48 protein-coding genes (2 of these 48 cut by a window edge) are annotated in these 57,671 nt (G+C 63.9%); 21 read left to right on the top strand and 27 right to left on the bottom strand.

Annotated elements, in window-relative coordinates; genetic code table 11:
- Nucleotides 1-10,949, bottom strand: partial view of an inverse autotransporter beta domain-containing protein gene (locus NKJ64_RS22010; protein ID WP_352463302.1) — the 5' portion only. The gene continues 1,300 nt to the left of window position 1, outside the view; the window shows 10,949 of its 12,249 coding nt (coding positions 1-10,949); its start codon is at nucleotides 10,947-10,949; the stop codon falls past the left edge of the window.
- A 345-nt stretch (nucleotides 10,950-11,294) separates the two neighbouring features.
- Between NKJ64_RS22010 and NKJ64_RS22005 the strand changes: the two genes are divergently transcribed.
- Complete coding sequence (locus NKJ64_RS22005) at nucleotides 11,295-11,843, top strand: invasion associated locus B family protein (protein WP_023754204.1); 549 nt, start codon at nucleotides 11,295-11,297, stop codon at nucleotides 11,841-11,843.
- Between the two features lie 55 nt (nucleotides 11,844-11,898).
- On the opposite strand, the gene NKJ64_RS22000 is transcribed toward NKJ64_RS22005, so the two are convergent.
- The 9 genes from NKJ64_RS22000 to NKJ64_RS21960 all read right to left on the bottom strand — a co-directional run bounded on the left by NKJ64_RS22000 (nucleotide 11,899) and on the right by NKJ64_RS21960 (nucleotide 20,080).
- Nucleotides 11,899-13,407, bottom strand: a complete 1,509-nt coding sequence (locus tag NKJ64_RS22000) for an aldehyde dehydrogenase family protein (RefSeq protein WP_023754205.1) — start codon at nucleotides 13,405-13,407, stop codon at nucleotides 11,899-11,901.
- 20 nt (nucleotides 13,408-13,427) lie between these two features.
- The gene (locus NKJ64_RS21995; protein WP_023672951.1) at nucleotides 13,428-13,772 is read right to left on the bottom strand and encodes a cupin domain-containing protein; all 345 of its coding nucleotides are present in this window, start codon (nucleotides 13,770-13,772) and stop codon (nucleotides 13,428-13,430) included.
- 23 nt (nucleotides 13,773-13,795) lie between these two features.
- A complete protein-coding gene (locus NKJ64_RS21990) occupies nucleotides 13,796-14,161 on the bottom strand; it encodes a cupin domain-containing protein (RefSeq protein WP_245263512.1) in 366 nt (121 codons plus the stop codon).
- Complete coding sequence (locus NKJ64_RS21985) at nucleotides 14,158-14,508, bottom strand: cupin domain-containing protein (RefSeq protein ID WP_023754206.1); 351 nt, start codon at nucleotides 14,506-14,508, stop codon at nucleotides 14,158-14,160. Before NKJ64_RS21985 ends, NKJ64_RS21990 begins: the two co-directional genes overlap by 4 nt.
- A gap of 238 nt (nucleotides 14,509-14,746) precedes the next feature.
- The gene (locus tag NKJ64_RS21980) at nucleotides 14,747-16,021 is read right to left on the bottom strand and encodes a glycosyltransferase (protein WP_023830129.1); all 1,275 of its coding nucleotides are present in this window, start codon (nucleotides 16,019-16,021) and stop codon (nucleotides 14,747-14,749) included.
- 9 nt (nucleotides 16,022-16,030) lie between these two features.
- Nucleotides 16,031-17,104, bottom strand: coding sequence for an ABC transporter ATP-binding protein (locus NKJ64_RS21975; protein ID WP_352463301.1), 1,074 nt, complete (start codon nucleotides 17,102-17,104; stop codon nucleotides 16,031-16,033).
- Complete coding sequence (locus tag NKJ64_RS21970; protein WP_023830127.1) at nucleotides 17,101-17,892, bottom strand: ABC transporter permease; 792 nt, start codon at nucleotides 17,890-17,892, stop codon at nucleotides 17,101-17,103. Before NKJ64_RS21970 ends, NKJ64_RS21975 begins: the two co-directional genes overlap by 4 nt.
- A 186-nt stretch (nucleotides 17,893-18,078) precedes the next feature.
- The gene (locus tag NKJ64_RS21965) at nucleotides 18,079-18,921 is read right to left on the bottom strand and encodes an ABC transporter permease (RefSeq protein WP_023830126.1); all 843 of its coding nucleotides are present in this window, start codon (nucleotides 18,919-18,921) and stop codon (nucleotides 18,079-18,081) included.
- Between the two features lie 94 nt (nucleotides 18,922-19,015).
- Complete coding sequence (locus NKJ64_RS21960; protein WP_023685711.1) at nucleotides 19,016-20,080, bottom strand: polyamine ABC transporter substrate-binding protein; 1,065 nt, start codon at nucleotides 20,078-20,080, stop codon at nucleotides 19,016-19,018.
- Nucleotides 20,081-20,315: 235 nt separating this feature from the next.
- Here NKJ64_RS21960 and NKJ64_RS21955 point away from each other — a divergent pair, with 235 nt between their 5' ends.
- The 5 genes from NKJ64_RS21955 to ggt are packed head-to-tail and all read left to right on the top strand — an operon-like array spanning nucleotide 20,316 to nucleotide 26,863.
- Nucleotides 20,316-21,254 carry a GntR family transcriptional regulator gene (locus NKJ64_RS21955; protein ID WP_023685712.1) on the top strand — a complete coding sequence of 313 codons (939 nt, stop codon included), beginning with the start codon at nucleotides 20,316-20,318 and terminating at the stop codon, nucleotides 21,252-21,254.
- A gap of 10 nt (nucleotides 21,255-21,264) precedes the next feature.
- Nucleotides 21,265-22,548 carry a glycosyltransferase gene (locus NKJ64_RS21950; RefSeq protein ID WP_023830125.1) on the top strand — a complete coding sequence of 428 codons (1,284 nt, stop codon included), beginning with the start codon at nucleotides 21,265-21,267 and terminating at the stop codon, nucleotides 22,546-22,548.
- A gap of 6 nt (nucleotides 22,549-22,554) precedes the next feature.
- Nucleotides 22,555-23,937, top strand: coding sequence for a glutamine synthetase family protein (locus tag NKJ64_RS21945; protein ID WP_023830124.1), 1,383 nt, complete (start codon nucleotides 22,555-22,557; stop codon nucleotides 23,935-23,937).
- Nucleotides 23,938-23,939: 2 nt separating this feature from the next.
- Nucleotides 23,940-25,241 carry an NAD(P)/FAD-dependent oxidoreductase gene (locus NKJ64_RS21940; RefSeq protein ID WP_031207726.1) on the top strand — a complete coding sequence of 434 codons (1,302 nt, stop codon included), beginning with the start codon at nucleotides 23,940-23,942 and terminating at the stop codon, nucleotides 25,239-25,241.
- Between the two features lie 35 nt (nucleotides 25,242-25,276).
- Nucleotides 25,277-26,863: a gamma-glutamyltransferase gene (gene ggt / locus NKJ64_RS21935; protein WP_352463300.1), complete on the top strand. Its 1,587-nt coding sequence runs from the start codon at nucleotides 25,277-25,279 to the stop codon at nucleotides 26,861-26,863.
- A 22-nt stretch (nucleotides 26,864-26,885) separates the two neighbouring features.
- Here ggt and NKJ64_RS21930 read toward each other — a convergent pair whose 3' ends face one another.
- From NKJ64_RS21930 to NKJ64_RS21910, 5 genes are all read right to left on the bottom strand, one after another.
- Nucleotides 26,886-27,050, bottom strand: a complete 165-nt coding sequence (locus NKJ64_RS21930) for a hypothetical protein (protein WP_023728593.1) — start codon at nucleotides 27,048-27,050, stop codon at nucleotides 26,886-26,888.
- Nucleotides 27,047-28,102, bottom strand: a complete 1,056-nt coding sequence (locus NKJ64_RS21925; RefSeq protein WP_023830120.1) for an ABC transporter ATP-binding protein — start codon at nucleotides 28,100-28,102, stop codon at nucleotides 27,047-27,049. The genes NKJ64_RS21930 and NKJ64_RS21925 overlap by 4 nt, the downstream gene beginning before the upstream one ends.
- 11 nt (nucleotides 28,103-28,113) lie before the next feature.
- Nucleotides 28,114-28,947, bottom strand: coding sequence for a carbohydrate ABC transporter permease (locus tag NKJ64_RS21920; RefSeq protein WP_023751730.1), 834 nt, complete (start codon nucleotides 28,945-28,947; stop codon nucleotides 28,114-28,116).
- 10 nt (nucleotides 28,948-28,957) lie between these two features.
- Nucleotides 28,958-29,887, bottom strand: a complete 930-nt coding sequence (locus tag NKJ64_RS21915) for a carbohydrate ABC transporter permease (RefSeq protein WP_155923888.1) — start codon at nucleotides 29,885-29,887, stop codon at nucleotides 28,958-28,960.
- A 67-nt stretch (nucleotides 29,888-29,954) separates the two neighbouring features.
- Nucleotides 29,955-31,268, bottom strand: coding sequence for an ABC transporter substrate-binding protein (locus NKJ64_RS21910; RefSeq protein WP_023751732.1), 1,314 nt, complete (start codon nucleotides 31,266-31,268; stop codon nucleotides 29,955-29,957).
- 237 nt (nucleotides 31,269-31,505) lie between these two features.
- On the opposite strand from NKJ64_RS21910, the gene NKJ64_RS21905 reads away from it, so the two are divergent.
- From NKJ64_RS21905 to NKJ64_RS21885, 5 genes are read left to right on the top strand one after another with little or no spacing between them, the layout of a single operon-like run.
- Nucleotides 31,506-32,183, top strand: a complete 678-nt coding sequence (locus tag NKJ64_RS21905) for a beta/alpha barrel domain-containing protein (protein WP_023743084.1) — start codon at nucleotides 31,506-31,508, stop codon at nucleotides 32,181-32,183.
- Nucleotides 32,183-33,640: a xylulokinase gene (locus tag NKJ64_RS21900; protein ID WP_023751733.1), complete on the top strand. Its 1,458-nt coding sequence runs from the start codon at nucleotides 32,183-32,185 to the stop codon at nucleotides 33,638-33,640. The genes NKJ64_RS21905 and NKJ64_RS21900 overlap by 1 nt, the downstream gene beginning before the upstream one ends.
- A gap of 14 nt (nucleotides 33,641-33,654) precedes the next feature.
- Nucleotides 33,655-34,947, top strand: coding sequence for an iron-containing alcohol dehydrogenase (locus NKJ64_RS21895; protein WP_081727369.1), 1,293 nt, complete (start codon nucleotides 33,655-33,657; stop codon nucleotides 34,945-34,947).
- A gap of 7 nt (nucleotides 34,948-34,954) precedes the next feature.
- On the top strand, nucleotides 34,955-35,758 hold the full coding sequence (locus NKJ64_RS21890; protein ID WP_023692036.1) for an HAD-IIB family hydrolase: 804 nt from the start codon (nucleotides 34,955-34,957) through the stop codon (nucleotides 35,756-35,758).
- A 2-nt stretch (nucleotides 35,759-35,760) separates the two neighbouring features.
- On the top strand, nucleotides 35,761-36,543 hold the full coding sequence (locus NKJ64_RS21885) for a DeoR/GlpR family DNA-binding transcription regulator (RefSeq protein WP_023686645.1): 783 nt from the start codon (nucleotides 35,761-35,763) through the stop codon (nucleotides 36,541-36,543).
- 10 nt (nucleotides 36,544-36,553) lie between these two features.
- On the opposite strand, the gene NKJ64_RS21880 is transcribed toward NKJ64_RS21885, so the two are convergent.
- The 6 genes from NKJ64_RS21880 to NKJ64_RS21855 form a co-directional block, all read right to left on the bottom strand.
- A complete protein-coding gene (locus tag NKJ64_RS21880; protein ID WP_023704257.1) occupies nucleotides 36,554-37,063 on the bottom strand; it encodes an L-2-amino-thiazoline-4-carboxylic acid hydrolase in 510 nt (169 codons plus the stop codon).
- Nucleotides 37,060-37,845, bottom strand: a complete 786-nt coding sequence (locus NKJ64_RS21875) for an ATP-binding cassette domain-containing protein (protein ID WP_352463299.1) — start codon at nucleotides 37,843-37,845, stop codon at nucleotides 37,060-37,062. The genes NKJ64_RS21880 and NKJ64_RS21875 overlap by 4 nt, the downstream gene beginning before the upstream one ends.
- Nucleotides 37,842-38,843: an ABC transporter ATP-binding protein gene (locus tag NKJ64_RS21870; RefSeq protein WP_023826305.1), complete on the bottom strand. Its 1,002-nt coding sequence runs from the start codon at nucleotides 38,841-38,843 to the stop codon at nucleotides 37,842-37,844. The genes NKJ64_RS21875 and NKJ64_RS21870 overlap by 4 nt, the downstream gene beginning before the upstream one ends.
- Nucleotides 38,840-39,670 (bottom strand): ABC transporter permease, encoded by an 831-nt coding sequence (locus NKJ64_RS21865; protein WP_023735154.1) that lies wholly within the window; start codon nucleotides 39,668-39,670, stop codon nucleotides 38,840-38,842. Before NKJ64_RS21865 ends, NKJ64_RS21870 begins: the two co-directional genes overlap by 4 nt.
- On the bottom strand, nucleotides 39,667-40,653 hold the full coding sequence (locus tag NKJ64_RS21860) for an ABC transporter permease (RefSeq protein WP_023804581.1): 987 nt from the start codon (nucleotides 40,651-40,653) through the stop codon (nucleotides 39,667-39,669). The genes NKJ64_RS21865 and NKJ64_RS21860 overlap by 4 nt, the downstream gene beginning before the upstream one ends.
- Before the next feature lie 270 nt (nucleotides 40,654-40,923).
- Nucleotides 40,924-42,528, bottom strand: coding sequence for an ABC transporter substrate-binding protein (locus tag NKJ64_RS21855; RefSeq protein WP_502902882.1), 1,605 nt, complete (start codon nucleotides 42,526-42,528; stop codon nucleotides 40,924-40,926).
- A gap of 363 nt (nucleotides 42,529-42,891) precedes the next feature.
- On the opposite strand from NKJ64_RS21855, the gene NKJ64_RS21850 reads away from it, so the two are divergent.
- Nucleotides 42,892-44,082 carry a M24 family metallopeptidase gene (locus NKJ64_RS21850; RefSeq protein WP_352463297.1) on the top strand — a complete coding sequence of 397 codons (1,191 nt, stop codon included), beginning with the start codon at nucleotides 42,892-42,894 and terminating at the stop codon, nucleotides 44,080-44,082.
- Nucleotides 44,083-44,261: 179 nt separating this feature from the next.
- Here NKJ64_RS21850 and NKJ64_RS21845 read toward each other — a convergent pair whose 3' ends face one another.
- From NKJ64_RS21845 to NKJ64_RS21835, 3 genes are read right to left on the bottom strand one after another with little or no spacing between them, the layout of a single operon-like run.
- Nucleotides 44,262-44,678 carry a cupin domain-containing protein gene (locus tag NKJ64_RS21845; RefSeq protein ID WP_023669853.1) on the bottom strand — a complete coding sequence of 139 codons (417 nt, stop codon included), beginning with the start codon at nucleotides 44,676-44,678 and terminating at the stop codon, nucleotides 44,262-44,264.
- Complete coding sequence (locus NKJ64_RS21840) at nucleotides 44,675-45,538, bottom strand: phosphoenolpyruvate hydrolase family protein (protein ID WP_023828299.1); 864 nt, start codon at nucleotides 45,536-45,538, stop codon at nucleotides 44,675-44,677. The genes NKJ64_RS21845 and NKJ64_RS21840 overlap by 4 nt, the downstream gene beginning before the upstream one ends.
- A gap of 10 nt (nucleotides 45,539-45,548) precedes the next feature.
- Complete coding sequence (locus NKJ64_RS21835; protein ID WP_023828300.1) at nucleotides 45,549-46,745, bottom strand: Tm-1-like ATP-binding domain-containing protein; 1,197 nt, start codon at nucleotides 46,743-46,745, stop codon at nucleotides 45,549-45,551.
- Between the two features lie 111 nt (nucleotides 46,746-46,856).
- Here NKJ64_RS21835 and NKJ64_RS21830 point away from each other — a divergent pair, with 111 nt between their 5' ends.
- The 8 genes from NKJ64_RS21830 to NKJ64_RS21795 all read left to right on the top strand — a co-directional run bounded on the left by NKJ64_RS21830 (nucleotide 46,857) and on the right by NKJ64_RS21795 (nucleotide 54,918).
- A complete protein-coding gene (locus tag NKJ64_RS21830) occupies nucleotides 46,857-47,540 on the top strand; it encodes a TetR/AcrR family transcriptional regulator (protein WP_023828301.1) in 684 nt (227 codons plus the stop codon).
- Between the two features lie 302 nt (nucleotides 47,541-47,842).
- Nucleotides 47,843-48,955: an ABC transporter ATP-binding protein gene (locus NKJ64_RS21825; RefSeq protein ID WP_031237758.1), complete on the top strand. Its 1,113-nt coding sequence runs from the start codon at nucleotides 47,843-47,845 to the stop codon at nucleotides 48,953-48,955.
- Nucleotides 48,956-49,001: 46 nt separating this feature from the next.
- Nucleotides 49,002-50,435, top strand: coding sequence for an ABC transporter substrate-binding protein (locus NKJ64_RS21820; protein ID WP_023728574.1), 1,434 nt, complete (start codon nucleotides 49,002-49,004; stop codon nucleotides 50,433-50,435).
- A gap of 80 nt (nucleotides 50,436-50,515) precedes the next feature.
- Nucleotides 50,516-51,577 (top strand): carbohydrate ABC transporter permease, encoded by a 1,062-nt coding sequence (locus NKJ64_RS21815; protein WP_023835039.1) that lies wholly within the window; start codon nucleotides 50,516-50,518, stop codon nucleotides 51,575-51,577.
- A 3-nt stretch (nucleotides 51,578-51,580) separates the two neighbouring features.
- Nucleotides 51,581-52,519, top strand: a complete 939-nt coding sequence (locus tag NKJ64_RS21810; protein ID WP_023728572.1) for a carbohydrate ABC transporter permease — start codon at nucleotides 51,581-51,583, stop codon at nucleotides 52,517-52,519.
- Between the two features lies 1 nt (nucleotide 52,520).
- On the top strand, nucleotides 52,521-53,609 hold the full coding sequence (locus NKJ64_RS21805) for an ABC transporter ATP-binding protein (protein WP_023733630.1): 1,089 nt from the start codon (nucleotides 52,521-52,523) through the stop codon (nucleotides 53,607-53,609).
- A complete protein-coding gene (locus tag NKJ64_RS21800) occupies nucleotides 53,606-54,046 on the top strand; it encodes a hypothetical protein (protein ID WP_023728570.1) in 441 nt (146 codons plus the stop codon). The genes NKJ64_RS21805 and NKJ64_RS21800 overlap by 4 nt, the downstream gene beginning before the upstream one ends.
- Before the next feature lie 53 nt (nucleotides 54,047-54,099).
- A complete protein-coding gene (locus NKJ64_RS21795) occupies nucleotides 54,100-54,918 on the top strand; it encodes an ABC transporter ATP-binding protein (protein ID WP_502902059.1) in 819 nt (272 codons plus the stop codon).
- Nucleotides 54,919-54,945: 27 nt separating this feature from the next.
- On the opposite strand, the gene NKJ64_RS21790 is transcribed toward NKJ64_RS21795, so the two are convergent.
- Together NKJ64_RS21790 and NKJ64_RS21785 are read right to left on the bottom strand one after the other, a co-directional pair.
- Entirely contained in the window at nucleotides 54,946-55,356 is a 411-nt protein-coding gene (locus NKJ64_RS21790; RefSeq protein ID WP_352463305.1) for a DUF4437 domain-containing protein, read from the bottom strand.
- 217 nt (nucleotides 55,357-55,573) lie between these two features.
- Complete coding sequence (locus NKJ64_RS21785) at nucleotides 55,574-55,921, bottom strand: GFA family protein (protein ID WP_352463296.1); 348 nt, start codon at nucleotides 55,919-55,921, stop codon at nucleotides 55,574-55,576.
- Between the two features lie 116 nt (nucleotides 55,922-56,037).
- Between NKJ64_RS21785 and NKJ64_RS21780 the strand changes: the two genes are divergently transcribed.
- On the top strand, nucleotides 56,038-57,333 hold the full coding sequence (locus NKJ64_RS21780; RefSeq protein ID WP_023728568.1) for an amidase: 1,296 nt from the start codon (nucleotides 56,038-56,040) through the stop codon (nucleotides 57,331-57,333).
- A 22-nt stretch (nucleotides 57,334-57,355) separates the two neighbouring features.
- Here NKJ64_RS21780 and NKJ64_RS21775 read toward each other — a convergent pair whose 3' ends face one another.
- Nucleotides 57,356-57,671, bottom strand: partial view of a hypothetical protein gene (locus NKJ64_RS21775; RefSeq protein ID WP_023692018.1) — the 3' portion only. 62 nt of this gene lie beyond the right edge of the window; the window shows 316 of its 378 coding nt (coding positions 63-378); its start codon lies off the right edge, out of view; it ends in the stop codon at nucleotides 57,356-57,358.

The raw sequence follows: 57,671 nt of genomic DNA, 5'->3' as shown, positions 1-57,671 counted from the left end.
CCATTGGACGCAATGCTCCTGAACGTCACGTCGCCGGCGCCGATCGTCGTGTTGGCGACATTAAGGGCCGTGCCCGTGCCGGACACGATGGTGTTGCCGGTGCCCTGCACCGTCATCGTGCCGCCGGTGGTGGCTACCGGACCGGGGCCGGTGGCGCTGAAACCGGCGCCGCTGGTCGTGGCGATGACCAGCCCGCCATTGGTGAAGTTGATCGTCGCGCCGGCATTGTCGCTCAGGCTGACGCCAGCCGCCGTGGTCGAGGTGATCGATTTCGACGCGCCGGAGAAGGTGATGATGCCGGCGACATTGTCGTCCAGCAGGATGCCGATCTGGCCCGCCGCATTATGCGTGATGTTGCCCGACAGGGTGATGTTGCCGGCGGTCAGGGCGCGATCCTGGATGTTGACCGCCTGGCCGGTGCTGCCGCTGGTGATCGCGCCGGCATAGGTGAACGCCGCCGTGCCGCCGCTGTTGGCGGTGCCTAGGCCATCGCCGATACGGATCACGGCGCTTGTTCCGCCCACCAGCGCGCCGGTGCCGAGGTCGATCGCTCCCGAACCGGTGACGGAATCGAGGATGACGGCGCTGGTGCCGCCGGCGCCTTTGTTTGTGGAAGCGAAGGTCACGCCGCCCGCCGCGATAGCAACGCTGTCAAGGTTGACCGCGACGCCGCTGCCGGTCGAAATCGTGTTGCCCGAGCCGATAACGGTCACGGTGCCAGTACCGTTGCTCGTGGCGTTGAAGCCGGTGCCGGAGGTGGTGGTGATGGCTAGGCCGCCGCCGGTGAAGTTGACCGCGGTGTTGGTGTTCGCCGTCAGGTCGACGGCATTGTTGGCTCCGGTGGTCAGTATCTTGCTGGCGCCGGAGAAGTTGATCGTGCCGCCGGTGTTGGCGTTGACGAGGATCCCGTTGGCCACGCCGCCGGTGGCGCTGAGAGTGCCCGACAATGTCGTGGTGCCGGCGGTGCGGGTGGAGATGCTGACGACGTTTCCGGCCGTGGTCTTGGTGACCGAGCCGGCATAGCTGACATTGGCCGAGCCGCCGGTGACCAGGAAGGCCGCGCCGGTCGCGCCGCCGAGCGCACCGGAGCCGAGGCTGACAGTGCCGGCGCCGGTGACATTGGTCAGCGACACGTTGTTGGTGCCGCCGGTCGAATTGGTCGAGGTGAAATTGATGCCGGTGGTGGCGATGCCGTTGAGGTTGACCGCCTGCGCGGAAGTGGAGCTCACCGTGCCGGTCGTCACATTGACCGTGCCGCCATTGATGGCGCTGAATCCGGTGGTGCCGTTTGTGACGATGTCGAGGTTTGCGAAGCTGACGGTCGAGGCCGTGGCGCCGTTGTTGATTGCGACTGCGGTGCCGGTCATCGGCGTCGTGGTGCCGAGATCGACCGTACCGGTGAAGCTCACCGTATTGGCCGCCGTCGCGCCGGAAATGCTGATGCCGCTCGCAGCGCCGTTGGCGATCACCGAGCCGGCGAAGGTGAAGCTGCCGCCAGCGCGGGTCGAGATCGTGGCCGCCGCGCCCGACGTGCTGATGATGGAGCTGGCGCCGTCGAAGCTGATCACCGCGTTGCCGCCGGTCACCGAAAGGCCGCTGCCGCCCGATATATCGACATTGGTACCGGCAATCGTGCCGCCAGCGCCCGACGCGCCGCCGAAGGCGATGCCGGTGCCGGTCGCTGCGGTGGTGATGTTGACGTTGGTCAGCGTCGTCGTGCCGGCGGTGTTGTCGAGTTTGAAAGCAATGCCGGTGGCGCCGGTGCTGGTGACGTTGGTGATGGTGCTGTTGGACGCGTTCAGCCACACATCGCTGGCGTTGCCGGAGAAAGCAACGTTGTTGATCTTCGTGCTGTTCGACGGCGTGATCTCGATACCCTGCGTGGCAAAATTGCGGATAGTCATGTTGCTGATGACGGTATTCGCAGCACCCGCGCCATTGTCCTTGACGCCACGCGCGGCACCCGCCGGGCTGCCATCGAGGATGAAGCCGTCGATGATGTTGCCGCTGGCGCCGAGCGTAATGACATTGTTGCCGGCGCTCGTCGTCAGCGTCGCGGCGCCATTGGGCGTCTGGTCGATGATCGAGATGCTGTTGCTGGCCAGCTGGATGGGGGAGGGCACCGTCAGCGCCAGGTTGATGTTGCCGTTGCCGAAGCCGCGCACCTGCTCGCCGATGGCGAGCGCCAGCGTATCGTTGCCATTGCTGCCTGCCGCGGTGATGACGCCGCCATCGTTGACGAGGACGAGAATGTCCGTCGACACTGCTGCCGCTTCGGCGGTGGTCAGCGTCGCGAGATTGTTCTGGTCGCGGCCGCTGCCGTCGCCGGTCGCGGAAGCGCCGACGAAATAGACCTTGCCGACACCGAAGCCCAAGCCCGGGGTCGACTGGAAGTTCACGTCCTGGAAGTTGTAGGTGCCGGCAACCGGCGCACTGGAGGCGTCGATGCCTACATTGGCGCCGATGGTCGAGAGCTGGTCGGTCGCCGATTCGCCGTCGCCATAGGTGAAAGCGAGGTTGGTGGCGCTGTTGAGGAACACGCCGGTGTTAACCCCGGCTATGCTCGAACTGGCGCCGCCGACCACGGCATCACCGAGGCGCACCGTCTGGCCGCCGATGGCGCCGCGCAGGTCGACGGCGATCGAGGTGCCGGCGGCGGCGGCATTGGTGACATCGAAGTCATTGGCCGTCACCGCCGCATTGATGGTGGCACCGTTGAGGTCGAAGGCCACGCCCGTGGTGCTGTTCAGGCCGATGTCGAGATCGTTGAAGGACAGCGCCGCGCCAAGCGTGCCGGAAACATCGACACCACGCGTGGTCATGCCTTGCAGGTTGACCGTGCCGAGAATGATGGCCCCGCCGCCCGACGAGGCGATATTGGTCAGCGAGATGCCGGTTGCGGCGGCAGTGGCCGAAACACTGTCGAAATTCATGCCCGCAGCGCCAATCGTAACGCCATTGAGGTTCAACGCGGTGCCGCCGGCCGTCGTGGTGATGCTGTTGTCGCTGAGGAGCGCGCCGACGCTGACCGTGCCACCGCCGCTGGCGTTGAAGCCCGTGCCGGAGGTGGTGGTAATCACCAGGCCACCCGTATCGAAGTTGATCGTCGCGCCGGTGTTGGTCGTCAAGTCGACCGCCGTATTGGCGCCAGTGGTCAGCGTCTTCGTGCCACCGCTGAGAGTGATGGTCCCGCCGGAGTTGCCGTGGACATAGATACCATTGTCGAAACCGCCGGTGGCGCTGAGCGCGCCGGACAGTGTGACCGAACCGCCGGTGACGCCGGAGATGTCGACGATCTTGCCGGCGGTGGTCTTGGTGACGGAGCCGCCATAGCTGACGGTCGCAGCGCCGCCATTGACCAGGAATGCGACGCCCGAAGCGCCGCTCAATGCGCCGGATCCGAGGCTGACTGTTCCGGTGACATTGGCCAGGCCAACATTGTTGGTGCCGCCGCCCGACGAGGTCGAGTCGAGCGCAATGCTGGCGGCGACGTTGATGAGGTTGATCGCCTGGCCGCTGGTCGAATTTACCGTCTGGGCTGCAGCGGAAGCGGTGATGCCCATAACGCCACCGGTCCCGACAATGCCGGTGCCGCTGGTGGTATCGATGGTCAGGCCGTTGAGGAAGTTCACCGTGCCGGCGCTTTGCGAGAAGCCGACGCCGCTGCTCGTGTCGATGTTGGCGAGGCCGGCGATGTTGAGGTTGCCGCTGACCCAGTTGATGCCGCCGCCGGTCGTCGCGACGTTGTTCACCGTCACCGTGTTGAAGGTGAACGTGCCGGTGTTGGCGCCGGTGACGTCGATGCCGAAGCTGCCGGTGCCGGTGATGCTGGTTGCGCCGGAGACATTCACCGCCCCGGTGACGCCGTTGAGGATGATGCCGCTGGTGGCGCCGCTCGAGGTGATGCTGTCGAAATTGACGCCGCCGGCGCCAAGTGTGCCTTGCAGCGACAGCGCGGTCTGGCCCGTGGCGTTGATCGTCGTCGAACCGGCATTGGCGACGGTGAGGCCATTCAGTCCCGAAAGGCTGAGGCCGGTGGCCAACGATGTCGTGATGTCGAGGCCGCCATTGAAGTTGACCGCAGCTGCCGCGCTGCCGCCCGAAATCGAAACGCCGTTGCCGCCGGTGATCGTCACCTGGTCGGTGAAGGTCACCGCGCCGCCGGTGCGGTTGGCGATATTGATGCCGCCACCGGTCAGCGTTCCCGGAGTGGCGCTGTTGGGCAGGATGCCGCGCGACACCGAAATGGTGCCGGTGCCGCCGTTGACGTCGAGCAGCGTGCCGGCAACGTTGATGTTGTTGTTGATGATCGACAGATTGCCGTTGAGGCCGGCGACCTGGATGGCCGTCTGACCAGCGGCGACGTTGCTGATCGTCACGCCTTCGATGGTGATGCCGCTGGCATTGCTGAAGCCGACCGCGCTCTGATCGATGAGGAAGGCGGCACCGGTCGCGCTGCTGAAGTCGAAAGCGGTGTGGCGCACGGCGTTGTCGCCGAGCAATTGCATCAGGTTGGCCGTCCCGCTGACCACGGCCTCATCGCCGGTGATGTTGCCGCCGGTGGCGCCGAGATTGCCCTGGACGTTGGCCGGCTGGATCGTGCCGGTCGAAACCACATTGCTGTTGCCGAAGCCGGTGATCGTCTGGCCGGAATCGAGCGTGAAGGCGGTGGCGCCGAGATTGATCGTGCCGACGAAGGCGAAGTTCTGCGTGCCGGTCAGCGCATCGGCGGCGGCGAGCGAAATGGTGTTGACGCCCATGCTGAGATTGCCGGTCGTGCCGGCGGCGATGAAGCCGCCCGACTGCGAGACCAGCGTGATCGAACCGGGCGCGGTGGCGAGGTTGGCGCTGCCGGTGAAGAACACGTCGTCGAAATCGTAGTTGCCGAGCGTCGGATCGAGACCGACCGTGTTGACGGTGAAGCCGCCGGCGGCGGCGATGATGAAGGATTCCAGCCCGTCGGTCGAATCGCCGTCGCCGAAGGTGAAGTTGGCATTGGCGGAGGTCGCCGTGGTCTGGCCGGACGACAATTCGACGCCGATGCCGACATTGTCGATCTTCGAGCCCTGCAGGAAGGTGATGACCTTGTTGCCGGTGGTCGACGACAGGTCGATGCCGCGCGAGGTCAGGTCGCCCAGGCCGGTGATCGTCGTCAGGCCGAAATCGGCCGTCGTCGAGGAGCCGCTGAAGTCGATGCCGGTCTGGTTGGCGCCGACATCGTCGATGGTGGTCGTGCCGAAGCTGACATCGTTGTTGGTGCCGGCGAAGTTGATGCCGGCAGTGCCGCTCGTGGTGCCCAGCGTGACCTGGGTCGTGCCGAAGGTCACCGGGCCGGCATTGCCGACAATGTTGATGCCGACGCCGCCGGCGCCCGTCACGGTCACCGCCCCGAAGGTTGCCGATGCGGTGCTCGCGACACCGGAGACGGACAGGCCGGTGCCCAAGGCATTGGTGATCGATAGCGGGGTGGTAACATTCAACGTTGCGGTGCCGATCAGGCCACCGACCACCGCGCCGCCGCCACCGCTCGCCGACAGGGTCGGGCCGGTGAAGCTGAATGCACCGCCTGCCGGGGGCAATGTCGAGCCGATGGCGAACAGATTTCCGGTGCCGGTCGACGTGACGCTGCCGCTGAACTGGGCCGAGCCGCCGATGGTGCCGTCGATCTTGACCGCCGTGCCTGGTGCTGTTGCCGAGCTGGAGATGTTGGCCGAGACCGTGATCGCGGCGCTGCCGCCAAAAACCACGACGCCGTTGCCGGTGCCGGAACCGGAGATGGTGCCGCCGATGTTGATCGTGCCGGTGTTGTTGGTCAGGCTGACGTCGTCGCCCGAAACCAGCGTCGTCACCAGATTGTTGACATTGACCGTCGCGGCGCTGCCTTGCACCACGAAGCCGGGGCCACCGCCAACAACCGTGTCGATCGTCGTCGTGCCATTGAAGGTAACGGCGTTGGCCACGTTGGTGAGGCGGATGGCATCGCCATTGACGCGATTGATGTCGACAGCGCCGAAGGTGACGCTGCCGCCGCTGGTGTTTTCGATGAGGATGCCGGTCTGCACGGCGCCGCCTGAGCCGTCGACGGTGACGCTGTCGAAAATGACGCCGCCTGCGCCGATGGTCAAACCGCCGGCGCCACCGAGATGGATGCCGTTTTCGACAGGGCCGAGCCCAGATGCGGTCGTGTTGGTGCCGGTGACGGTGAGCGTGCCGCCATTGATGGCGCTGAAGGCAAGGCCGCCATCGGTGGTGAGGTCGAGCCCGCCGGTGAAATTGATCGTGCCGCCGGCATTGCCGGTCAGGTCGATGGCGTTGGCCGTGCCGGTGCTGGCGGTGATTTGGCCGGCGAAGGTGGCCGAGCCGCCGGTCATGCCGCTGATCATGACCGCGCTCGCGGCACTCGTCTGATTGATGGTGCCGTTGTAGGTGAGGTTAGGCGTTGCTCCAAGAATGCTGAGCGCCGTGCCCGTCGTGCCGGCGATCGAACTCGCATTGTCGAAGGTCAGCGTGCCCGTGGAACCGCCCGTGACGCTGACGCCGATACCGGCGCCGGTGATGTCCAAATTGTTGAAGGTGCCGGTGCCGCCGAAGTTGCTGGCCAGCAGGCCGGTGCCGCTGACGCCGCCCATCGTCGTGTTGCTGATGTTGATCGCACCCGTTGCGCCGGTCAGGTCGATGCCGGTTACGGCGCTGCTGATCGTCACCCCGGTGATGGTGGCCGCGTTTACATTCGATCCGTTGATCGCCGAGCCCGAACCCGCATTGCTGACGCTGAGGTCGGCGACGCGGTTGCCGTTGGCGAGATCGATGGTGCTGCCGGCCGAGTTGTTGAGAGTGGCGGCGCCATTGCCGAACGGATCGACCTGGGTGCCCGAAGTAACCACCTCGGCGCCGGTGACGTTGGCCGGCGGCCCGCCGAGAGCGACGGTGTTGCCGTTGGCGAAGGAGACGATCTGCTGGCCGTCGGCAAGCGTGAAGCCGTCGGCATCGGTGTTGATGGTTCCAGCGCCGCTGTTGACAAGGACGAAGATGGTGTTGGCGTCGGTTGTCAGACCGTCGGCGGCGTCGGCGTTGATAAGGTCGCCAACGCTCGCGCCGGAGCCGGTCCCGGTGTTTGCTGCGCCGACGAAGATGACGTTGGCGGTGTTGAACAGCTGCGGGCCGACCAGATGGGTGGCGTTGAAGGCATAGGTGCCGTCGCCCGCCAGCAGGCCGCGCATGTCGAGCGAGGCGGTCGTGCCGGTGATCGTGCCGCCGCTGACGGCGCCGAAGGAGAAGGTCGTGTTGGCGCTGGTGCCTGCCGCGCCATGCGTGCCCATCTGGACGCCGGTGCCCGCGGAGATGACGCCGGTGCCGATCGTCACCGAGCCGCCGGTGGTGCCGGAAAGGTCGATGCCGGTCGAACTGCCGACGCCGGTGATGTCGAGCGAGGTGGCAGTGAAGGTCGACTGGCTGCCCGACAGGTCCAGCCCGGTCTTGCCGGTCGGCAGGCCGGTGATGTCGATGTTGGCGAAGGCGATCGTGCCGTTGGCACCCTGGACGTCGATGCCGCTCTGGGTCGGCTGGCCGATGCTGGCGTCGCCGAACGTTATCGCGCCGGAATTGCCATTGAGGAGGATGCCGTTCCGGCCGGCCTGGTTGATCGTCACCGTGCCGAACGTGGTGGCGCCGGAACTGTTGCTGATCGAGATGCCGTCGCGCGATGGCTGGGTGATGGTGACCGCGCCGCCGAAATCAACCGTGGCGGAGCTGCTTGTGATGAAAATGCCGTCGAAAAGGGTGTTGGAGGTCGTCGTCGTGCCCGTAACGGAGAAATTTCCGCCGACGTTGAACAGGCCGATTCCAGTCTGTCCGCCGGCTTGGCTCACCGTGTCCAGCGTGACATCGAGCCCGATAGGGTTGATAAGCCCGAAAGTCCCGACAGAGACAGCCATGAGGCCGTTGCCCGAAACCGTGCCGCCAGTTATGGTCAGGCTTCCGCCGCCCGTCGACGTGACATCGACGCCTACGCCGCCATTGTCCTTGGCATCGAGCGTCTCGAATCCGTAGGTTCCGCCGCCGATGACGAACAGGCCGTAGCCGGCATTGTTCGAGAGTATCGTCGTGCCGGTGAAATTGTAGCTTCCGTTGCCATTGTCGACCAGCAGGCCGTGGCCGGTGTTGTCGCTTGAGTTCAGATTGTTGCCGGTGACGCTGTTGCTGCTATCGAACAGCACGCCATTCAGGCTGGCGCCTGAAACATTCAGCCCCGACATCGTGATATTGCTGACGCCGCTGCCATGCACGCCATTGCCGTTCGCCACACCGGCGATGTTGAAGTCCAGCAGCGACGTGTTGTTGGCCAGCGTCACGGCGTCACCGGTGCCGGTATCGGTCAGCGTGGCTGCGCCGCCAGGATCCGAGACGACCTGGTCATGCTGGACGTTGTCACCGGTGACGTTGACGGGAATGCCGCCGAGCGAGAAAGTACGCCCGTTGCCGAACGAAGCCAGTGTCTGTCCGGCACTCAGCGAGAAGCCGCCAGAGGCGTCGATGGGCGTCCCGTCATTGACCAGCACGAAGATCGCGGTGCCGTTGGTGATAAGGTCAGCCTGGTTAATCGCAAGCAGACTAGACGTGGAAGAGCCGTCACCCAATGATCCGATGCCGCCGACGAAAATCACATTCTGCTGGTCGAACAGCTGCGGGCCGCTGAAGGTCGTCGAGCCGAAAGCATAGAGCCCGAGCGTCTGGTTGAGCCCCCGCGCGTCGAGGGAGGCGGTGATGCCGGCAATCGAGCCGTCGCCGAAACTGAATTGGGCATTGGCCGAATTGGCCGGCGAGCCGGAAATGCCGAAGCGCACGCCGGTGTCGACATTGGCGATCGCGCCGCCATCGGTGATGACGATCGTTGCCCCGCCCGCGCTCGGGGAAGACAGATCGATGCCGATCGAGCCGGCGGCGCCTGTGCCAGTGATGTTGAGCGACTGCGCGGTGAAATTCGTCTGGCTGCCGGAGAAATCGAGGCCGACGCCGGAGCCGAGGCCAGCAATGACGATGTTGCCGGCAATTATCGATGTGTTGACGCCCGCAAACACCATGCCGTCGGTGCCGGGATCGGTGATGTTGATGTCGCCGAAGCGGATCGCGGCCGGCGAATCCGTGATCGCGATGGCCGGTCCGGTCGTGTTCGAGATCGTCGTCGCGCCGTTGACGGTGAAGCTGCCCGAAAGATTCTCGAGCACGACGCCCGATGCGCCGCCGGTCTGGGTGATCGAATCCAGCACGATATGGGCGGTGATCGGATCGATGAAGACACCGACGCCGTCGTCGCCGAGTGCCTTGTTGCCCGACACCTGGCCACCGGTGATGGTGATCGAGCCGGCGACCCCGGTGCCCTTCACGGTAATGCCGGCATCGTTGTTGTCGAGCGAGTTGAGGGTGGCGAAAGTGTAGGTGCCGTGGCCGGTTATATCCAGGCCGTCGTCGCCATTGCCCTGCAGCAGCGTCGTGCCGGTGAAGTTATAGGTGCCGTCGCCTTCGATGTGCAGTCCGTCGAGGCCGTTGCCGGTCGCGGTGAAGTTCGAGCCATTGACGCCGGTCGATGTACCGGTGAAGTCGGCGCCGTGGCCGCCGGTGCCGGTGACCGTGACGTTGGTCAGCGTGGCGCCGGCGATGTTGTTGCCGAAGATGCCGTCCTTGCCGCCGGTGATGGTGATACCGCTCAGCGTGTTGCCATTGGCGAGCGTCAGGACGTTGTTGGCGGGGTTAGTGCCCTGGATGGTGCCGTTGGAGCCGCCGAAATTGTAGGTGCCGATGCTGCCGTCGGCGAGCCGCGCCTGGACACCGCCGCCACCGCCGATAACGGTCTGTCCGTTGGCGAGCGTCACGCCGGCTGTCGTAATGTTGCCCTTGCCGCCCAGCGCGACGACGACGCCGTTAGCGCCGGCGCCGGCGACTGCATTGTCGAGCGTTGTCGGGTCGCCGATCGTGCCGAGGCCGAGCGCGTCGTTGTCACCATCGGCAAAGAAGAACTGGCCGAATGCCGTGTTGGTGGCGGCATTGATCGCCACCCGCGTCGACGTGCCGGTAACTTTGTCCTGGCTCTCGATGCGAACGCCGATGTCGCCGCGTACGCGCTCGTTGACGCGTTTGCGCAGGCCGGGGCTGACCGGATAGACCGGCTCGGCGCCGTCATCGGCCGAAGACGAGCCCTTGTCGAAAGCGTTGAGCGGCACCGTCAGCCGGATGCTGCCGGCGAACTGGGTGTCATCGCGGTTGTCGTTGCGCACCTCGCCGGTGAAGGTCAGCGACGTGCCTTTGCCGATGACGTCGCCGATCGAATATTCCAGGCCGGCCTTGGCGCCGGTGATGCTGCCGTCGTCGCCGTCGGGATCGCCGAAATGGTAGGCGCCGACATCGAAACGCAGTGAATGGTTCTCGGGCAGGTTGAGCGGCACCTGAACGCCGACCTCGCCCTCGATGCCCCAGGCCGCGTAATCGCGGTGGGCGATGGCCGATATCTGCTCGATCAGCTGATGACCGACCAGCGACAGGCTCGACTCTTGCCCGGCCGTGCTGCGGTCGCCGCTGATCGGCAGATAGACGTTTACGTGCGCATCGTATTTTGAGGTGATGGCCTCGAGGCCGAGCGTCGAGGCGACGAACTGGTGACTGTCGTGGTTCTGGATGTTGAGATAGGCGTAGCCGCCGATCATCAGATCCGGATTCACGATGCGGCGAACGCCGAGGCCGACGTCCTGGCCGAAGCCGTCGTCGAAATCGTATTTCGAGCGCACATCGAGAAAGAGAACGGATTCGAGGTTCTGCTTCAGCGGCAGGAAACCCTCGATCGCCGTGTTGCCGCCATTGTTGTTGGCGCCGATGATGGCGCGGATCTGCGGCTGCCACAGTCCGGTGTCGCCGGCATGGGCGGCTATGCCGGAAAGGGCAAGTGCCAGAGTGGACAACGCAGTCGTCTTCCAGAGATGCCTGGAAAAACCTGACCGGCGATACTTGCTATTCGCCCGGAAGCTTCTTCCGCGCGTCGCCATGTCATTGATCTGCCGAGTTTTCTCGGTCGTCTCCATCCCTTGCGAACCCCGACGAGTACACGCTCCGTCGCTAATACTATCCGAATCCCAGTGTATAGCGAGCATGATTGTTTGCTTTACACGTACAAGATTTCAAAGTTGTTTATTGTGACAATTCAGCAACAGTAATTTAGCCCGAGATCATGTACCGTATTGGCTTCCCCGCCAGGCTCGGCTGTTGTATCAACGCGCTCGGCGAAACCCTGACACGACGAGGATCGGATGGCTTCATTGCTGAGAACCGTTTGTGGCCGGGCCGCCTGGGTCGGCGCGCTATGGCTGGTCGTGACGGCAGGGTCGGCGCTTGCCGAAGAGCCGAAGTCAACCACATCTGCCGAGACCAAGCCTGCAGAAGGCAATCCGTGGGCGCTAAACTGCGCCAGCGGATCGGCCGGCATCGAGCTTCAATGCCAGGTCTCCCAAAACCTTACCGAGGCCAAGACGGGGCAGCGCGTTCTTACCGTTACGGTTCGCCGCGACAACGGCAATGGCAGCCTCGCCATGCTGCTGGCCTTGCCGCACGGGCTGTTCCTGCCTTCCGGCGCCTCGTACCAGATCGACCAGGGGCAGAAGACGACCATTGCCATCCAGACCAGCGACCAGAACGGCGCCTATGCCGCGACCCCTTTGTCGGCGGACCTCGTCAAGGCGATGAAATCGGGAACCAACCTGAACATCGGCATGGAGTCGGTGACGCGCAAGCCGGTGACCATTCCGGTCTCGCTTGCCGGATTCACTGCCGCGATCGACAAGCTTCAAGCGTTGAAATAGCCGGCCTATCTCGGCAGATGCGTAAGCATCAGCTTACGTTTTGGACTGGCCGGACTCACACGTGCTTGCGGCCGCCTGTCTCGCGGAACCAGCTGTCGGGGTAAGGATACCACCAGTCCTGGATCGCCGGTCTGTGGTCGATGATGACCATCTTGGAGCGTCGGAAGGCGTCGAGTCCCTGGCGTCCCAGCTCGCGGCCAAGGCCTGATGCCTTCCAGCCGCCGAAGGGCAAGGCGTCATTGTCGATCAGCGGGTTGTTGACCCAGACCATGCCGGCCTCGAGCCGCTCGGCCGCCTCATGCGCCTCGGCGAGGTCGGTGGTGAACACCGAGGCGCCGAGGCCGAACGGGCTGTCATTGGCAAGCCGGATCGCCTCGTCGAAATCCTTGACGCGGCAGATGGCGGCGACCGGTCCGAAACACTCTTCGCGCACGATCGCCATATCGGGGGTGACGCCGGTCAGGATCGTTGGCTCGTAGAACCAGCCAGTGTTGTGCGCCGGCGGAATGCGCCCGCCGGCAACGGCTATAGCGCCGTTGCTGACAGCATCATCGACCAGCCGCATCACTTTCGCCCGGGCGGCTTCGCTGACCAGCGGGCCGATCTCGGTCTTGTCCATGCCATTGCCGATGCGCAGCGCCCGCGTCTTCTCGGCGAACAGCTCGACGAAGCGATCGTGAACCGAGTCGACGACAAAGAAGCGTTCGGCCGAGGTGCAGACCTGGCCGGTCAGGTGGAAGGCGGCGGTGACGCTGCCGGCTGCCGCCACGTCGAGCGGCGCGTGCTCGCTGATGATCAGCGGATCGCTGCCGCCGGCTTCGATGACGCAAGGCTTCATGCGCTCGGCGCAGGCGACTGCCACGGCTTTGCCGGCGGCGACCGAGCCGGTGAAGGCGACAGCGTGGGTGCGCTCGGAGGCGATCAGCGCCTGCGCGGTGGCGGCCGTGCCGGGCAGGCAGGAGACCAGCCCTTCGGGCAGCGAGCGGAACACGGTCATGTAATCGAGTGTCGACAGCGTCGTGGCTTCGGCCGGCTTGATGATGCAGCCATTGCCGGCGGCAAGCGAGGCCGCAACGGTCCAGCACATCAGCAGGATCGGGAAGTTGTAAGGCATGATGTGCACGGAGACGCCATACGGCTCGTAGCGCGCATACTGGAACGACCCGGCCTGCGTCGTACCGGCGATCTTGCCGGCGTCGTCGCGCGCCATCTCGGCATAGTAGCGGAAGATCGGCGCGCAATTGGCGATCTCGCCGATCGCTTCGGGATAAGGCTTGCCCATCTCGCGCACCATCAGCTCGGCGCAGCGCGTGAAGTCCGCCGCCTCGATGGCGTTGGCGACCGCATGCAGATGCTTTGCCCGGCTCTTGGCATCGAGCTGCTTCCAGGCGGCTTGTGCCGTGGTTGCGGCGGTGAGCACGGCGTCGATCTCGCCGTCGCTGGCCGCGGCGATCGAGCCGACGGTCTCCAGCGTCGCCGGATCGATCACCGGTTTTGCCGTGCCGGTCATCGGCCGGTAGTCCGGATTGACGAAGAAAGCCGGCCGGTCAGCGGAGAATTGCATGGTCGTCCTTTCAGGTCCGCTCAGCGGATCATGTAGACCTTCTTGATGGTCTCATGGACGGTGCAGACGCCTTTCCAATTCTGAGGAAAGAACGCCGCCGTGTCCGGCTCGATCTGGATGACCTCGCCCGATTCGTGCACATAGGTGCAGCGGCCCTCGAGGAAGTGGCAGAACTCGTCGCGGGTGACATGGCAGTGCCATTTGCCGGGGGTGCAGACCCACAGGCCGCATTCCGAACGGCCCTCCGGCCCCTTGTAGAGCAGCTTGCCCGAGGTGTGGGACACGCCCTCGATCATGGTCGGGATGACGCCCCAGTCGACGAGGTCGGTGATGGCAAGCGGGGATTGCATGATGGGCGTGGTCATGGCGATTTCCTTTAAAAAAGTGCTCAGCGGCACATGAAGGCCTTGGTCAGTGTTTGCGTGATGGTGGAGGTGCCGGCCCAGCCGGCGGGGAAGAACACCAGCATGCCGGCCTCGACCGGGATCTCTTCGCCATTCTCGCGGACATAGGTCCCGCGGCCCGACAGGAAATGGCAGAACTCGTCGGCGGCAAAGGTAACCTTGCGGCTGCCTGGCGTGCACGACCACAGGCCGCATTCGCTTGAGCCGTCCGGGTTCTGCGAGAGGATCCTGCCGAGGCGCGCGGCGAGCCGGCAAGCGTGTTGCTGCCCCCGCCCCAGTCCTCCAGTTTCACGGTCGAGGCCTTTGGCCAGTGCGGTGTCGGCATATTGGGAAGCTCCGTTGCTGTTCAAGCCAGCATGTAGACGTTGCGCATGGTCTCATGCACGGTGCATTCGCCTGTCCAGCCGGCAGGGAACATGACCACGGTCCCGGCTGCGACTTCTACCACCTCCCCGGCATCTGACCGGTACGTCGCGCGGCCGGCGACGAAATGGCACAATTCGTCGCGCGGAATCGAGAGCCGCCAGCGGCCGGGCGTGCACACCCAGATGCCGGATTCCGGCTGGTTGTTGGGCCCCTTGTGCACCAGCCTGCCGGTCGAGTGTGAAGCGCCATCTAACGCATCCGGCTGGGCACCCCAGTCGACGAGATCGGTGCGGGTGGAGGCCTGGTGGAGGTGCGGCGCGGAGGAGGTCATGGGCGCGCTCCACGGTCATGATGCTCAGCCGCGGTGCGTTGCCGCTCTACAAGGCCCCCCTCTGTCCTGCCGGACATCTCCCCCTCCAGGGGGGAGATCGGCAGCTTCGATGACGGCGCATTTCTTGTGAGCTCTGCGATTGGGGAAAGCATTGGTGACAGCCGATCTCCCCCCTTGAGGGGGAGATGGCCGGCAGGCCAGAGGGGGGTGCCAGGGCTCGGCATCTTAAACATCGCACTCACAGCAGCGCCTCCAGCAGCCCGGCTGCCTTCTCAGGCCCGTTCTGGGCCTGCATCTGCGCCGAGGTCTTCGCCAGCCTGATCTTCATCTTGGGGTCAGTCAGGCAGGCTTCGATCCTGCTGATCAGCTGGGCGTCGCTCCAGTCGTAGCGCGGCATGCCGAAGCCGTGGCCGGTTTCCTGGACGCGGGTGGCGTTGTCGTGGCCGTCCCAGACATAGGGCATGATGATGGCCGGCTTGCCGAAATAGAGGCACTCTGTGAACGAGTTGTTGCCGCCATGGTGGATTACGGCATCGACCTGCGGGATGACTGAAGGCTGCGGAAACCAGCTCTCGACGATGACGTTGTCCGGCACATCCGTGTACAGGTCCTTGTAGCCGCCGACATTGACCAGCGCGCGGTAACGGGTCTTTCCCAGTGTTGCGATTATGCGCTTCAACAAATCGACATCGCCGGCGCCGAGGCTGCCGAAGGAGACATAGAGCAGCGGCCCGTCATTGTTCTCGGCGAAGGTCGGCACGGCGTATGGCTTTTCCTGCCGCACGCAGCCTTCGAGATACTGGAATTTCGTCGTATCAAGCGGATGGCGGCGTTTAAACTTTGCCGCTTCGGGATAGAGCAGCAGATTGAGATAGGGCGAGGTCTCGAAGAACTGACCGACCGGGTATGGCGCTTCATTGTTTGCGGTGAGGAAGGCGTTGAAGTCGTCGTGGATGGGCTTGATCACCGCATTGAAATGATCGCGATAGCGCTGGTGGCCGACATGGTCGTTCTCGCCGCAACCGGAGAGATGCGGCGGGATGCCCTCATCCTCGATCTCGTTTTCCGAGCAGGAGATGACGCGCACCCAAGGCTTGCCGAACTGTTTGATGGCCGGAAACAGGATGACATTGTCGACGCAAATGACATCAGGCTTGATGGCGGCTAGGACTCGCGGCAAATCCTTCTGCGCCCATTTGGCGCTGTCGACGATCGCGGTCCAGCAATCCTTCACGTAATTGTCGACCTGATCGTAGGGCGATTTGCGGAAGTTCGGGATGTGGCCGTTGATGAAGTCTTCCCAGAATTTCGCCATCTGCTCGGGCGGCATCGGCTCCGACAGGTTCACCGGATGCGCTTCGAAGCCGTAACCCTTGTAGACATCGACAAAGCCGGGGTCGGACAGGAACACTGCCTTATGGCCGCGCGCCTCGACGGCTTGCGCGATGCCGACCGAATTGAGCGCCGGGCCGTAGGCCGCTTCGGGAAAAAACGCGATCGTCTTCTGCGCCATCAAGCTCTCCTATTCCTGAAAAATTCTGACATCGGCGGCGTCCCAGCCGAGTTCGACCTGATCGCCCGACGAGACCGGCCGGCGGTCGGCGGCATCGGCGGTGACGCGCACCAGAAATGGTTTTGGCGACAGAGGCGTGCGGACATGCAGCTGCAGGTCGAGCCCGTGATAGGCCAGCGCCTCAACCGTGCCGGCGATGCGGTTGGCGGTCTCGGCTGACGGGAACAGCCGGATGCGCTCGGGTCGCACCGAAGCGACAGCGGAAGCGCCGGGTGTGAGCTTGGCGGGAACCTTGCCGGTGATGCGCGCGCCGTTCGCGGCGATCACGCCATCCGCAGACATCTTGCCCGGTACGAAATTCATCACGCCGATGAAGTCGGCGACGAAACGGTCGGTGGGATGCTCGTAGATCACGTGCGGCGTGTCGCATTGCAGCAGCTGGCCGTCCTTGAGCACCGCCATGCGGTCGGCCATGACGAGTGACTCTTCCTGGTCGTGGGTGACGATGACGAAGGTGATGCCGACTTCGTGCTGCAGGCGCTTCAGCTCCATCTGCATGGCGCCGCGCAGTTTCTTGTCCAGCGCGCCCAGCGGTTCGTCGAGCAGCAGCAACCGAGGCCGTTTGACCAGCGCGCGGGCAAGCGCGACGCGCTGCTTCTGGCCACCCGACAATTGCTCAGGCTTACGGTCGGCGAAGGGGACAAGCTCGGTGGTGGCCAGAATGGCGTCGACGCGGGAACGGATTTCAGCTTTCGGCAAGCGCTCCATCTCCAGCCCGTAGGAGACATTGGCGCGCACGCTCATATGCGGGAACAGCGCGTAGGACTGGAACATCAGATTGACCGGCCGCTTGTTGGGCGGGGTCCGGGCGATGTCTTTGCCATCGAGCAGTATGCGGCCGCCCGTAGGTGTCTCGAAGCCCGCCAGCATGCGCAGCAGCGTGGTCTTGCCGCAGCCGGAGGGTCCAAGCAGCGCGAAGAACTCGTTCTCGCGGATATCGAGCGAGATGCCGTCGACGGCGGTGACCCGGCCGAACGTCTTCGACACGTTATCAATGGCCAGCAGCGTGCGCGGTTCGCTCATTGGCCGATGATCCCACGGTTGAGCCGCTGCGACAGGGTCAGCGCGGTGATGGATACCGCCATGACGATGGTCGCCAGCGCGTTGATCTCCGGCGTGATGCCGAAGCGGATCATGGCGTAGATCTGCATAGGCAGCGTCGTCGAGGCGCGGCCGGCACCGGCGGTGAAGAAGGCGATGATGAACTCGTCGACCGAGAGCGTGAAGGCAAGCAGAGCGCCGGCAATCACTGCCGGCGCGATGACCGGCAATGTCACACGCCGGAAGGTGGTCAGAGCCGAGGCGCCGAGGTCGGCGGAGGCCTCGACGATCGACCAGTCGAAACTCTTTAGCCTTGCGCGCACCACCGAGCAGACGAAGGCGAGGTTGAAGACGACATGGGCGAGGATGATGGTGTGCAGGCCCATGGTGAGGTTGAGCATCGAAAAGAACGAGAGAAGCGCAATCGCCAGCACGATGTCGGGGATGATCATCGGCGCGAAGATCAGGGCTTCGAGGCCTTTGCCATATTGCCGGCGCATCTCGACGCCGATCGCCAGCAGCGTGCCGAGCAATGTGGCGATTGCGGTCGAGACCAGCGCCACGATCAGCGTGTTGAGCGCTGCAGACAGGATGGCGCTGTTCGAAGTTAGCGAAATGTACCATTTCAGCGAGAAGCCCGACCATGCCGTCGGCAATCCGCCTTCGTTGAAGGACAGCGCCACCAGCACGGCGATCGGGATGTAGAGGAAGGCGAAGACGAGGGTGAGGATCGTCCGCATGCCGATCGTACGGGTGAAGGAATGGGTCATCGCCGGCCTCCGACAATTGGAAGGCAAGCGAACGACCAGAGTCCTTCTTCCCGTTCACGGGGAGAAGATGCCGGCGGGCAGACGGGGGGCAGCGTTGAGCGTCGCAAAGGTTGACGCCGCCCCTCATCCGCCCCTTCGGGGCACCTTCTCCCCGTGGACGGGGAGAAGGCAAGAATTGCGCGGCGCTCAGCCATAGGCGTCACCCCTTGCCTCAGCCGCACGCCCCGCGGCGCGGTCGGCGGCGAGTGCCTGCGCCATCAGCACCAGAAGCATGATGGCGATCAGCGCCATCGCCAATGCCGCGCCAAACGGCCAGTCATTGGCGGTCAGGAACTGGTCGTAGACGAGGTTGCCGATCATCTGGAAGCGGCCGCCGCCAAGCAGCGCCGGGGTGACGAAATTGCCAATCGACAGCACGAAGACGAAGACGGCGCCCGCAGTGATGCCGGGCAGGGTCAGCGGCAGGATGACACGTCGGAAGGTGGTGGCGGCCGAAGCGCCGAGATCGCGCGATGCTTCGGCCAGTTCCGGGTTGAGGCGCGACAGCGGCGCGTAGCAGGCGAGGATAACAAAGGGCAGATAGTTGTAGACGAGGCCGGCGATGACCGCGCCTTCGGTATAGAGCATCGAGGGCGGTTCGCCGGTGTAGCCGAACCAGCGCAAGAGCTGGGTGATCAGCCCTTCGCGGTTCAGCAGCACGATCCAGGCATAGGTGCGGATCAGATAGTTGGACCAGAACGGCAGCACGGCGAAGAACAGGAAAATTGGCTGCCACCGGCGCGGTGCGGCGGCAATTGCATAGGCCGCGGCATAGCCGATCACGACTGCGATGAGCGTCGCGGTACCGGCGATACGTGCTGAGTTGAGGAAGATGCCGGCATAGAGCGGGTCGAAGACCAGCCCGAAATTCCCCAGCGTGAAGGTGTAGTCGATGCCGCCATAGACGCCGCGCCGGAAGAAGGCGAGCGCCAGCACCAGGGCGCATGGGATAACCATCAGCGCGGTCAGCCAGACCAGCGCCGGGGCCATCAGCAGAGAGGAACGAAGTCGGGTCTGGGACAATTTCTCGGGTACCGCTCAGGGCCGGCGGCAGAAGTGCTGCCGGCCGTGAAGTCTGCGCCGCTTACTGCGCGGCCTTGATCTCGCTGACGATCTTGGAATAGTCGCGCTGGGCTTCGCCGACGTCACGCAACTGCTCGAACTTGACGAGATCGGCCACCGGCATCGCCATGTTGGGGAATTTGGCCAGGAAGTCGGCCGGCAGGCTTTCCATCGCCGGCTTGTTCGGCACCTTGTAGTCGATGTTCTGCGCCGCCCAGGCGTGGTTCTTGGCGTCGAGCATGAAGTTGATGAACTTGAAGGCGTCGTCCTTGTGCTCGGACGCCTTCATCACCACCATCGTGTCGACCCACAGGTCCGAACCTTCTTTAGGGATGACGTATTTGATCTCCGGCTTGTCGGCGATGCCGTAATTGCACCAGCCGTCCCAGGCCTGCACCATCAGCGCCTCGCCGGAAACCAGCTTGGAATAGAAGGTGGTGTCGTCATAGGCGAGCAGGGTCTTCTTGGCGGAGATCAGGAGGTCCTTGACCTCGGCCATCTTGGCCGGGTCGGTCTCGTTGACCGAATAGCCCTTGTCGAGCTGCCCGGCGGCCAGCAGCCAGCGATCGGTCGCCAGCATGGTGGTCTTGCCCTTCATCTCGTCGGAAGGGGCGAGCAGGTCGCTCCAGCTCGTGGGCGCCGTCTTGACAAGGTCAGAGCGGTAGCAGAGGCCCGTCGTGCCCCAGGTGTAAGGCACGGAGAAAGCGTTGCCGACATCGTGCGGCAGCTTGGTCGCTTCGGGATAGAGGTTGGCGAGGTTGGGGATCTTGGCATGGTCGATCGGCTCGGTCAGGCCAAGCTTGTTTAATACTTCGGCGAAGGGCGAGGAGACGAAGACCACGTCATAGCCCTTGCCGCCGGCGGCAATCAGCTTGCCCATGATCTCTTCATTGGTGGCGTGCACCACCACTTCGCCGGCAACGCCGGTGGCGGTCTTGAAAGCGGCCATGGCGTCGGGTGCCATGTACCCATCCCAGTTCGAAATAACGAGGTCGGCTGCGGCAGCCGGCACCGAGAGCGTCAGGGCGAGACCGAGAGCGATTGAGGATGTATTGAGCGCACGGCGCCGCAGGCTGGTAGCGGTCATGGCAGTCTCCCATTCGGTTTGATCGTCGAAATCATTTGCCGGACCAAGGCCGGCGACGCGCGCGCCTGCCTCGATCCTGTTCCCTCGGTCTTTTCTCGCCGATTGTACCGACAGTACTATTGCAGAAAAAAGTACGTCAATCCATAATCTGTCAACCGACGGAGGAATTTGGCCGATTGTCCCTGTTCCGGCGATCAGCCAGACCAATGCGCCACATTCGCATTCGAGAAAAGTCATGCAAGCCGTAGCCAGACGACCTCGCACCAACCATCTCGATCTGGCGCAACGCATCCTGGATGTGGCGCGGCAGCGTGGCTTCGAGCCTGGCGCCCGCCTGCCCGAACAGCAGATCGCCTCGCTGTGCAATGTCTCGCGCACGCCCGTACGCGCGGCACTCGGCCTGCTCGCGGAACGGGGCGTGGTGCGCTGGGAGGCCGACAGCGGTTATCATCTGACGGTCGACCTCGCCGCCCAGCCCGCCATTGCCGCCGAACTACCCAGTGCGGAGGAAGACGAGCTCGCCGAAGCCATCCTGCGCGACCGCTCGGCGCGACGGTTGGACCAGACGGTGACCATCGCGGGGCTGATGCGACGCTACGACGCTGATCGCAAGACGGTACTAAAAGCACTTAACAAACTGACCGACGAGAATCTTCTGGATCGTGCGCCTGGGCAATCCTGGTTGTTTCGCCGCGCGCCGGACGATCCGGAGGCGCAAGGCGAAAGCTACGAGTTCCGCCTGGTGCTGGAGCCGGCGGCCATCCTGACGCCAGGCTTTCGGCTGGACGGGGCGCGGGCAGCAATGTTGCGGCAAGGCATGGAAGCGCTTGCAGCGCTGCCGGACGAGACATTCGACACGCGCGAGTTCCAGCGGCTGGACATGGATTTTCATGGCATGATCGCCGAGGGCTGCGCCAACCGTTTTGTGTCGGATGCATTGGCCGATCATCTCCGCCTGCGCCGGCTGCCGGGCATCTATTCCGGCGTCAACGTGTTTCGGCTGCGGCAATCGTTGCGCGAACACTCGGGCATACTCGACTATCTTGAAAGCCGGCAGTATGAGGTGGCTGCCGATCTGCTTCGCATCCACCTGCGGCTCTCCCGCAGCCAGCGACCGCAAGCAGCCAGCCGCGGAGCTCCCGCACTGTTCGGCATGATCAGCCGGCCGGATTGAAGAGGAATAATTGACGCGTAAAGCCAGCCCGACCATCGCGCTGTTTCCCGAAGCCAGTTTCGGCGCCGCGTTGAATTGCGTCGGTATCGCACAGGCATTGCGCGCACGGGGCGCTCGCCCCGTCTTCATCTGCCATGCCGGCTTCTCCGGCGTCTTTACCGACTATGGCTTCCAGGAATACCATCTGCCGACGGATGAGCCGCTGAGCGACAGCGACCGCCAGAGCTATTGGCAGGCCTTCGTGCGCCGGCACCTGCCGCATTTCCGGCTGAGCCCGATCGACCAGCTCGAGACCTATGTCGCGCCGACCTGGCAAGCGATCGTCGACACCGCCGTCAACGCCGAGGCGCCGCTGCGCCAATTGCTGGCGCGGCTGAAGCCGGACGCGGTGGTGCTCGACAACGTCATCATGTTCCCGGCGATCGCCGCCGCCGGCTGCCCGTGGGTGCGCGTCGTCTCCTGTGCCGAGACGGAACTGCCGGATGCCGAGGTGCCGCCCTATCTCTCGGGGATGGGTGCCGACGACCCGCAACGTACGGCGTTCGAAGCGCGCTATCTCGCGGCCTCCGCACCCGCGCATGAGCGCTTCAACCGTTTTCGTGCGGATGCCGGCTTGGCGCCGTTGCCCAAGGGCCTGTTCCTCGAGACATCACCCGACCTCAATCTGCTGCTGACGCCAGCGATCGTACGGCGTGAGCGGGCCGAGCCGCTCGACCCCAAACGCTTTGTCTATCTCGAAGGCTGCGTGCGTTCGGAAGGGCCATTCGAGGTGCCGGTGTTTCCGCGCAATGGCGGCCCGCTGGTCTATGTCAGCTTCGGCAGCCTCGGCGCGATGGATGTCGGGCTGATCGAGCGCATGCTCGCCGTCTTCGACAGGCTGCCGGCGCGCTTCATCGTCAATGCCGGCGGCCTGCGCGACGCCTATCGCGCGGTGCCGGACAATGTCTATCTCGACGCCTGGTTTCCGCAGCCTTCGGTGGTGGCGAAGTCGGACCTGTTCATCCACCATGGCGGCAACAACAGCTTTTGCGAGGCGCTGCGCTTCGGCGTGCCGTCGCTGATCATGCCCTATTGCTGGGACGGTCACGACAATGCGCAACGCGCGGGAGAGACGGGCGTGGGCGACCATATCGGCCGCGACGCCTGGACCGAAGGGGGATTGGAGAGAGCCATTCTCGGCCTGCTGGCCGACGATGCGATGCGCGCCCGCCTCAGGGACAATGCTGCCAAGATGGCGCTGACCCCTGGAACGGATGTGGCCGCGCAAGCCATACTCTCTCTCATAGGTACGTGAACCAAAATGCAGGACAAAAATACCAACACCGCTCTCTTCACCGGCAACGATCCCAAGGCCTGGCTCGCCCAGCACGGCATCACGGAGGTCGAGTGCCTGGTGCCCGACATGAATGGCGTGCTGCGCGGCAAGGCGCTGCCGACAGCAAAATTCCTCAAGGCGCTGGAAGACCGCGCACTTTACCTGCCGAGCAGCGCTTTCCTGGTCAGCATCGATGGCCGCTACTCCGGTTCGATCGACGAAGGCTTTGCCTATCAAGACCCGGATATGCGCATGGTGCCTGATATGTCGACGCTGTGCCTGGCGCCGGGCGGTGGCGCTGGCAAAGCCTATGTCTTCGCCGACGCCTTCCACATGGAAGGCAAGCCCTGGATGGCCTCGCCACGACATGTGCTGCGCGCCGTGCTCGATCTCTACCGGAAGCGCGGTTGGCGCGCGGTGGTGGCGCCGGAAGTCGAATTCTATCTGACCGCGCCCAATCCGAATCCCGACCAGCCGCTGACGGCACCGGTTGGCGCCAATGGCCGCGCCGAGGGCTCGCAGCATCCCTATGACATGGTGGCGCTGGAAGAATTCGAGCCGGTGATAAGGCGCGTCTATGATTATGCCGCAGCCGCCGGCCTGCCGGTCGACACGCTGATCCATGAATCGGGCACCGCGCAGCTGGAGATCAATCTGCTGCACGGCGACGCGGTGCCACTCGCCGACCAGGTGCTGCTGTTCAAGCGGCTGACTCGCCAAGCAGCGCAGCAGAGCGGCATGCACGCCACCTTCATGGCCAAGCCGATCGCCGCGCAGGCTGGCAGCTCGATGCATCTGCACATGTCTGTCGTCGATGAAACGACAGGCGCCGCGCTGTTTGCCGACAGAGATGATGCAGACACCGAAATGTTCGGCCATTTCATCGGCGGCCTGCAGAGATATGTGCCCGAGATCATGCCGCTGTTCGCACCCAACGTGAACTCGTTCCGCCGCATCCGGCCGAACCACAGCGCACCGGCCAACATCGAATGGTCGCATGACAACCGCTCTTGCGGCCTGCGCGTGCCGGCAGGTGGCCGCGCCGCCCGGCGGGTAGAGAACCGCTTGCCGGGAGCGGATTGCAATCCCTATCTGGCGATCGCCGGTTCGCTGCTTGCCGGCTATCTCGGCGTCGAGCAGAAGCTGGCGCGCTCGGCTGAGGCCTCGGGCAATGCCTACAAGATCAAAAGCACGCTGCCGAAAACGATGGAGGAGGCGCTTGATCGTTTCATTGCTTGCGAGCCGGTGCGGGCATTGCTCGGCGAGGATTTTTTCCAGACCTATCTGCGCGTCAAGAGCGTCGAACTCGACCTGTTCCAGAGCGTGGTGACGAGCTGGGAACGCGACCATTTGCTGCTGAAGGTGTGATCATGGCCTCCGGCTCAACGGGTTTCAATTCGAGCCTCGATATCGGCAATTCCTATTATGTCGCCACCGCCAATCCGGCGCCGGACCATCCGGCGCTGGTGGGAGATGTCGGCGCCGATCTGGTGGTGGTCGGTGGCGGCTGCACCGGCCTGTCGGCCGCCCTTCATGCCGCCGAGCGCGGCCTGAAGGTGGTGCTGCTCGAAGGCGGCAAGATCGGCTGGGGCGCGTCGGGCCGCAATGGCGGCCAGATGATCCCCGGCCTGCGCAAAGGCGCCAAGGGGCTGGTCAAGCTCTACGGCCCCGAGCGGGCGAAGGCGCTGTTCGACCTCGCCTTCGAGGCGCGGGGCCTGGTGCTCGACATCATCGAGCGCCACGCCATCGACTGCGATCTGCGGCTGACCGGCCATCTCGTCGGTGCCGTTAATGGCTCCGACCTCAGGGATCTCGAAGACGAGGCCAAATGCCTCGAGAGCGTGATGAAGTTCCGCGACGTCGAGATCCTGTCGGCGGCGCAGGCACGCGGCAAGGTGGACACGCCCTATCATGGCGCGATGTATGAGCCGCTCGGCGGCCATATGCATCCGCTGAACTACACGCTTGGCCTTGCCCATGCCGCCGTGGCGGCCGGTGTCGTCATCCACGAAAATTCCGTCGCGGTGAAGCTGGAGCGCGAGCCTTCGATCCGGGTCTCGACGGCGCAGGGGTCGGTAAGGGCCAAACATGTCGTGCTGGCCGGCGACGCGTTGCTGCATGGGCTGGAGCCGCGCGTCAACAGCCGCATCATGCCGGTCGGCAACTACATCGTCGCCACCGAACCGCTGGAGGGCAAACACAATGTCATCCCGGCCAATGTCGCGGTGTCCGACACGCGCTTCGTCGTCAACTACTACCGCATGTCGGCGGACGGTCGGCTGCTGTTCGGCGGCGGCGAGCGCTACACGCCATCGCCGCCGGCCGACATTGCCGGCTTCGTGCGGCCGCATATGGAGGCCACCTTCCCGCAACTGAAGGGCTGCCGCATCGATCATGCCTGGGGCGGCCTGGTGTCGGTGACCACGTCGCGGCTGCCGCATGTCGGGCACTATGGCGAGGTCTATTTCGCGCATGGCTATTCCGGCAAGGGCGTCATCCTGTCAACGCTGTCGGGCAAGCTCTTGGCCGAAGCGATTACGGGCGACGCCTCGCGGCTGGACCTGTTCTCGACGCTGACGCCGATGCCGTTCCCGGGCGGTACGGCGCTGCGGGGCCCGCTCTATGTGCTGGGGATGTTGTGGTACGCGATGCGCGACCGTATCAAGCATTGAGGTTAGTACCGGCGGGTGGATCATCGGAGGATTGCATGCGTGATTTTCAGTTCCCCGGCAGCTCGCCAGTTCGCGCGACAGAAGCGATGGCGGCGACATCGCATCCGCTGGCGACGCTGGCCGCCATCGACATGCTGCGCTCCGGCGGCAATGCCATGGATGCCGCTGTCTGCGCTGCGGCGGTGCAAGGCGTCGTCGAGCCGCAATCGACCGGCATCGGCGGCGACTGTTTTGTGCTCTACAGTCCCAAAGGCGAGGGCGATGTTCTCGCTTTCAACGGCTCGGGGCGTTCGCCCGCTGCGGCAAATGCCGAATGGTATCTGGAGCGGGGGCATAGCGAACTGCCTGCGGCCGGACCGCATGCCGTCACCATACCAGGCGCCATCGATGCATGGTGCCGGCTACTCGAGGACCACGGAAAAAAGGGCATCGACGCCGCGCTGGCGCCAGCCATTCGCTATGCCGAACAAGGCTATGTCGTTTATGATCGCGTCGCCTTCGACTGGGCCGACGAGGTCGCCCTGCTCTCAGCCGATGAACATGCCGCGCGCATCTTCCTGCCGGAGGGCAGGGCGCCGCAGGCGGGCGATCTGCACCGCCAACCGCAACTGGCGGAAACCTTGCGCGTCGTCTCGAGCCAAGGTCGCGCCGGCTTCTATGAAGGCGCGGTCGCCGAGGACCTGGTAGCGCGTCTTCGCGCGCTGGGCGGGCTGCATGCATTGGAGGATTTCGCCGAGACCCAAGGCGACTACGTCAAGTCAGTGAAGACATCCTATCGCGGCCACGACATCCACCAGATGCCGCCGAACAATCAGGGCATGACGGCGCTGATCATGCTCAATGTGCTTTCCGGCTTTGCGCTTAACTCGCTGGAGCCGAACAGCGCCGAGCGGCTGCATCTCGAGATCGAAGCCGGCCGGCTTGCCTATCAGGACCGCGACACTTTCATCGGCGACCAGGATTTCGTTGATGTCCCCGTCGAGAAACTGTTGTCGGCAGCGTATGCGGAGCGGCTGCGCGCCGCCATCGATCCGGCCCTCGCCATGACGCATCTGCCGCGGCTTGAGCTGTCGCGCAGCGACACCGTCTATATCTCCGTGGTCGACCGCGACCGCAATTCGGTCAGCTTCATCAACTCGACCTTCGGTTCCTTCGGCAGCGGCGTCGTCGGTCCCAAGACAGGCGTCGTGCTGCAGAATCGCGGCAGCAGTTTTCGCCTCACGGAAGGCCATCCAAATCGTATCGCGCCGCGAAAGCGACCGATGCACACCATCATGCCTGGCATGGCGACGCGAGGGGGTAAGGTGGTGATGCCGTTCGGGGTGATGGGCGGCGGCTACCAGCCGTTCGGCCATGTCCATCTGCTGACCAACATGATCGATTTCGGGATGGACCCGCAGCAGGCACTGGATGCGCCACGGGTGTTCTACAAGGACAATGCCGTGCTGGCCGAGCGCGGGATTCCGGCTGAGGCGATCGCCGGCCTGCGTCAGCGCGGCCATCAGGTTTCGATCGCCGAGGAGCCGCATGGCGGCGGCCAGTTGGTGCTGATCGATTGGGAAAAGGGCACGCTCACCGGTGCCTCCGATCCGCGCAAGGACGGTTGTGCGCTGGGCTACTGATCTGCGTTGCTGGAATGCGCATTCAGAACCAGATCAGCCAGACAAGCTGCAGGATTACCAGTGCAATGGCGTCCCAGAAGATGAGTTCCCCCATCGAGAACCAGCGCCGCGACAGGTTGAAGCTGTAGAACAGCCGCCAGACAAGTGCCGCGGCGGCCAGCGGCACCAAAGCGAGTAGCGAGCTCACGGCAGCCGCGCTCCCGAAACCGCATCGAACGTGTGCAGCGCTGCCGGCGGAAAGCGTAGATAAAGCGGCTGGCCGGGATCGAAAGCGCGATCGACATTCACTGTCCTGACGATCAGCGCGTTCGCCTCGCTCTTGGCGAAGATCAGCACGTCCGGCTCGACCGGTTCGACGACGTCGACGGCAAACTGGATGGCATCGCTTGCGGAGGCGTCGACCAGTTGGATCTGCTCGGGGCGAATGCCGAGCACGATGGGACCATCAGGCTTTCCCGGAAGCGGGCAAGTGAAACCGCTGGCGTGGAAGACGCCGGCGCGGACGTCACCATCGAACGTGTTCATCGCTGGACGGCCGATGAATTCGGCGATGAAGCGATTGGCCGGGCGCCGGTAGATCTCGCGCGGGTCGTCGTACTGGATCAGCGCGCCTTCGCGCAGCACCGCGACCCTGGTCGCCAGCGTCATCGCCTCTTCCTGGTCGTGGGTGACGAAGACGAAGGTCTTTTTCAGCTCGCGATGCAGCCGCTTCAGCTCGGTGCGCATGTGGAGCCGCAACAAGGCGTCGAGATTGGACAGCGGCTCATCCATCAGACAGAGGCTAGGCTGCCAGACCAGGGCGCGGGCCACAGCGACGCGCTGCGCCTGGCCGCCCGACAATTGCGAAGGGCGGCGGTCGAGGTAACGGGTGATTTCGAGCAGCTCGGCCATGGCGCGGACGCAGCGGTCGAGCACGGCGGCCGGCATTTTTCGGATGCGCAAGGGATAGGCGATGTTCTCGTAGACGCTCTTATGGCTGTAGAGCGCATAGTTCTGGAACACCATGCCCATGCCGCGCAGGCGCGGCGGCAGGTCGGTGACATCGCGACCCTCGACCATGATGCGCCCGGCGGTCGGCCGCTCCAGCCCGGCGAGCAGCCGGCAGGCTGTCGTCTTGCCCGAGCCGGAGGGCCCGAGCAGCACGAGGAATTCACCGGGCTCGAAAGCAAGGTCGAGCGCCTGCAGCGCCACCGTCCCATCGGGGAAAGCCTTGGTGACGCCGTCGAAAACAATTGCCATGCGAGATCCCTTCAACCCTTGACCGCGCCGAAGGTGAGGCCGCGGACGAGCTGTTTCTGGACAAGGAAAGTGAAAAGCACGATCGGCAGCGTCGCCACGATGGCGACCGCCGCGACTTGGCCCCATAGCGTGCCATGCGGCGTCACCAGCCCCGGTATGCCGACGGTCAGCGGCCGCCCGTCGAAGGCGACGAGGATGAAGGCGTAGAGGAACTCGTTCCATGACAGGATGAAGCAGAGCACGGCCGTCGCGCCGATGCCGGGCGCGGCCAGCGGTGCAACGACGAAGAAGAAGGCGCCGAGCCGCGAGCGGCCGTCCATCATCGCGGCCTCGTCGATCTCCCTGGGGATTTCGGCGAAGAAGCCGCGCATCATCCAGACGACGAGCGACAGGTTGAAGGAGGTGTGGGCGATCACAACGGCGTAGATGGTGTCGATCAGGCCCAGCGAGGTGAAGAACAGGAACAGCGGCACGGCGATTGAGATCGGCGGCGCCATGCGCGTGGTCAGGAAGAAGAAGAACAGGTCTTCCTTGCCGGGAAAATCCGAGCGGGCAAAGCCATAGGCCGCTGGCGCGCCGATGACGATGCAAAGTATGGTCGACGACACCGAGATCAGCACCGAATTGATCGCCAGCGGCCAGTATTCCTTGTCGATGAAGACCGCCGGATAGTTGGAGAACGTCGGCGTAAAAGCCCATTTTGGCACCGAGGACAACAGGTCGACGCGGTTCTTGAACGAGGCCAGCACCATCCAGACGTAGGGCGTCAAGGCCACCACGACAGCGACCAGCAGCACGGCCCAGGCAAAACTGCTCCAGGCGCGGTTGGTGGATTGATCGATCATCGCAGCGCCCTCAAAACGACGCCGCCTGCTTGCGGCTCGACCAGTAGACGGCCTTGTAAAAGACGGAGCACAGGATCAGCACGACGAGATAGATCATGAAGGCGACCGCGGCGCCGTAGCCGAGGTCCCAGTTGCGGAAGTTGACGCGGTAGGCGTAGATCGACACCAGTTCGGTCAGCGTTCCCGGACCGCCGCCGGTCATCAGGAAAACCTTGTCGAACTCCTTGAACGCGTCGATGCCGCGCAGCAATAGCACCAGCGCGATGACGGGCCGCAGCAGCGGCAGCATGACATCGCAAAAGATCTGAAACGGTTTTGCGCCATCCATCATCGCCGCCTCGAACGGCGCGCGCGGCAGGCTCATCATCCCGGCGAGCATGATCAGGGTGACGAAAGGCGTCCACTGCCAGACATCGATGGCGACGATGGTCGGAAACACCAGGTCGGGTGCCGAAAGCACCGCCGAATTCTGCGCAAGCAGGCCGACCTTGCGCATGTAGAAGGTGAGCATGCCGAAATCGCCCTGCAACAGCAGCCGCCAGATCAGCCCGACGGCGACCGGCGCGATCATCATCGGGATGAGCAGGAGTGTGGTGAGAAGCCGCTGGCTGGCGACGAAGCGGAAGATCAGGAAGGCCAGCGCAAAGCCGAGCAGGAATTCCAGGCCGACGGCGATGATGACGAATTTCAGCGTCAGCAGGAACGATGCCCAGAAGAATGGGTCGTTGCGCATCAGCTTGCGGAAATTGTCGAAACCGACGAAGGCGCCCGCATGGCTGGCGTCGGCGAAGCTGAGGTCGGTCAGCGCGGTGTAGACCATGTAGTAGAACGGGCCGACCAGGAAGACGACGACGAGCAGCGTCGCCGGCAGCATCAAGAGCGGCCCCACCCCACGGTCGAGAAGCGGCATTCCGCGCGGCGATGGAGTGCGGTTCGTCACGGGCGTTTCCTGCGGACAAGAACGGCTACCCGCTTGTGCGGGTAGCCTCTGCGCGACATCTCAAGGCCTATCGTGCCGGATAGGTCATGGGTGCGCAAGAACCGAGCAGTGTCGAGATGTCGGTGGCGGCGGTGTCGAGGGCGGCCTGCGCCTCCTTTTCGCCGGCGAGGTAGGATGACAGTTCGCGCACCAGTATGTCGGTCATCTCGGCCGATTGCGGCAGCGTCGCCTTCGGCACCGCATGCTCGTTGGCCTCCATCGACGCCTTGGCGTAGGGCAGTTTCTGCACCTCCGCCGAGGCATAGACATCGGGCCGGCCCGAGGCGCCGCCATTGAGATGCTGCTCGAGCTGGCGGTCATAGCCCATCATCCACTGGACGAAGAGGAAGGCGGCCTGCTGGTTCTTCGAATAGACCGGGATCAGATAGGTCCAGCCCTCGACCTGGCCGATCTTGCCGCCGTCGCCTTGCGGCACGAGATCGAAGCCAACCTTGCCGACCACGGTGGAGGCCGTGGTGTCGACCGATACGGCATAGGTTGCGTCGTTCCACATGATCAGCTCGGTGACCTTGGCTTGCTGCATCAGCGCCATGACATCATCCCAGAAATAGTTGAGGCTGTCCGGCGGCGAGAATTGCAGCAGGCTCTTGTAATATTCGAGCGAGGCGACGGCCTTGGGGCTGTTGACGATGACCGGGCCGCAGGCCGAGCCGCTCTTCACGTCGAGCACGTCGCCGCCGAAGGAATAAAGGAAGTTGAGCCACTCATACCACAGCGCCTCGTGGCGCTTGCCCTGCAGGGCGGTGCCGTAAAAGCCCTGGTCGGGGCGATAGAACCATTCGGCGATATCGCGATATTGCTTCCAGTCCTTGGCGGGAGCGAGGTCGTAGCCATACTTGGCCTTGAAGCCTGCCTGCTCCTTGGGATCGGCGAGCAGGTCCGAGCGATACCACATGAACATGTTGAGCACTGTGAAGGGGAAGCCGTACTCCTTGCCGTCATACCAGGAGATTTCGTGCCAGGCGGTCTGGTAGAGCTGCTTCTCCGGCTCGAAGCTCGGATCGCGCAAAGCCGGGTCGGCCATCATCTTGGCGATTTCGACCAGATGGTTGTTGGTGGCGAACTTGCCGAGTTCGCGATGCGGCTGGATGATGACGTCGTAGCGGCCGCGGTGCGAGTTGAGATCGAGCTGCACCTTGTTGACGGCTTCCGAGTGCTCGTACATCTCGACTTCGACATGGATGCCGGTCTGTTTTTCAAACTCCGGCGCCATCTTCTTCAGCGCTTCGAGCGGCGGCAGCGCCTCGCCGACCATGCGGATGGTCTGGCCGCTATAGGGTTTCGACGCCTCTTTCAGATCCCACGCGGCCGCTTGTGTCACTTGCCACGTCAGGGGCCACACAAATACGGCTGCGACGAGCAGTCTGGACGCAGTACGTCTCAGCGGCTTGAGCATTCTTCCCTCTCCCTAGAAGTCGTGCCTGGCGGGCTGGCGCCCGTTCTGTCATAAAATGTGTGGTACTGCAAATCAAAATGTGGCACCTTGCAACAAATGGCTGGGAGGTGTTAACAGACCGGCAGCAAACCGGCTTTCCCGACCAGGCGAGGGACCTTTCGGATGGACTTCATCTTCATGCTGACGCGCAACGATCGCACGGTCGAGGACTGTCTCGACCTGGTCGAATTGATTGAGCCGGTCGGCCTGAAGCATGTCGGCTTCAAGGATATTGGCGTCGCGCCGGATGTGCTGCGCAAGCTCGCTGTCGCCATTGGCCGGACAGGCGCCACCACTTACATGGAAGTTGTCTCGACGACGGCTGAGGCCTGCCTTAATTCCGCGCGCATCGCCAGGGATCTCGGCGTCCGGCGCCTGCTCGGTGGAACCCAGGTCGACGAGATCATGGCGTTGCTGGAGGGGAGCGGCACCGAATACTACCCTTTTCCGGGTCGGCCGGTCGGCCATCCGACCAAGCTCGGCGGTTCGGCCGAGGATGTCGAGGCCGACTGCCGCGCCTTCGCCGAGAAGGGTTGTGCGGGATGCGACATCCTCGCCTATCGCGCCACCGAGGCCGACCCGGCCGAACTGGTGCGCGCAGCCCGGCGCGGGCTTGGTCCGTCGCGGCATCTGATCGTCGCCGGCGCCGTGGCATCAGCCGATCGGATCAAGGCGATCAAGCTGGCCGGCGCCAACGCTTTTACCATTGGCACAGCGGTGTTCGACGGTTCCTATTCGCCGACGAAAGGTTCTATCCTCTCGCAACTGCGGGATGTTCTCGCGGATTGCGAGCGTGTCTAATGCCAGTCATCGGCATCGATCTCGGCACACAAAGCCTGAAGGCGATCGTTGTCGATGACGAATTGCGGCTGCGTGGCGAGGCCGCTGTGTTGTACCAGCCGGCCTTCCCGGCGCCCGGCTGGGCCGAACAGAATCCGGCGCTGTGGCTGGCGGCGCTCAAGCCGGCCATTGCCGGCGCGCTCGACAAGGCTGGGCTTGCGCCGTCCGACATCAAGGGCATTGCCATTGCCGGCCAACTCGACGGCTGTGTTGCGGTCGACAGCAGCGGCCAGGCCCTGACGCCGTGCATCATCTGGATGGATCGGCGCGCGGCGGCAGAGATCGCCGCCATCGATCCGGACTTCATCCGCGAGCGCACCGGTCTCGTTCTGGACGCCACGCATATGGCGGCGAAAATCCGCTGGGCCGCGCGCAACCTGCCCGAAGCGCGCCGAGTGGCGCTCTGGCATCAACCGGTATCATTCGTGGTCGCAGCGTTGTGCGGTCGTGCCGTCATCGATCACGCGCTGGCCTCGACGACCATGCTCTATGGGCTGAAGGAGCACAACTATGCCGGCGATCTGCTGGCGGCCTTCGACATCGATGCAGATAAATTGCCCGGCATCGACGATGCATCTGAGATCGCCGGCGCCTTGACCCACGCCGGCGCCGAGCTCACCGGTCTGCCTGTGGGCACGCCGCTGGCGGTCGGCACCGGCGATGATTTTTCGGCCGCCATAGGCGCCGGGGTTGTCGTGCCCGGTGTCGTCGCCTGCAATCTCGGCACGGCCGAAGTGGTCGGCGCGGTGTCCGGCACGCTTCGCCTCGACCCCGGCGGCCTGGTCGAGACCCATGGCTTTCTCGGCAACGGCTATTTCATCTCCAATCCCGGATGGCTCTCGGGCGGCGCGGTGACGTGGTTTCTAACAACCTTCGGCGTCGATTCGCCGGCGGCGATGTCGGAACTGGCGGCGACGGTGGTTGCCGGCAGCGACGATTTGCTGTTCTTGCCCGCGTTGTCCGGTGCCATGGCGCCGCGCTGGATCGCCGAAGCGCGTGCCGCTTTCTACGGCCTGACATCCTTCCACGGCAAAGCCGCTTGTGCCCGTGCCGTGCTGGAGGGCTGTGCCTTTGCCATGCGCGACGTGGTCGACCGGCTGGACGATCTCGATATCGCGACGGATCGCATCCGGCTCTCAGGCGGTGGCGCGCGCAGCCGGGTATGGGCGCAAATCCGTGCCGATGTCAGCGGCAGGCCGGTCGAGATCGCGGGTGCGGCCGATGCCTCGCCGATCGGTGCGGCAATCCTTGCCGCCGCAGCCATCGGCCTTACCTCCTCAGTGCAGCAGGCGGCTGAAAGGCTGGCCGGCCACATCGAGACGATCGACCCTGATCCTTCCGCCAAGGCCGCCTACGACAGAAGTTACCGCCGGTATCGCACCTTGTTCGATGCCCTGACCCCGCTTCATGCTGACTGACCGGACTGCATCCTATGTCCAGACAAATGCTCGATCGCCTTATTGCCGGCACGCTGCCTGACCCGGACAGCCAGGGAATGCTGTCGGTGCCGCTGAAGACCATCGTCATAGGGCGCGGTCTCGGCGATGAAGCCGATGCGCTGGTCAAGCCGCTGCCGCTCGGCCGCAGGCTCGCCGTTGTCATGGATCCCGACACAAGGCTGGCTCTCGGCGAGAGAGTGTCGATTGCGCTGCGCGGCTCCAGCGATGTCGACAAGATCATCCTGCCGCGCCATCCGCATCCCGACATGGACGCCGTGCGATCGGTGATCGCCCGCACGAAAGACGCCAGCGGTCTGGTCGCGGTCGGATCGGGCTCGATCAATGACATCACCAAATATGCCGCCCATCTGACCCAAAAGCCCTATGCGGTGTTCGGCACCGCGCCGTCGATGAACGGCTACACCTCGGTGTCTGCGGCAATCACAGAGGACGGCCTGAAGAAATCGCTGACGGCGAGCCTGCCGGTCGGTGTCTTCCTCGATCTCGATGTCATGGCGCGAGCGCCGCACCGGCTGATCGCTGCCGGCTTCGGCGATTCGATGGCGCGGCCGACCGCGCAGACCGATTGGCTGATGGCGCATCTGTTGCTCGGCACGCCCTACCGGGAGGCGCCGTTCATGCTTCTGGCTGAGGACGAGGAGGCGCTTATCGCCAAAGCCGGCGAACTCGGGACCGGCGACCTTGAGGCGATGGAAGTGCTGGTGCGCACGCTGGTCATGTCCGGTCTCGGCATGACACTGTGCGGCGGCTCTTATCCGGCCAGCCAGGGCGAACATCTGATCGCCCACTATATCGACATGCGGGGCCAGGGATTGCCTGAGGCGCATCACGGCGAACACATAGCGGTGACGACGTTGACGATGGCGCGGCTGCAGGAGCGCGTGCTGGCACTGCCGGAGCTGCAGCTCGCGCCGTCCGCGGATACGCCAGAACGCTTCATCGAGATCTTCGGCGAAACGCTCGGACGTTCCTGCTGGGCGGCATTCAAGCCCAAGCTGCTGGACCGCGAACGGGCAAACGCCATCAACACCATGCTGGCCAAGCAATGGCGCTCGCATCGTGAAAGGCTGGTGCGGGTGGCACGCCCGGCGCGCGAGATCGCGGCAGCACTGCGCGCCGCCGGCGCGCCGACCACGCCGCAGGAGGTTGCCATACCGGCTGGCTTCTACGACGAGGCGGTCGCCAATGCCCGGCTGATCCGCGACAGGTTCACCATGCTCGACGTCGCGGCTGCCTCGCTCGAAACGGTTGCGGCGGGAGCCTGAGCGGGTGCTGCGTCCGCTTGCCGACTTCACCGCGCTAGACCGGCGCAACATCGCCGTCGTTCTGACCGATATCGACGACACCTTGACCGACAAGGGACGGCTGCCGGCAAAAGCCTATGCGGCGCTCGAGCGGCTGAAGCAGGCCGGCTTCCTTGTCGCGCCGGTGACCGGCCGCCCTGCCGGCTGGTGCGACCTGATCGCGCGGCAATGGCCGGTCGATGGCGTGATCGGCGAGAACGGCGCTTTCTATTTCCGCTATGACGGCACTGCCAAGCGCATCGTTCGTCACTATGCCAGGAGTGCCGGGGAAAGGCAGGCTGACGCGGCGCGCCTGCGCGAGATCGAACGCGCCGTGCTCGCGGAAATTCCGGGTGCGGCGGTCGCCGCTGACCAGGCCTATCGCGAAGCCGATTTGGCGATCGATTTTCGCGAGGATGTCGCGCCGCTGCCCAAATCTGAAGTGCTGAAGATCGTCGCTATCTTTCAGCGCTATGGAGCGGCGGCGAAAATCTCGTCCATCCATGTCAATGGCTGGTTCGGCAAATACGACAAACTGTCAACAAGCCGGCTATTCTTGCGCGACTGTTTTGGTATAGACATAGACCACGACAAGGACAGCATTGTCTTCGTCGGCGATAGTCCAAACGATGCACCAATGTTCGGCTTCTTCCCCAACAGCGTCGGCGTCGCTAATGTGCTGGACTTCGCCGGCGAACTTCCGGCATCTCCTGCCTTCGTCACAAGCGGGCGCGGCGCGCAAGGGTTTGCCGAGCTTGCCGACGCACTGATTGCTGCAAAGGGAATGGAATAATCATGGATCAGGGCCGACTGACGAAGAAGGAGCGGCACGCGCTTATCCTTTCGGAAGTGCGCCGGTCGGCGTCCATCCGCATCTCCAAACTTGCACGGCGCATCGGCGTCGCCGGCGAGACCATCCGCCGCGATCTCATCGAACTCGGCGATGCCGGGCTGATCAACCGCACCTATGGCGGTGCGACGATCTCGCTGGTGACATCAGAGCCGGTGATTTCGGAGCGCGGCCTGACCCTGGTCGAGGAGCGCGCCCGCATCGGCCGCGGCGCAGCGGGCCTGGTCCAGAAGGGCCAGATCGTGATGATCGATGGCGGTTCGACCACTTATGAGGTGGCGCGCAACCTTTCGCAGCTGAAGCGCGACCTGACCATCATCACCAATTCCACCGGCGTGGCCTCGGTGGCCGGCGCCAATCCGACCTTCCGCGTGCTGCTTTGCCCCGGGACCTATGACAGCCGCGAAGGCAGCGTGCTTGGCGAAGACACCGTCGAGTTCCTGCGCCGCTACAATGCCGACGTCGCCATTATCGGGGCATCGGGGATAAGCGCCGATGGTCCGAGCGACATGATCTCGGGCGCCGCAGCCGTTAAACGCGCAATGATATCGCGTTCACTGTCGACGGTGCTGGTGGTGACCCACGACAAGTTTGGCCGCAGCAGTCTGGAACGCATCTGCGGGCTCGATGACATTGCCGATATCGTCACCGACAGCGAACCGAAGGCCGACCTGCGCACTGCTGCCGAACAGGCGGGCACGGAGCTGCATGTGTTTGCCGCCGACTGATCAGCATTGGCTATCCGGCGGCATCCCTGTTGGTCAGCGCGATGTGGCAGCAGCCGGGGCCGTGGCCCGGCGTCCAGGTGACATTGTCGAAGCGCACGCCCGTTGCCTCGAACAGACCACGGTCGAAAGCGCCGGCGATGCGGCAGAGCGTGGCGAGTTTTTCATCACCGACACCGGCCTCGACCCAGGCGTCCTTCAGCGGACAACGCTTCACCTTGAAGGCGATGTGGTCCGGCCCGCGCTCGACATCGGTCGGATACATCAGGCCGCCATCCGGGCTGACGGCCAAAAATGCCTCGCCGATGGCCGGCGCGTCGTTAGGTCCGAAACGGGCGAAGGCGGCCGCCGCCACCTCCTTGCCGCGCTGCTCGATGGTGCGGATCATGATCGCCTCGGCCTTTTCCGCGCCGAGTTCGCCGGTCAGCTCGTCGAGAAACAGACGGTAGAGATCGGCGCGGTTGCGGAAGGCGGAATCGAGTTCGCGCGAGAGTTTTTCGGCTCTGGCTTCTGGTTCGGTCATGGTACTTGCCTGCTGCTTCTGTCCAATCTTGGCGCCGCCGCAACCAGCGCCTTGCCGATTGCCGATTGCGGCGCGTCGACTACGTTGCGGGGGTCGCCGCTCTCGGCGATCCGCCCGGCGTTGAGAAGAACGACGCGGTGGGCGATGGCCCGTACGACGCCGAGATCATGCGAAATGAAGAGATAGGAGATCCGTTCCCTGGCTTGCAGGTCGAGCAGCAACTCAAGGATCTGTCCGCGGACCGAAACGTCGAGCGCCGACACCGCCTCGTCGAGCACGATCAGCGACGGTTTGGTCGCGATGGCTCGGGCGATGGCGACGCGCTGGCGCTGGCCGCCGGAGATTTCGTGAATGGCGCGCGGGGCGAGATCGGCTGCCAGCCCGACGCGATCCAGCAAGGCAGCAATGCGGGCCGGCCTCTCGGCGCGGGAAGCGATGGCATGGATGCGCAAGGGATCGTCAAGCACGCGAGCCACCGTGGCGCGCGGGTTGAACGCGGCGAGCGGATCCTGGAACACCATTTGCAGGCGCGCGCGCTTGGTGCGCAGGGCCGCACCCTTCAAGAGCAGAAAGTCATCGCCTTCGAATTGGACGGTGCCGGCGTCGGGCTCGATCAACCTAAGCACCAGCCGCGCGATCGTCGACTTGCCGCTGCCGGAGGGCCCGGCCAGCGCCAGCGTCTCGCCGGGTTCGATGGCGAAGGAGACACCGTCGACGGCCGCGATGGCCTTGCCGCCACGACGGTATCGCTTGGTAAGACCGGAGACGGTGAGCAAGTTCATGCCGGCGCCCGTCGTAGCAGCGGATCGGCGTCGAGGCCGAGATGGGCGTTGAGCAGCGTTCGCGTATAGGCATGGCGCGGGGCGTTTATGATTTGCTCCGTCGGGCCGAGTTCGATCAGTTCGGCGTTCCGGAATACAGCGATACGCTCTGCGAGTTCGGCGGCCAGCGCGATGTCGTGGCTGATGAACAGCAGCGTCATGCCGTCCTCCGCCACCAGTTGCCGAATGAGGCTGACGATTTCGGCTTGCACAATGGTGTCCAGCGCGCTGGTCGCCTCATCGGCGATCAGCAGTTTCGGACCGGCTGCAATGGCCGCGGCAACAGCAACGCGCTGCTTCTGGCCGCCGGAGAGCTGGTGCGGGAAAGCACGCATGGCGGTTTGTGGGTCGGGCAGCCGGACACGTTGGAGCAGGGTTTTGGCTTTGGCGTAAGCTTGTGGCCAGTCGAGGCCGAGGTGGGTGCGGGCGACTTCGGCGATCTGTTTGCCGACGGTCATGACGGGGTCGAGGCTGGCGGAGGGGTCCTGGAAGACGAAACCAATGTCGCGACCGGGAAGGGGGAGCGTGCTGGGCTCGGTTAATTTGAGAGGTCGGCGTTCCGTCACACCCCCCTCTGTCCTGCCGGACATCTCCCCCGCAAGGGGGGAGATTGCTCTCTCATCTCCGCCTTCGCCAACCACGAACGTTGCAGAAGGGAAGCCGTGGGCAAAGCTGCTGATCTCCCCCCTTGCGGGGGAGATGTCCGGCAGGACAGAGGGGGGTGGGAAGGATCGCGGCGCCTGAAATTGCCACTTGACATGCCCTTCAATCTTGGCGCTCGCCGGCAGCAGTCCAGCCACCGCCAGCGCCAGCGTGCTCTTGCCCGAACCGCTTTCGCCAATGATCGCCAGCCGCTCGCCGGCAATAACATCCAGGCTGACCCCCTTCAGCGCCGTAACCTCGCTGCCATCTCGCCGATAGCGCACTGACAGATCGCGTATCTCAGCCAGTGCGGTCACGACAGGCTCCTCCGCACCGCCGTCGTTTCGACCACGCCTTCGCCGGTGAGATAGACGCCAAGCACGGTCAGCACCAAGGCGATGCCCGGAACGATCGACAGAAAGGGCGCGGTGCGCAGCACAGTGCGGCCCTCGGCGATCATGCCGCCCCAAGTGACGCGATTGGGGTCGCCGAGACCGAGGAAGGACAGCGCTGCCTCGGTGAGGATCGCGGCGGCCACGATCACCGAGGACAAGGCCAGCACCGGCGGCAACGCGTTGGGCAACACCTCGCGAAAAGCGATCTCAAGCGGATGCATGCCGATGACGCGAGCGCCGGCGACGTAATCGCGCTCGCGGATCGACAGCACTTCGGCGCGCGCTACACGCGCCGGTCCGGTCCAGGCGCCAAGCGCTATTGCCGTGACGACGACGCCGAGCGACGGCCCGACGACGCTGACGAAGGCCAGCGCCAGGAGAAAACTCGGCACGGTCTGGAAGGCATCGGTGATGCGCATCAGCCCCTCGTCCACAAGGCCGCCGGCAAAGCCGGCCAGCGTGCCGACGACCGCGCCGATGAAGAGTGCCGCCGCTGCCGCCGCCAGGCCGACCGCCAGCGAGGTGCGGGCGCCGTGGAACAGTTCGGCCAGCACGTCACGGCCGAGCCGGTCGGTGCCGAGCGGCAGCGACCAGTCCTGGAAGGGCGGCAGCAGTGCTGGTCCGGCAATGGCCTGCGGGTCGCCGGGGAAGAGCAGCGACGCAAACAGCGCCATGGCGAACAGAAGCGCCAGGATGATCGCGCCGGCGACCGCTTCCGGCCGGCGCAGGAACCGCGGCAGCGCGCTCACGCGCTGGCCTCGCCGGCGCCGACGCGCGGGTCGAGGAAGGCGTAGGCGATGTCGACGGCAAGGTTGACGGCAATGACGAGGACGGCGCTGGTGAGGATGATGCCGAGCAGCAGCGGCGTGTCGCGCGAAGCGACCGCTTCCTGCGCCAGCCGGCCGAGCCCGGGCACGGCAAAGACGCTTTCGATGACGACGCTGCCGCCCAGCATCTGCGCCGATTGCAGGCCGAGCATGGTGACCAGCGGCAAGAGCGCGTTGCGGGCGACATGGGCGAGCACGATGCGGCGGCGTGACAGCCCCCTGGCGCGGGCGGCGAGCACAAAATCCTGCCGCCACGCCTCGGCCATGCCGGCGCGCATCATGCGCAGATAGAGCGCGAGATAGATGAAGCCGAGCGCGGAAACCGGCAGGACGAGGTGGACGGCGATGTCGGTGGCGCGGTCAAAACCGGTCTTGTCCGAGGCCAGGCTCTCGATGCCGCCGATCGGCAGCCAGCGCAGGTCGACGGCAAAGACGACGATCAGCACCAGGCCAAGCCAGAAACCCGGCACGGCATAAAGCGCCAGCGAGCCGATCGACAGGAAGCAGTCGCGAAAGCTGCCGGGTCTGGCGCCGGCGTAGATGCCGAGCGCCGAGCCCAAACCGAAGGAGAGCGCGGTGGCGGTCACCATCAAGAGCAGTGTCGTCGGCAGGCGTTCCAGGATGACATCGCGAATTGGCCGCGAGAAGGTAACGGACTGGCCGAGGTCGAAATGCAGCAGCGCCCAGAGATAGTTCGCGAGCCGTGTCAGCTCGGACTGGTCGAGGCCCCAGCGATGACGCAGCAATTCGATCATGCCGGCGTCGCCGCCGGTCGAGACGATGTAGGCGTCGACCGCGTCACCGGGGGCGGCTTCCAGGAGGAGGAATGTGCCGATGATGACGATCAGCAGCACGAAGATGCTGCCGACGAGGCGACGGCGCATGAGGGTGAGGGCGCGGGTCATGGGAAAGGCATAGCGCTGCGCCAGTCGGGAGAGGTGCGGTGTCTAGGCACCCCCCTCTGTCCTGCCGGACATCTCCCCCGCAAGGGGGGAGATTGGATGTCGCCTCTGCCTTCGCCAATCTTCGATGCCGAATGTACGCGACAGCGAAGCTGCTGATCTCCCCCCTTGCGGGGGAGATGTCCGGCAGGACAGAGGGGGGTGTGATGAAACGCGGCCCTACGCCATGCCTTCACACCAATTTCTTTGCGAACTTTCATCCGCGCAAATGTGTCACGATTCCAGATAGGTGTCCGCCCAGTTCGACGCCGCCCATCGCGGGTTGTTGGCGATGTTGCCCACGGTATCGCGCGCGACGCTGATGAAGCTCCATTCGGCGACGTTGATCAGCGGCAGGTCCGCCGCGACCTGTTTCTGGAATTCCTTGTATAGGTCGGTGCGCGCTGACGTATCCAGCGTCTCCGAAGCCTTGGCGATCAGCGCGTCGAGCGCGGCGTTCTTGTAGCCGCCCTGGTTGGAGAACGGCACGCCGTCGGGAATGCCGCTCTGCACCAGGATGGTGGTCGAGATCGCCGGGTCGCCGCGGAACACCGGCGGGCCGACGGCGAGGTCGAAGGTGTGGTCGGTGTAGACGGCCTTGATGTGCGCGGCCGAGTCGTTGTTGACGATCACGGCGTCGATGCCGATTGCCGCCAGCGCCTGGCGCAGATAGTCGCCGAACTGCTTCGTCTCGTTGAAATAGGGTGCCGGCAGGAGTTTCAGCGCAAAACGCTTGCCGTCATCGGCGCGCTTGTACCCCGCGTCGTCGAGCAAGGCGTTGGCCTTGGCGACGTCGAATGGATAGATCGGCACGTCGGCAGTGTAGAATTGCGGATCGTTCTTCGGCACCGGGCCGGTGGCGGTGGCGGCATAGCCGAGGAACACCGTCTTGACGACGAAGTCCTTGTCGATGGCATGCGCGATCGCCTGGCGGACCTTCACGTCGGCCAGTTCCTTGCGGCGATGGTTGATCTCTACGACGAGCTGATAGGTCAGCCCCTCATAGCCCTTGGAGATCACCTTCAGGCCCGGCACCTTGGAGATGCGGTCGAGGTCGGCCAAGGGCACGGCGGAGAAGGCGGCGAGCTGGATCTCTTCGGCCTCGAGCGCCGCTGCAGCCGACGTGCGGTCGGGTAGCACCTGGTAGATGATCTCGTCGAGATACGGCTCGTCCTTGGCCCAGTAATCCGCATTCCTGGTCAGCTTGTAATACTGGCCGGCCTTGTATTCGCCGAACTTGAACGGCCCGGTGCCGATGGGTGCATTGTTGGCCGGGTTGTCCTCGATCTTGCCGACCTCGTAGATGTGCTTCGGCACCACGCTTGACAGCGCCGGCAGCGCGTTGCGGATCAGCTGGAACGGCGTTGGCTTGGCGAATTTGAAGACGGCGGTCAGATCGTCAGGGGTGTCGACGCTGGCCAGATCCTTGAACACGGTGCGGCCGAGATTCTGCAGCGGCTTCCAGATCTGCAGCGCGGAGAAGGCGACGTCGGCCGAGGTGAACGGCTCGCCGTCATGCCATTTGACGCCGTCGCGCAGTTTGAAGGTCACCGACAGCCCATCGGCAGCAGCTTCCCAGGAGAGCGCAAGGCGGGGTTCCAGTCCGTCCTTGCCTTCGAACGAGGCTTCGGCCAGCGTTTCGACGATCTTGCTGGAAATGAAGAAGACGCCGTTGGAGGCGACGATGGCCGGATTGAGGTTGCGCGGTTCGGAATCGGCGGCGAGCACGAGGCGGCCGCCCTTCTTCGGCGTCTGCGCCCAGCTGAATGTGGGCATGGCGGTGGAGGCCAGCAGTAAAACTGAGCCGCCAAGCAGCGTGCGTCTGGAAATATCCGACATGATCAACCTCCGTCCTCTCCGCGACCAGATGGGCGCACCCCTCGAAGCTGGCCGCACCCGCCAGCATCCTCGCGGCGATTATGGCCCTTGCCAAGGGTTTCGCCAGAGACGGAATTGGCGCATCCTTGCTTGGCTTTGAAATTTTCGTCCTCTGGACCAGTTTTAGAGGTGGCCCTTTCATTCTGGTATTCTGGTAGGACCAGATTGCCTTAGTGTGCAGCAATGACGAGTGGTGACAGCCTGCCGAAGCAATCTAACCTGTTTCTGGCTGGACCAGAGTTAACGAAATGGTGCAGATTTGATCGAAGCCAAGGGATTGGACGCAGTACGGCCGGCGATCCCACTGATATCAGGGAGAGAAAGATGAACATCGCCCCGGGCAAGAGCGCCGTCAGCAATATCCCGTTCGATCAGGTGAGGGTCGACCGGCTGATGGAAGAGGCCGGCATCGATGTTCTGCTCGCGACCTCCAAGCACAACACGCAGTATCTGCTTGGCGGCTACAAGTTCATCTTCTTTGCCGCCATGGATGCGATCGGCCATAGCCGTTACCTGCCTATCGTCCTCTATGAAAAGGGCGGGCCCGGTCATGCCGCCTATATCGGCAACCGCATGGAAGGCGCCGAGCACCAGAACAGCCCGTTCTGGACGCCGACGCTGCATGCCGCCTGCTGGGGCACGCTCGATGCTGCCAATCTTGCGGTCGAGCACATCAGCAAGATCGGCAAGGCCGGCGCCCGCCTCGGCATCGAGCCGGCCTTCCTGCCGTCGGACGCCTATGCGCTGATCCGCAAGGCGTTGCCGGATGCCAGGCTGATCGACGCGACCGGCATGCTGGAGAGCATGCGCGCCATCAAGACGGACGCTGAGCTGGAAAAGCTGCGTATCGCCTCCGAGCTGATCACCGATTCCATGTTGGCGACCATCCGGTGGGCGCATGAAGGCACGACCAAGGCGGAGATCATCGAGCAGCTGCGGTGTGAGGAAACCAATCGCGGCGCGCATTTCGAATATTGCCTGCTGACGTTGGGCGCCAGCCACAACCGTGCGGCGTCACCGCAGGCGTGGAAAAAGGGCGAAGTGCTGTCGATCGATTCCGGCGGCAATTATCACGGCTATATTGGCGATCTCTGCCGCATGGGCATTCTGGGCGAACCGGATGCCGAGCTTGAGGATCTATTGGCCGAGGTCGAGACGGTGCAGCAGGCGGCGTTCTCGAAGGTGAGGGCGGGCACCATCGGCGGCGACATGATTTCGCATGCCGAGGGTGTGCTGAAGGCCTCCAAGGTCGCGCACTACACGGATTTCTTCGCCCACGGCATGGGCCTGATCACGCATGAGGCTCCGTTCCTGATGACCAACCATCCGGTGACCTATGAAGGCACCTATGCCGCCAAGCCGCTGGAGACAAACATGGTGCTGTCGGTGGAGACGACCATGCTTCACCCGACGCGGGGGTTCATCAAGTTGGAGGACACGTTGGCGGTGACGGATGCGGGATATGTGATGTTTGGGGATCGGGCGCGGGGCTGGAATAGAGGTGGGGCTTTATAGAACGAAGGCCGGCGCCGCCCCTCATCCGCCTGCCGGCACCTTCTCCCCGTAGAACGGGAGAAGAAGGCAGCTCGGGCGATTGGCGAAATCGCCGATGAAAGCATCTTTCTCCCTGTCACTATACGGGGAGAAATGTCCGGCAAGACAATGAGGGGCGGCGCTACCCCTGGAGGAAATCATCATTTCCCCGCCGGGATCAACCTGAAATCCGGCAACTCCCGCAGCACCAGTTCGGGTCCAGCCGGCGAATAGACAACGAAGAGCTGCATCGGCCCATCGCCCGTGTTCAGCGTCGAATGGAAACGGCTTTCCGGCACATAGATGGTGCAGCCGGGGCCGACCTTGGCGACGACCGGATTGCCCTCCTCGTCCTCGACCATCTGCTCGCCATTGCCCGAAATAACGAAGATGATCTCTTCCGCGCCGGGATGGTTGTGGCGCGTGTGTCCCTTGCCTGAGGGCAGGTCGACGACACCGCCGGAAAAGCGCTCAGCGCCATTCACTTCAGGCGCCACCGTCAGCGACAGCTTGCCCCAGTCAAAGCCGAAGGCGCTCACGTCCTTCGGGTATACGAATACCTTGCTCTTGTCGGTCATGATCTCATCCCCTTCTTTTTCTTATGGTCGTGCAGCATGACGGCCTTGAAATCCGCCGTCTGCCTGGCGATCGCGGCTTCAGCCGGCAGCCGTTCCATCGAACTCGCGCCATAAAAGCCGTGCAGGCCCTTGCAGCGGTCGAGGATGTAGCGGGCATCATCCGGCATCGAGATCGGCCCGCCATGGCAAAGCAGGATGACATCCTTGCGCACCGAGCGCGCCGCGTTGGCGATGACGTCGATCTCGACCACGCAGTCGTCGAGCGACTTGGCCGACGTGGCTCCGATCGAGCCGCCGGTCGTCACCCCCATATGGGCAACGACGATGTCGGCGCCGGCTTTTGTCATGGCGCGCGCCTCGTCGGGGTTGAAGACATAGGGCGTGGTCAGAAGATCGAGCTTGTGCGCCTCGGCAATCATGTCGACCTCCAGCCCGAAGCCCATGCCGGTTTCCTCAAAACTCTGGCGCATGCTGCCATCGAACAGGCCGATGGTCGGGAAATTCTGCACGCCTGAAAAGCCCATCGTCTTCAGCTCGGCAAGCAGCAGCGGCATGATGACGAAGGGATCGGTGCCGTTGACACCGGCCAGCACCGGCGTCTTTTTGACCACCGGCAGCACCTCATAGGCCATTTCCTTGACGATCTCGTTGGCGTTGCCATAGGCGAGCAGGCCCGCAGCCGAGCCGCGCCCGGCCATGCGATAGCGGCCGGAATTGTAGATGATGATGAGGTCGATGCCGCCGGCTTCCTCGGCCTTGGCCGACAGGCCAGTGCCGGCGCCGCCCCCAACGATGGGCACGCCGTCGGCGATCATCGCCTTGAACTTCTTCAATATGTCCTTGCGCGGTATTGCGGGCATTTGTTGGCTCTCACTGTCTGGCGATGTCGAGGAAGGCCGCGGTTGCGGCTTTGGCAAATTCCGGATCGTTGATGTGCAACGGCAGGCGTGTGACCCGGCGTGTGGCGCTCGGCCTGATGGTGCGCTCGATGGCACCGAACAGCACGGCGTCGGCTTCGGGGTCGAAGAAGGCGCCGCCCTCGATATCGAGTGCCGAGACACCTTTTTCGGGGATCAGGAAATGCACAGGGCCCTCGCAGCGAGCGAGCCTGGTGCCGATCCACTCGCCTATACCGCGGCATTCGTCCACCGTGGTGCGCATCAGTGTGACGTTGGGATTGTGCTCGTAGAACAGCCGGCCCCTAAACTTCTCGGGAATGGTCGGCGGCGCCCAGAAATTGACCATGTCCAGCGCGCCGACCGAGCCTACATAGGGCAGCTTGGTGCGTGCGATGGCGCCGAAGCGGTCCTCCGTCGCAGGCAGCACGCCGCCGAGCAGCAGGTCGCAGACTTCCGTCGTGGTGATGTCGATAACACCGGCGAGCAGGCCCGAGTCCGCGAGCTTCTCCATCGAGCGGCCGCCGGTGCCGGTGGCGTGGAAAACCATGCAGTCATAGTTGGCGCGCAACTGATCCGCGATGGCGGTCACGCAAGGCGTGGTAACGCCGAACATGGTGAGCCCGAGTGCCGGCTTGCCGGTGGCAGTCGGCGCCGGCTTTGCGGCCATGCCGGCGATCGCTTGCGCCGCGTTGTGCAGCACGACGCGTGACAGCCGGTTCAGTCCCGCCATATCGGTGACCGATGGCATCATGATGATGTCGGAGACGTCGACATAGGGCGCGGTGTCGCCGGAGGCGAGCGTCGAGACCATGATCTTGGGCAGCCCAAGCGGCAGCGCGCGCATGCCAGCAGTGATGATCGACGTGCCGCCGCCGCCCCCAATGCCGATCACGCCTGATATGTCGTCGCGCGACTGAATGAAACCGGTGAAGGCGGCGCCCATGCCGGCCACTGCCGTGCCGCGATCATCGATGCCGAGCACGCCACTGGCTCCATCCGGATGATGCGCCGCGACCTCGCTGGCCGGGATATCGACCGGCACCGTGGCACCGCGCGTTCCGATGTCGACGCGGGCAACCGAACTGCCGGTGGCGGCAATAGCATCGGCCAGGAAGGCAAGTTCCTCGCCCTTGGTGTCGGCTGTGCCCACCACGTAGATGCGCTTCATCGCGTTTCTCCCGTCACCGGCCGACCGGCGCCGGACCGCCTGTCGCCCTTTGCCGGCCTTTCGGTGGGCAAAGGTCATTGCAATTTTTTGAGACGCGCGTATCGTATTGACATGGATGTCTCACGTCAACAAGCCGCTGGGAGCGACGACGCCAACGAGGCTGCCGAACGCGGCCCACGGGCCCGCACAAAACGGCTGATGCTGAAGACGGCGACGCGGCTGATGCAGGCGGGCGTCACCCCGTCGGTCAGCGAAGTCGCGGAGGCGGCGCAAGTGTCGCGCGCCACCGCCTATCGCTATTTCCCCAGCCAGGCAGCCCTGGTGCAGGCGGTGGTTGACGAGGGGCTTGGGCCGATCCTGACCTGGCAATCGACGTCCACCGATGCCGGGCGCCGCGTTGCCGAATTGTTCGATACCGCCATGCCGCGCATCGAAGCTTTCGAGGCAACTTTCAAGGCAGCGCTGAAACTGTCGCTCGACCAGTGGGCGCAGCGGCAGGCGGGCACGCTGGGCGGCGAGCCGCAATTCACGCGCGGACATCGCGTCCAGCTGCTGAAGGATGCCATCGCACCGCTCAAGGGCCGGCTGCCGCCGCGCGAGTTCAAGCGCCTGGCGCAGGCGCTGTCGATGATGTTCGGCGTCGAAGTGCTGATCGTGCTGAAGGATATATGGGGGCTCGATAGCCGCGGCATGCGGTCGGTCGCGCAATGGGCGGCGGGCGCCCTTGTGCGCGCCGCGGTGGCGGAATCAACGGCTGAAATCGATGCGGCCCCGACAGCGGCATTGGCGAAATAGCGCCAATCTGGTTCGACCAGATTTGGATGCCCACTATTGATGTTAACCGGGATGGCAGTGCCGAAACAAGGCTCTCCGATATCAACGAGTAGGAAAATTTAGGGAAAACAGTCGGATACATGAAAAATCCGGTTATAGAAGGTCCGGTGGTGATCCAAGAAAGAGCTTGACGGCTATCCAAAATTGGTAATACCAGATCAGGAAAGAAAAGGCGGATCGAGAATGACAGCCGCAGTCCATTTCGGCAGGGCGAGGAGAATCATACGGATGGCGCGTGTTCCGTCCGCACGAGGTGGCGCATCGTGACGCAGACGTCGCCTCGCGCCAGTGACGGCAAGGGGATTGCGCTGCGCCTCGATGGGCTCAGCAAGGCCTATGGATCCGTGCGCGCCATCAATGACCTGAGCTTCGCCGTCGACGAAGGCCGCTTCTTCGTACTCTTCGGGCCGAGCTCCGTTGGCAAGACGACGACGCTGCGCACTATCGCCGGCCTCGTCCAGGCCGACTCCGGCACGCTTGAGATCGGCGGCCGCGACATGGCCCATGCGCCGATCGCCGGCCGAGGCATCTCGATGGTCTTCCAGTCTTTCGCGCTTTACCCCCACCTCACGGTCTATGACAATCTCGCCTACCCGCTGCGCGAGGAGAAAGCCGCGCGCGCCGAGATTGACAAGCGGGTGAAAGAGACCGCCGAGATCCTGAAGCTGACACACCGCCTGAAGGCCAAGCCGGCAACCCTGTCCGGCGGAGAGCAGCAGCGCGTCGCGCTCGGCCGCTCCCTGATCCGCCGGCCAAAGATTCTTCTGCTCGATGAGCCGCTCACCAATCTCGACGCCAAGCTTCGGCACGAGACGCGCGCCGAGCTGAAGCGGCTGCACCGCCAGTTCGGCATGACCGTGATCTATGCCACGCCCGACGAGCTCGAGGCTCTCTCGATGGGCGAGACGATCGCCGTCATGCGCGATGGGGGCATCGTCCAGATCGGCACGCCAGACGAGCTTTACGAGCAGCCGATCAATACCTATGTCGCCAGCAAGATCGGCTCGCCGCACATGAATCTGTTCACGGCCTCGGTGCGCGCCGACACCAGATCTTTCGACACGCCGCTCGGGACTCTGGTTCCGGCGACGGCGCCAAAGACTGCCGATGCCAACGAGGCCGCGCTGATCGGCATTCGCCCGAGCGACATTCGGCTCGCCGCCAAGGGCGAAGCCGGGGTTGCCTCGAAGGTGCATCTGGTCGAACCGCTCGGCGACATAACGATCGTCTCGGTCGAGGCCGGCGGCGAGATGTTGCGCATGGTGCTGCCGGAAGCGATCGCCGCCAGCATCAGGACCGGCGATTCGGCATCGATCGCCATCGATAACAGGAAAATCCACGTCTTCCGCGCCGCGAGCGGCCAGGCAATGACCTGACTCGAACGGCGAGAAGCAATCCGGTTAACCAAGGGAGGAAACGCGAATGACGGCGATGACCAAACTGAAAGGGCTAGCGACAGCCGCAAGCTTCGCTGCCACACTACTGGTGGGAGGCGTGACCTATGCCTCTGCCGAAGAAGTGACGTTGACGATGGCGGTGCCGGATTGGCCCCCGACCCGCATTATGAAGAAGTTCTTCGACGAGCAGTACAAGCCGAAGTCTGGCAATACTGTGAAGCTCGATGTGGACTTCATTCCGTGGCCGGATTTCTACACCCGCGTCAACGCCTCGTTGACCTCGGGCGAAAAGAAGTACAACTTCATCGTGTCGGACTCGCAGTGGCTGGGCGCCTTCGTCGAAGGCGGCTACTTCCGCAAGATCAACGATCTCATCGATGCCGACCCGGAACTCAAGGCGACGATGGAGTCGATGCATCCCGCCGTGCTCAACGCCTACTCGACCTATCCCAACAGCACGCCGAACTACTACGGCTTCCCGCAGTTCCCGGACGTGCTGGTCACCTACGGCCGCAAGGACGTGCTCTGCAACAACGACGAGCAGGCCGCCTACAAGGCGAAGTACAATGAGAAGCTGCCCTGCACCGGCGAAGAAATCGACGCCATGGACTGGAACACGTTCGAGCATGTTGGCGAATTCTTCCAGCGCAAGAAGGGCGACAAGCTCGCCGGCCAGGTGCTGGATGACGATTTCTATGGCATCGCCTATCAGGCAGGCAAAGGCTACGACTTCTCGACGAGCTCGGTCCACACGTTCGTCTGGGAGCATGGCGGCGGCATCTGGGATGAAACCAAGGCCCCGACCGGACATGCCGAAGGCGTCGTAAACTCCCCGAAGTCCATCGAGGGCATGGAGCATTTCCTCAAATTGCTGAAGTTCATGCCGCCGGTGGTCAAGACCGGCACCATGGACATCTTCGTCTCGGACCAGTTGTTCCGTGAAGGCAAGGTGGCCATGAACATCGACTGGATCGGTCTCGCCGAAGCCTCGCTCGATCCCAAGACGTCGAAGGTTGCCGACAAGCTGGTGTTCGGATTGGCGCCAGGCCTGCGCGGTGCCGACGGCAAGGTGAATCGTACGTCACAGATCGGCGGACAGCCTTTCGTTCTCACCACCTGGACGACGCCTGAGCAAATCAAGGAAGCGGTTGGCTTCGTGAAGTGGTGGCTCTCGCCTGATATCCAGCACCAGTTCGCCGCCGGCGGCGGCCAGTCCGCGATCAAGTCGGTCTACAGCGATCCGAAGTATGTGACCTATCGTCCGTGGGACCGCGCCTGGGCGAACTCGCTCGACTGGCAGAAGGACATGTGGCACGTGCCGCAGTTCTTCGAACTGCTCACCCAGCAGCAGGACCAGTACGACCTAGCCATCACTGGCAAGCAGGACGCCAAGACCACCTTGGATAACATCGCCAAGTTCCAGGAGGACCTCCTGAAGAACGATGGTCTTATCCAGTAACCTTCCGACATAGCTGCGGGGAGCGGGCAAAAGCCGCTCCCCGTCATTGCCACTTCAGGCGCTCCATATTTCGGACTCCCATGACCGCTGTTTCAAGCACGCTGCTGACACCACGCCTTACCGCGGTTGTTGCCCACAACTGGAAACTCGCCATCGCTGTCGCTGTCGTCGTGTCGGCCATATCAATGGCGGGCTTGCCTGCGGCTGTCTCCTTCTGGGTGGTGGGCGCCGCGGTGGCGTTGGTCGCGGCCGCATTTACCGTCAACGCGTATCGCCGCCACTACTTCGGCGCCTTGCTGGTCGCTCCGGCAATCGCCGTTCTGTTTGTGATGAATATCTTCCCCCTGCTGTGGTCGCTGGGCCTTTCGTTCTTCGCCTACCAGGCAAACCAGCAGACGATCCGCTTCGTCGGACTCGGGAACTACATCCGGATCCTTACCAACGATCTCGCTGCTCACGCGACTTGGGGCGCGCTGATCAATACCGCCATGTTCGTCGTGTTCACCGTCTCCGCGCAGATGATCGTCGGCTTTCTGCTGGCCATCCTGTTCGCCAAGCAATTTCCGCTGCGCAAGTATTTGTTGATCCTGGTGCTGACACCGATGATGCTTTCGGTTGTCGCCTCTGGCGTGTTCTTCACCTACTACTATGACCCGACATTCGGGATTCTCAGCTACGTCATCAATTCCATCTCCGGCAACCAGTTCATCCTGATGAGCAACAAAGTCGGTGCCGTGGCGGGAATCGTTTTCGCCGACGCATGGATGTGGTCGCCCTTCGTCATGCTCCTTGTGCTGGCGGGCCTCGTCTCGGTGCCGAAATACCTTTACGAGGCCGCTGCCATCGACCGTATTTCCAGCTGGCGGCAATTCTGGATGATCACCTTCCCCTACATCCGCGGCCTTCTGATGTTGGCCCTTCTCTTCCGCACCATCGAGGCATTCAAGCTGGCGGATCTCGTCATCCTCCTCACCAAGGGCGGCAACGACACGCTGACGATCTCCTATCACTTGATCCGCATCGCCAACGAGCAGAACAAGACGAGTGAGGGCGCGTCGATCTCCTATCTGATGCTGTTCATGGTGATCGTTCTCACCAACCTCTACCTGTACCTCGCAAACCGCCGTACGCAGGGAGCCTAACCCGTGACCGAATCGATATTGGGAAAGCTCGGCTTCCGCAGGGCCAGCGGAGTAGACGAGGCCGGCTGGGGGCGGACGCTCGCCGTGGCCGTCGTCGCCTTTATCTATTTTCTGCCGGTGCTGTTCATCATATTCACCGCCTTCAAACCGCAGGGCGACGCGCTTCTGGTGCCTCCGACGCTGTCGCCCACGTCGCTGTTCGGCTTGATTCCGGATCATTTTGTGTTCAAGCCCACGCTCGAAAATTTTGGGTCCGTCTTTTCTCGCTCGATGACGTCGGGCGGTGCCCCGGAAGCGACAGGATTCGACCGTTATTTCTTCAACTCGATCTTCATCGCCTCGGCTTCGGTGCTGCTGGCGCTGGTCATCGGCACCCTGGCGGCCTTCGGCTTCTCGCGCTATCCGCTGAAAGGCAATGACACCTACCTGTTCATCATCCTGACCACGCGCATGCTGCCGGCGATTGTGGTGATCATTCCGGTGATCCTGATGTTCCGCGTAGTGGGCCTGTCGGGCTCGTATCTCGGCATCATCATGCTCTACACCGCCTTCAACCTGGCCTTCACCATCTGGATGATGAAGAGCTTCTTCGATGAATTGTCGCCAGACGTCGAGGATGCCGCCCGCCTCGACGGATCGTCCGGAATGCGGGTGTTCTTCAAGATTTGCCTGCCCCAGGTCATTGCCGGGCTCGCCGCCACGTTCGTGTTCGGCCTGATCCTCACCTGGAACGAGTTCCTCTTCGCCCTCTTGCTCTCGGGGCCCGACACGAGGACGGTCCCGGTCGCCATGAACCAGGCCGTGTCGTCGGGTGGACGCGGCACCGACTGGACTTTGCTTGCCGCCATCGAAACCCTGTTCCTCGTCCCAGTCTTCCTGGTCACCTTCTTCTTGCAAAACCATCTGTTGCGCGGTGTTACCTTCGGCACGGTGAAGCGCTGAGATGTCAACCATCGAACTCCGCAAAGTCACCAAGCGCTTCGGCTCCTTCACCGCGGTCAAGGACGTTGACCTGTCGGTGGCCGCCGGTGAGGTCGTCTGCCTTCTCGGCCCGTCCGGCTGTGGCAAGACGACGACCTTACGCGTCATCGCCGGGCTGGAAAGCGTCACTGACGGCGAGGTCGTCGTCGCCGGCAAGGTGATGAACAAACTGCCGCCCGAAAAGCGCGACATCGCCATGGTGTTCCAGTTCTACGCGCTCTACCCGTCGGCATCGATCGCCGAGAACATCGCCTTCCCGCTCTATCATGACGGCATTTCCGGGGCTGAGCGGACTGCCCGCGTCAACCGCGTCGCCGCGATCCTTCACTTGGAGCACGTTCTCGACCGGCTGCCGAACCAGATATCCGAGGGCGAAAAGCAGCGCGCCGCCATGGCCCGCGCCATCGTCCGCGACCCCAATTGCTTCCTCTTCGACGAGCCCTTGTCGCGTCTCGATGTCGAACTGCGCCAAACCATGCGTGGCCAGATCAAGGAAGTGCTGCAGGGCCTCTCCAAAGCGACCGTGATCGTGACCCATGACCAGCTCGAAGCGCTCACCATGGCCAACCGCATCGCCATCATGAAGGACGGCCTGATCGAGCAAGTCGGCTCACCGCACGAGGTATTTGCCAAGCCCGCCAATGCTTTCGTGGCGAGCTTCATCGGCACGCCGCAGATGAATCTTCTCGAGGCCGACCTCAAGGCCTTCGCCGATGGCACGGCGGACATGACCGTGGCCGGCATTAGTCTGGCGATCCGCACGGACGCGGCGGTCGCGCGCCTGCAGCCCGGCAAGGTGACGATCGGTGTCCGCCCCCGTGCTTTCACCGTGACCGATACGGGGGACCGTGGCACCATCTCCGCCAGAGCCGAGCTCATCGAGCCCATGGGCGCCGAAACCCTTATTCATGCCCGCACGGCGGCAGGCGCCGACATCCGCGTCGTGGTGACGAGAAGCCAGTGGGTCAAGGTCGGCGAGGCGCTGAATCTACGCCCCGATCCCAGGCAAACCCATGTCTTCGATGGCGCCGGAAAGGCGGTGCGGTCATGAGCGACAGTTCTTCCGGCATGAGCCGCGCCGGCGCGTTCCGCCTCGAGCTCTTCATCATTGGCCTCGGCGTCTTGGCGCTGGTGCTGATCTTTCAACCCTTTTCCATCGGCCTGTACGCGGTCGGCAGCGGTCTCGTGGTGCTTGCCGGGCTCATCAACAACCTGCTGCCGTTGGCCCAGCCGGGCGTCAAGGTGCGCAGTGTGGTGACCGTAGCGCTGGTCGTGGCGCTGGTCTTCTGCATTGCGCTGCTGGTATCGATCACGGCGGCGCATCTCTACGGCGTCTTCTTCCTCAATCCACCGGACCCCAACACTCTCGCCGGCAAGGCGCAGCTCGCCACGCCGCCTTTCTACAAGCAGGCTTTCGTGTGGGAAATCGCCGCCGCGGCGGTGATTCTCGCGCTGATCGTCACCGCTCTCAACAAGACAGCGCGATGATCAGCAGCTGACGCTATCCGGCAGGTCGCGCTCGCGCCCGTCCGCGACGGTCGGTGTGCGTCGCCCTCTCAACTCTCACGCCGTCATCCTCCGGCTTGACCGGAGGACCCGACGCCGAGATCAAGGATCGTGTCGACCGCGCCGCCAAAACACTCAGGATCGAACATCTGCTCGACCGCAAGACCGACCGCCTTTCAGGCGGCGAAATGCAGCGCGTCTCTATCGGGCGCGCCATCGTGCGCAAGCCGCGCGTGTTCCTGATGGACGAACCGCTGTCGGCGCTCGACGCCAAGCTGCGCGAGGCGCTGCGCACGGAACTGAAGAACCTGCAGATCCAGCTCGGCGCCACCTTTCTGTTCGTCACTCACGACCAGATCGAGGCGATGTCGATGGGCGACAAGGTGGGCGTGCTCAACCATGGCCGCATCATCCAGACCGGCACGCCGCACGAGATCTACAACAATCCGCGCGATACCTATGTGGCCAGCTTCGTCGGCTCGCCGCCGATGAACCTGATCGATGGCAAGCTGGTCAACGGCCGCGCGGTGATGGCGCCGCTGAATTTCGAACTGCCTTTCTCTGGGGGTGCCAAGGCGGGCGGTGCGACCGACGGTCGCCCGCTCGTCTTCGGTATTCGACCTGAGGATGTGTATCTTGAAAGCGGTGCGCCGGTCGAGGCACGCGTCCACGATGTCGAGAACCATGGCGTGGAAAAGATCCTGACTCTGCGGGTCGGCGACACGACGCTGCGCGCCACGGTGCCGGCCAGAACCGATGTCCAGATCGAGCAGCCGGTGCGCTTTGCCTGGAATCAGGACAAGGTGGTGCTGTTCGACAAGGGCAGCGACGTGAGCTTGCGGCACGCCAGCTAGTTGCGGTCGAACGACGGCGCCGCCTGACTATTTCTGGAAGTAGGTCTCGTAAGGCGTATCGTTGATCAGCAGGATCACGCACTCCGTCTCCGAGAGGCAGGCGTCGTCGTGCATCTCGTTGGCCTTCTGGGTCCAGTAGGATCCCGGCGGCAATTCGACCTTCGTCGCTTCGCCGCCGTCCATTTGCCAATGCGCCCACAGTCCCTTGATGACCACCGCGCGATAGTCGGCGGTGTGCGCATGAACCGGCGCGCGCCAGTCGCCGGGAACTTTCAGCAAGGTGCCCGCCGGGCCCTTGGCCCGGTCACCCCACAACGGGCCAAGGCGATGCGGCTGGTCTGGCACTTCGGCGACATAGGGGATCTTGTCGGCCGGGAGATAGCTGTCCTCGAGGGCAAAGGCGCGAGCGGGAAAGACGCAAGAAACGGCGAGCGCCAGAAACGCGCCGTCTTCGGCGGCCTGGTGGTCGACAATGCCGGTGTGGCCAGCGCCTTCGCCTATTGTGGCGCTGCGACCTTGCTGGCGGCGATCGTTGTGTTCGCGCGCGGCCCTAAGCGCGTCGAATAGCCGATAGCCATCCTTGGCTGAAGCAGCGGGCCCGAGAACTATCAAGGTTTTCGGGGCGTTGCTTTTGTGGTGAGAGGCCACCGTAGGGTCAGACCGCGCGGCCGTCGAAGTCGAAGACCGGCAGGCCGGTGGGATCGAAATCGGCGACGCAGTTGAGGTTGATGTAGGCGCTGCGTTTGCTGCCCTGACTGACATCCTCGGCAAAGGGATGGATGCCGCAGGTGCGGCAGAAGCGATGCGCCATTGCATGATTGCCGAATGTGTAGGTGCCGAGATCGTCGCCCCACGCCAGCACCGTCAGGCTGTCATGCGGGATGGCGGCCAACAGCGCGCCCTTGCGCGAGCAGATCGAACAATTGCACCGCACGGCGCCGGTCAGCTGCGCCTTGAATTCGAACGCAACCTTGCCGCAGTGGCAGCTGCCTTTGTACAGCATCAGTCCCTTCCGATCGCTGGCAGGTGCAAAGGCACGCTGTCCGGGCTATTCCTTCCGCTGACCTAGCGGCCCATATGCCTTAAAGACGCTCCACCTTGACGGAATCCGACATCGACATGCAATCAATCCGCGATCGTCTCGAGATCATCCTGTCACGTCTTGCCAGTTGCGCGGCAGGCGAGAAGGTGTTCACCAAACTCTATGCCGAGGCGGCGCGCGCAGCGGCCGAGGCCACCGATGCGCGCAAGAAGGCCGGCGTATCGCTCGGGCCGCTCGACGGCACCATCGTGTCGATCAAGGATCTGTTCGATGTCGCCGGCGAGCCGACCACGGCCGGGTCGCTGATGCTGAGGGACACCGCGCCCCGTCGGCACGACGCTGCGGTCGTCAGCCGTCTGCGCCAGGCCGGCGCCGTCATCATCGGCAAGACCAACATGACCGAATTCGCCTTCACCGCTATCGGCGACAACATGCACTACGGCACACCGGGCAATGCCGCCGACACCAGCCGCATTCCAGGCGGTTCGTCGTCGGGCGCCGCCGTGTCCGTTGGCGAGGGGACGAGCGACATTTCCATCGGCTCCGACACCGGCGGTTCGGTGCGCATCCCGGCATCGCTGAACGGCGTCGTCGGTTTCAAGCCGACGGCGCGGCGCGTGCCGCTGACTGGTGCCTATCCCCTTTCCGCGACGCTGGATTCGATCGGGCCGCTGGCGCTGAGTGTTGCTGCGTGTGCCCTGGCTGACGCCGCGATGACGGGCGAGCAGATGCCGCAACTGCCCCTGCCGTTAGCGCTTGCCGGGCTTCGTGTCGGCATTCCGCGCGGCCTGCTTTTCGAAGACACGGAAACGGAGATTGCCGCCGCGTTCGATCGCAGCCTTGCCGGGATCGAGCAGGCAGGCGCGTGGCTCACGGACATTTCGATCGACGACCTCATTGCCGATCTGCGCCTGGCCACCAAACGCGGCTCGATCGCGGCCATGGAAGGTGCTGAAATCCATGCCGACTGGCTGGCGACGGGCGCATCGGTGCCGGTCGATCCCCATGTCAGCGGGCCGCTGTCGCGGGCGGCGGCCATACCGACGCCGGTTTATATCAGGGCAATGCGTCGTCGCGCGGCACTGTGCATAGCCATGGACGAGCGGTTGGGTTCGGTCGATGTGCTGGCTCTGCCGACCACGCCGGTGACAGCGCCGACTATCGTTTCGATGGCCGAGGATACGGCTCTGCGTGAACGCACCGAAGGTCTGCTGCTGCGCAATACCCAGGTCGCCAACCAGTTCGACCTCTGCGCGATCTCGCTGCCGATGCCCGGCATGACGCTGCCGGCCGGACTGATGCTGGTGGCGCGCAATGGCCACGACCACCATCTGCTGCGCATCGCGGCTGAAGTCGAGCGGCTGCTCCGATAGGCAGCGAGCCGTAGGTCGGCAGTCAACGTGCCGCGCAGCGCTTGCGCTCGCTTTTCTTGGAGGAGCGTTCGATTTTGGTAACGACCAGCATCGGCGGATCGTTCGGCTGGCCGCGATGCTGGATCGATCCTCGGACGACGAGTTTTCCAGCATAAAGCTTGTCGGAGAGGTCAGGTGCCGATCTGTCCAGCGGCGGCAATTCCGTAGTGTTGAGCTCCACGCCTTTAACGACATTGCCGGTGGTCAGATCCAGCGCATTGCCTGACGGGCAGGGCGCCATCATGCAGACGATCCCATTGCTGCAATAGACATAATCGCTGCTTTGTGCCGCCGCGAGC

Origin of the sequence: Mesorhizobium sp. M0062, from assembly GCF_040323125.1 — a bacterium.
Taxonomy (GTDB): Bacteria; Pseudomonadota; Alphaproteobacteria; order Rhizobiales; family Rhizobiaceae; genus Mesorhizobium.
The sequence above is the reverse complement of the archived record's forward strand: the minus strand, read 5'-3'. Positions and strand labels throughout refer to the sequence as shown.

Bases quoted from the DNA above. Each gene is read 5' to 3' on its own strand.
- NKJ64_RS21900 (WP_023751733.1), top strand. From the start codon at position 32,183: ATGCCAGTCATCGGCATCGATCTCGGCACACAAAGCCTGAAGGCGATC.
- NKJ64_RS21780 (WP_023728568.1), top strand. From the start codon at position 56,038: ATGCAATCAATCCGCGATCGTCTCGAGATCATCCTGTCACGTCTTGCC.
- NKJ64_RS21880 (WP_023704257.1), bottom strand. From the start codon at position 37,063: ATGACCGAACCAGAAGCCAGAGCCGAAAAACTCTCGCGCGAACTCGAT.
- NKJ64_RS21975 (WP_352463301.1), bottom strand. From the start codon at position 17,104: ATGAGCGAACCGCGCACGCTGCTGGCCATTGATAACGTGTCGAAGACG.
- NKJ64_RS21840 (WP_023828299.1), bottom strand. From the start codon at position 45,538: ATGCCCGCAATACCGCGCAAGGACATATTGAAGAAGTTCAAGGCGATG.
- NKJ64_RS21800 (WP_023728570.1), top strand. From the start codon at position 53,606: ATGAGCGACAGTTCTTCCGGCATGAGCCGCGCCGGCGCGTTCCGCCTC.
- NKJ64_RS21855 (WP_502902882.1), bottom strand. From the start codon at position 42,528: ATGTCGGATATTTCCAGACGCACGCTGCTTGGCGGCTCAGTTTTACTG.
- NKJ64_RS21805 (WP_023733630.1), top strand. From the start codon at position 52,521: ATGTCAACCATCGAACTCCGCAAAGTCACCAAGCGCTTCGGCTCCTTC.
- NKJ64_RS21945 (WP_023830124.1), top strand. From the start codon at position 22,555: ATGCAGGACAAAAATACCAACACCGCTCTCTTCACCGGCAACGATCCC.
- NKJ64_RS21830 (WP_023828301.1), top strand. From the start codon at position 46,857: ATGGATGTCTCACGTCAACAAGCCGCTGGGAGCGACGACGCCAACGAG.
- NKJ64_RS22000 (WP_023754205.1), bottom strand. From the start codon at position 13,407: ATGCAATTCTCCGCTGACCGGCCGGCTTTCTTCGTCAATCCGGACTAC.
- NKJ64_RS21850 (WP_352463297.1), top strand. From the start codon at position 42,892: ATGAACATCGCCCCGGGCAAGAGCGCCGTCAGCAATATCCCGTTCGAT.
- NKJ64_RS21960 (WP_023685711.1), bottom strand. From the start codon at position 20,080: ATGACCGCTACCAGCCTGCGGCGCCGTGCGCTCAATACATCCTCAATC.
- NKJ64_RS21845 (WP_023669853.1), bottom strand. From the start codon at position 44,678: ATGACCGACAAGAGCAAGGTATTCGTATACCCGAAGGACGTGAGCGCC.
- NKJ64_RS21875 (WP_352463299.1), bottom strand. From the start codon at position 37,845: ATGAACTTGCTCACCGTCTCCGGTCTTACCAAGCGATACCGTCGTGGC.
- NKJ64_RS21970 (WP_023830127.1), bottom strand. From the start codon at position 17,892: ATGACCCATTCCTTCACCCGTACGATCGGCATGCGGACGATCCTCACC.
- NKJ64_RS21895 (WP_081727369.1), top strand. From the start codon at position 33,655: ATGTCCAGACAAATGCTCGATCGCCTTATTGCCGGCACGCTGCCTGAC.
- NKJ64_RS21985 (WP_023754206.1), bottom strand. From the start codon at position 14,508: ATGACCTCCTCCGCGCCGCACCTCCACCAGGCCTCCACCCGCACCGAT.
- NKJ64_RS21820 (WP_023728574.1), top strand. From the start codon at position 49,002: ATGACGGCGATGACCAAACTGAAAGGGCTAGCGACAGCCGCAAGCTTC.
- NKJ64_RS21815 (WP_023835039.1), top strand. From the start codon at position 50,516: ATGACCGCTGTTTCAAGCACGCTGCTGACACCACGCCTTACCGCGGTT.
- NKJ64_RS21905 (WP_023743084.1), top strand. From the start codon at position 31,506: ATGGACTTCATCTTCATGCTGACGCGCAACGATCGCACGGTCGAGGAC.
- NKJ64_RS21835 (WP_023828300.1), bottom strand. From the start codon at position 46,745: ATGAAGCGCATCTACGTGGTGGGCACAGCCGACACCAAGGGCGAGGAA.
- NKJ64_RS21980 (WP_023830129.1), bottom strand. From the start codon at position 16,021: ATGGCGCAGAAGACGATCGCGTTTTTTCCCGAAGCGGCCTACGGCCCG.
- NKJ64_RS21920 (WP_023751730.1), bottom strand. From the start codon at position 28,947: ATGATCGATCAATCCACCAACCGCGCCTGGAGCAGTTTTGCCTGGGCC.
- NKJ64_RS21965 (WP_023830126.1), bottom strand. From the start codon at position 18,921: ATGGCCCCGGCGCTGGTCTGGCTGACCGCGCTGATGGTTATCCCATGC.
- NKJ64_RS21995 (WP_023672951.1), bottom strand. From the start codon at position 13,772: ATGACCACGCCCATCATGCAATCCCCGCTTGCCATCACCGACCTCGTC.
- NKJ64_RS21925 (WP_023830120.1), bottom strand. From the start codon at position 28,102: ATGGCAATTGTTTTCGACGGCGTCACCAAGGCTTTCCCCGATGGGACG.
- NKJ64_RS21940 (WP_031207726.1), top strand. From the start codon at position 23,940: ATGGCCTCCGGCTCAACGGGTTTCAATTCGAGCCTCGATATCGGCAAT.
- NKJ64_RS21860 (WP_023804581.1), bottom strand. From the start codon at position 40,653: ATGACCCGCGCCCTCACCCTCATGCGCCGTCGCCTCGTCGGCAGCATC.
- ggt (WP_352463300.1), top strand. From the start codon at position 25,277: ATGCGTGATTTTCAGTTCCCCGGCAGCTCGCCAGTTCGCGCGACAGAA.
- NKJ64_RS21885 (WP_023686645.1), top strand. From the start codon at position 35,761: ATGGATCAGGGCCGACTGACGAAGAAGGAGCGGCACGCGCTTATCCTT.
- NKJ64_RS21955 (WP_023685712.1), top strand. From the start codon at position 20,316: ATGCAAGCCGTAGCCAGACGACCTCGCACCAACCATCTCGATCTGGCG.
- NKJ64_RS22005 (WP_023754204.1), top strand. From the start codon at position 11,295: ATGGCTTCATTGCTGAGAACCGTTTGTGGCCGGGCCGCCTGGGTCGGC.
- NKJ64_RS21785 (WP_352463296.1), bottom strand. From the start codon at position 55,921: ATGCTGTACAAAGGCAGCTGCCACTGCGGCAAGGTTGCGTTCGAATTC.